Origin of the sequence: Streptomyces sp. F63, assembly GCF_018070345.1 — a bacterium.
Classification (GTDB): domain Bacteria; phylum Actinomycetota; class Actinomycetes; order Streptomycetales; family Streptomycetaceae; genus Streptomyces.
The window spans coordinates 1-57671 of record NZ_JAGPXX010000010.1 but is presented as its reverse complement, the minus strand read 5'-3'; the positions used below and the strand labels follow the sequence as shown (position 1 = coordinate 57671).

Genomic DNA, 57671 nt, shown 5'->3' with positions numbered 1-57671 from the left:
GGTGTTGGCGGGCAGCACCTCGGCGGCGAAGCGGCGGATGCCGCGCTCCCGGGCGACGGCGGCGATGTGTTCGAGGAGGGCGGAGGCGAGACCCCGGCCCTGGTGGGCGTCCTGGACGAGGAAGGCCACCTCGGCCTCGTCGGCCGGCGCCGAGGCGGGGCGTCCGGTGGCGTCGATGCGGTCGTACCGCACGGTGGCGATGAACTCCCCGCCCACGACGGCCGCCAGGCCGACCCGGTCGACGTAGTCGTGGTGGGTGAAGCGGTGGACGTCGCGGTCGGACAGCCGGGGGTACGGCGCGAAGAAGCGGTAGTACTTGGACTCGTCCGAGACCTGCTCGTAGAAGTCGACCAGGCGCTGTGCGTCGTCCTCGGTGATGGGGCGGATGTGGGCGGTGCCGCCGTCGCGCAGGACGACGTCGGCTTCCCAGTGGGCCGGATAGACGTGCTCCGACGGCGTTTCCATGGGGCCAAGCGTACGGGTGTGCGGCCCGGTGCGCGGGGTGCGCGCACCGGGTAGCGCCGGACCGGTCCGGCGCCGCCGGCGGTCGCGGAACGGGCCACGGCGCCCCGGTACGGTGACCGCAGGCCGGTCCGGGCCCTTGCGGCACCGTGCGAGAATGGTCTAGACAACTTATCCACGGATTACCCGTTCCTGCGACCGAAGGGCACCACCATGGCAGAGCGCCGCGTCACCGTCGGCTGGGCCGAAGGGCTGCACGCCCGTCCCGCCTCGATCTTCGTCCGCGCGGCGACCGCCTCCGGCGTTCCCGTGACGATCACCAAGGGCGACAGCTCCCCGGTCAACGCGGCCTCGATGCTCGCGGTGCTCAGCCTGGGCGCCCAGGGCGGCGAGGAGATCGTCCTCGCCTCGGAGGCCGACGGCGCGGAGTCCGCGCTCGACCGGCTGGCCAAGCTGGTCTCGGAAGGACTGGACGAGCTGCCCGAGACCGTCTGAGACCGGAGCCGTCCCGGCGGTCCGGACGGCCCCCTCCGGGGGGAAGCCGTTCCGAGCCGCCGGGCGCGGCGAACAGCGCACGCCGAAGCCGCGGTCGCCCTTCCGGGGCGGCCGCGGCTTCCCTGCGCGGCCCCATGCCCGCCCCGCGCGAGGGCGCGCCGGGAGAACAATCCGGCGCCCCGCGGCACGTGCTTCTTCTCGCCCACCCGATATCCGCGATCCCGCCCCGCATACGCACCCCGCCCGCGCCTTCGCCGCTTCTTCACCCCTTTTCCCACGGCCGCATTACCCCCGCATGGTTAATTCTGGACCCGTTCCGTGTTGACGGATTGTTTCGGATTCCTCACCGTGGCCGGGCGGCGCAGCCGGCTGCCCTCCGGTGGCGCGAGTTCGGTGTGCGCCGCCGTGAGGGACCGGGCACGCGCCGCGTCCCCCCGCGCCACGGCGTCCACGATGGCGCCCCGCTCCGCCCAGGTGCCGGCCGTGGGCGCCGGCCGCGGGGCCGCGTACATCCAGGCGATCTTGCGGCGGACCTGAGTGAGCAGGGCGATGAGACTGGGACTGCCCGAGGCCTGGGCCAGCGTCTCGTGGAACCAGGCGTCCAGCGAGCCCAGATCCGCCGCCTGCCCGTGGCGCGCCCGCTCCCGGCCGAGCCCCACCAGCCCCCGCAACACCTTGAGGTGGGCCTCCGTGCGGCGCTGCGCCGCCCGCCCCGCGGCCAGCGGCTCCAGCAGGGCGCGGATCTCCAGCAGGTCGGCCGCCTCGCGCTCCGTCGGCTCGGCCACGCAGGCGCCCGCATGCCGCCGGGTGGTGACGAACCCCTCGGACTCCAGGGCCCGCAGGGCCTCCCGGACCGGGATCCGCGAGACACCGTAGCGGCGGGCGAGCAGTTCCTCCGTGAGGCGGCTGCCGAAGGGATAGATCCCGGCGACGATGTCCTCGCGGATCGCATGGCGCACCGCGTGCGACGGAATACGGCGGCCGGCGGGCGGCGAATCACCGTTCATCTCCGACTCCGCATTTCCGGAACCTCCACTGGAATTCCCGTGGAACACAGGGCTCGACATTCTCGAACTGTATGGCAGGACGCGGAATATGGTGACGCGGATGCCCGTCGGCGTATGCGATCCGGCCAGGCAACCGGCCACGGCGGAAGGCGGCCGGAGAACCCGCACGGCCCGGGCCGTCCGGAGCCGGATACGCGGAAGACCCCGGCCGGGAGGGCCGGGGTCTCGCGTCGCGCCGGACGTCAGACCGAGACGCCGTGCGACCGCAGGTACGCGACCGGGTCGATGTCGGAGCCGTACTCGGCGGTGGTGCGGGCCTCGAAGTGGAGGTGCGCGCCGAAGGAGTTGCCGGTGTTGCCCGCGAGGCCGATCTGCAGCCCCGGGGTGACTGTCTGGCCCGCCGTGACGTTGAGGGCGGACAGGTGCCCGTACTGGGTGTAGGTGCCGTCGTTCATCTTGATGACGACGCTGTTGCCGTAGGCGCCGTCCCAGCCGGCCTCCACGACGGTGCCCGAGCCCACGGACTTGACCGGGGTCCCCTCGGCGGCCTTGAAGTCGACACCGGTGTGGCTGCCCGAGGACCAAGCGGCGCCGGAGGCGTGGTACTGGGTGGAGACGAAGCTGCCGTCGACCGGCAGCACAAAGGTGTTGAGGCGCTTGCGCTCGGCCTCGCGGGCGGCGCGCTCCTTCGCGGCGCGCTCCTCCTTGGCCCGGGCGTCGGCGATCCGCTTGGCCTCGGCGGCCTCGCGCCGGGCCGCGGCCTCGGCGCGCTCCATTGCGGCGGCCACGTCGGCCGCGGACTGCTGGGCCTCGGCCTGGTCGTCTATTCGCTCGCCGAGGGTGTCGTCGAGGACGACCGCCTGGCGGAGCCCGGTGTTCGCGGCTCCGAGAGTGCTGTCGTCGGCGGCGAACGCCGGGGAGGCGAGGGTGGCGGCCACGCCCCCGGTGGCGAGGCCGGCCACGCCCGCGACGCGCGCGGGACGGCTGCTGCGGCGGCTCGGACGGCGGTGCTTCCCGGTGGTACGGGTGGGCGGCATAGAGTGCGGCTGTCCTTTCCTTCCTTCTCGCCTACCGGGTTAGCTGACGGGTTCGGAGCAGGAAGGTCTCCTACGGGCCCCTCCGCGGGAAGGCGCCCGATTCACCCCAGGGACCGGGCCGTTCCCGTACCGCCTCCGCGGCGGCGTGGGCCGGCCCGTCCCGCACCGGTGAGGGTGCGGGAAGGAGGGTCCCCGGCTCCCCCCGGCTCGCGCCGTGGGGACTCGGCGATGACTGCCCGGTGCCGCGGTTTGCGGCGAAGTGCCCGGCCGAGCAGCCGGACCGACGCTAGGACGGACGGCTCCGCCGCGCCAAACGCATCCGGGTTTTTGTTGCGGAGACCACAGGAGAGAACGCCCACGCCCCGGCAAAACGGGCCAAACGCGGGTTCGGTCCGGGCGGACGGAACGGCGGAATCGGCGCATCCGCCCCGGCATGGCGGTGGCGGCGCGAGGCGATGTGACGGACCGCCGGTTCCGGCGGCCCGTCACATCCGGTGTGTCACACGGCGCGGCGCCGGCGCGCGGCAGCACCGGTCCCGGCCGCGCCGCCGCTCGCCGGGCGTCAGCCGCCGACGACCTTGACCTCCCCGATGCCGAGCGCCCGGACCGGCTCCTCGATCGCGGAGGCGTCCCCGACCAGCACCGTCACCAGGTTGTCCACCGGGAACGCGCTGACCGCGGCGGCCGTGGCCTCCACCGTGCCGGTCTCCGCGAGCCGGGCGTACAACTGCGCCTGGAAGTCGTCCGGAAGGTACTGCTCGACCTGGTCGGCCAGGGTCCCGGCAACGGCCGCGGCCGTCTCGTACTTGAGCGGTGCCACCCCGACCAGGTTCTGCACGGCCACATCGCGCTCCTCCTCCGTCAGCCCGCCGGCCGCGAGGGTGCGCAGCACCCGCCAGGTGTCCTCCAGGGCCGGACCCGTGACGTCGGTGGCCACCGAGCCGCTGATGGCCAGCAGCGAGGCACCCGTGCCCTCGGGGGTCGAGCGCAGCACCTGGCCGAAGGCGCGCACCCCGTAGGTGTAGCCCTTCTCCTCGCGCAGCACCCGGTCCAGACGGGAGGTGAGCGTGCCGCCGAGGCAGTAGACGCCGAGCACCTGGGCCGCCCAGACGTGGTCGTGCCGGTCGGGCCCCACCCGGCCGATGAGGACCTGGGTCTGCACGGCGCCGGGCCGGTCCACGATGACGACCCGGCCGGTGTCGTCCCCCGTGATGGCCGGTACGGGGCGGGCCTCGGCCGTGCCGCCGCTCCAGGTGCCCAGGGTGCCGGCGAGGACCTCCGCGAGCGGGATGCCGGTGAAGTCGCCCACGATCACGGCCGTCGCGGTGGCGGGGCGGACGTGCGCCTCGTAGAACGCGCGTACGCCGGCGGCGTCCACGCGCGCGACGGTCTCCTCGGTTCCCTGCCGGGGCCGGGACATCCGGGAGCCGGCCGGGAACAGCTCCTTGGAGAGCTCCACGGCGGCGCGGCGGGCGGGGTTGGCCAGCTCGTGCGGGATCTCGTCGAGGCGGTTGCGGACCAGCCGCTCCACCTCGCCGTCCGGGAAGGCCGGGGCCCGCAGGGCGTCCGCGAGCAGCTCCAGCGCCTTGGCCAGCCGGGAGGCCGGGACCTCCAGGGAGACCCGCACCCCGGGGTGGTCCGCGTGCGCGTCCAGGGTGGCGCCGCAGCGCTCCAGTTCGGCGGCGAACTCCTCGGCGGTGTGCCGGTCGGTGCCCTCCGAGAGGGCGCGCGCCATGATCGTGGCGACGCCGTCGGTGCCCTCCGGCTCGGCTTCCAGCGGTGCCTGCAGATTGATCTCGACGGCCACCACCTTCTGGCCGGGGCGGTGGCAGTGGAGCACCGTCAGGCCATTGGGCAGGGTGTCCCGCTCGGGCGTCGGGAAGGCCCAGGGCGTCGGCTCCCCGGCGCGCGGCATCGGGTGGAACGTCATGGTCGTGCCGGCGCCGCTCACTGGGCCGCCTCCTTCTGGTCGGTGCCGTCGGTGCCCTCGCCGGGCTCCTGCCCGGACCCGGTCGGTTCGTAGACGAGCGAGGCGCGGTTGTCGGGTCGCAGCCGCGCCGCCGCCACCTCGCGTACCTCGTCGGCGCCGACCTCCAGCAGCCGCTGCACCGCCGTCAGTGCGAGCTGCGGGTCGCCGAAGAGGACGGCGTAGCGGCACAGCTGGTCGGCGCGGCCGCCGACGGTGGCCAGCTGGTCCAGCCACTCGCGCTCCAGCTGCGCCTGGGCGCGCTCCAGTTCCTCCGGCGTCGGGCCCTCCTCGGCGAACCGGGCCAGCTCCTCGTCGACCGCCCGCTCGATGGCGGGGATTTCCACACCGGAGGACGCCTTGACGTCCAGCCAGCCCATCGAGGGGGCGCCCGCCAGCCGCAGCAGGCCGAAGCCCGCGCCGACGGCGAGGCGGTCCCGGCGGACCAGCCGGTTGTACAGCCGGGAGGACTCCCCGCCGCCGAGGACCGTCAGGGCGAGATCGGCGGCGTCGGCGGCGCGGGTGCCGTCCTCCGGAAGCCGGTAGGCGGACATCAGCGCGCGGGCCGGGACGTCCTCGCGCAGTTCCTCGCGCAGCTCCTCGCCGATGACGTCGGGGAGTGCGCCGTCGCGCGGCGGCTGCTTGCCGTCGTGGCCGGGGATGGAGCCGAAGTAACGCTCGATCCAGGCGAGGGTCCGCTCGGGGTCGATGTCGCCGACGACCGCGAGGACGGCGTTGTTCGGCGCGTAGTACGTCCGGAAGAAGTTCCGGGCGTCCTCCAGCGACGCGGCGTCCAGGTCGGCCATCGACCCGATCGGGGTGTGGTGGTAGGGGTGGCCCTGGGGGTAGGCCATGGCGGTCAGCTTCTCGAACGACGTGCCGTAGGGGACGTTGTCGTAGCGCTGGCGGCGCTCGTTCTTCACGACGTCCCGCTGGTTCTCCATGCTCTCCTCGTCGAGGGCGGCGAGGAGGCTGCCCATGCGGTCGGCCTCCAGCCAGAGCGCGAGTTCGAGCTGGTGGGCGGGCATGGTCTCGTAGTAGTTGGTCCGCTCGAAGCTCGTGGTGCCGTTGAGCGAGCCGCCCGCGCCCTGGATCAGCTCGAAGTGGCCGTTGCCCTTCACGTTCGCGGAGCCCTGGAACATCAGGTGCTCGAAGAGGTGTGCCAGGCCGGTGCGGCCCTGGACCTCGTGGCGGGAGCCGACGTCGTACCAGAGGCAGACCGCGGCGACCGGGGTCAGGTGGTCCTCGGAGAGGACCACGCGCAGACCGTTGGCCAGCCGGTGCTCCGTCGCTGTCAGGCCGCCGGACCCGGCCTTCTCGGTGGCCGTGTGACCCATGGGCATGTACGTCCCTTCGATCGCGGGTGAGGGGTGCGGAGATGATGAGTGCTGCCACTGTATGCAAGCGGCCGGAGACCTGGCGAAGTTCCCGTACCGTGCCGTTCGGACGGGTCGTGGGCCGCACTGTCCGCGGCGGGGTCCACAATGGTCCGCGTCACCACCCCGCCCAGCGAAGTTTCGAAGTCCTAAGGAGCAGCAGCCGCGATGGCCCGCCGCAGTACGAAGACCCCGCCTCCCGAGGAATTCGAGGAGCGCATCCTCGACATCGACGTCGTGGACGAGATGCAGGGCTCCTTCCTGGAGTACGCCTACTCGGTCATCTACTCGCGCGCCCTCCCCGACGCCCGCGACGGCCTCAAGCCGGTGCACCGGCGCATCGTCTACCAGATGAACGAAATGGGCCTGCGGCCGGACCGCTCGTACGTGAAGTGCGCACGCGTCGTGGGCGAGGTGATGGGCAAGCTCCACCCGCACGGCGACGCCTCGATCTACGACGCCCTGGTGCGCATGGCGCAGCCGTTCTCGATGCGGCTCCCGCTGGTGGACGGCCACGGCAACTTCGGCTCGCTGGGCAACGACGACCCGCCCGCCGCCATGCGGTACACCGAATGCCGGATGGCCGCCGCCACCTCCCTGATGACGGAGTCGATCGACGAGGACACCGTCGACTTCGCCCCCAACTACGACGGCCAGGAGCAGGAGCCGTCGGCCCTGCCGGCCGCGTATCCGAACCTGCTGGTGAACGGCGCCTCCGGCATCGCGGTGGGCATGGCGACCAACATGCCGCCGCACAACCTGGGCGAGGTGATCGCCGCCGCCCGGCACCTGATCAAGCACCCCGGCGCCGATCTGAGCACGCTGATGCGGTTCGTGCCCGGCCCGGACCTGCCGACCGGAGGCCGGATCGCGGGGCTGGCCGGCATCCGCGACGCCTACGAGACCGGCCGCGGCACCTTCAAGATCCGCGCCACGGTGACGGTGGAGAACGTCACCGCCCGCCGCAAGGGCCTCGTCGTCACCGAACTGCCGTTCACCGTCGGCCCCGAGAAGGTCATCGCGAAGATCAAGGACCTGGTGGGCGCCAAGAAGCTGCAGGGCATCGCCGACGTCAAGGACCTCACCGACCGCTCGCACGGGCTGCGGCTCGTCATCGAGATCAAGAACGGCTTCAACCCGGAGGCCGTGCTGGCGCAGCTCTACAAGCTGACGCCCATGGAGGAGTCCTTCGGCATCAACAACGTCGCGCTGGTGGACGGCCAGCCGCTGACGCTGGGGCTCAAGGAGCTGCTGGAGGTCTACCTGGACCACCGGTTCGAGGTGGTCCGGCGGCGCAGCGAGTTCCGGCGGGGCAAGCGCCGCGACCGGCTGCACCTCGTCGAGGGCCTGCTGACCGCCCTGATCGACATCGACGAGGTCATCCGCATCATCCGCTCCAGCGACAACTCGGCGGAGGCGAAGCAGTCCCTGATCGCCCGCTTCTCGCTGAGCGAGATCCAGACGCAGTACATCCTGGACACCCCGCTGCGCCGGCTGACCAGATTCGACCGGATCGAGCTGGAGTCGGAGCGAGACCGCCTCAACAGCGAGATCGCGGAGCTGACCCGCATCCTGGAGTCCGACGCGGAACTGCGGAAGCTCGTCTCCTCGGAACTCGCCGCGGTGGCCAAGAAGTTCGGCACCGACCGGCGCACGGTGCTGCTGGAGTCGGCCGACGCCCCGGTGCAGGCCGTGCCGCTGCAGGTCGCCGACGACCCGTGCCGGGTGCTGCTCTCCTCCACCGGCCTGCTGGCCCGTACCGCCAACGGCGAGCCGCTGGAGGGCGGCTCCACGAAGCGCGTCAAGCACGACGTGATCGTCTCCGCCGTCCCGGCCACGGCCCGCGGCCATGTCGGCGCGGTGACCTCCACCGGGCGGATGCTGCGCCTGTCCGTGATCGATTTGCCGCAGCTTCCCGACACGGCCTCCGCCCCGAATCTGTCGGGGGGCGCGCCGATCGCCGAGTTCCTCACCCTCGACGAGGGCGAGGAACTCATCTGCCTGACCACGCTCGACGAGAGCTCCCCCGGTCTGGCCATCGGCACCCGGCAGGGCGTGGTGAAACGCGTGGTGCCGGACTATCCGGCGAACAAGGACGAGTTGGAGGTCATCGGCCTCCGGGACGGCGACCGGGTGGTCGGCGCCGTCGAACTGCGCACGGGTGACGAGGACCTGGTCTTCGTCACCAGCGAGGCGCAGCTACTGCGCTACCCGGCCTCCCAGGTACGGCCGCAGGGCCGCGCGGCGGGCGGCATGGCCGGGGTGAAGCTGCCCGAGGGGGCTGAGGTGATCTTCTTCGGCGCGGTGGACCCGGCCGGTGACGCCGCGGTCTTCACCGTCGCCGGTGCCGCCCAGGGCACGCTCGACGCGTCGGCACAGCAGTCGGCGAAGCTGACCCCGTTCGACCAGTACCCGCGCAAGGGGCGGGCCACCGGCGGAGTGCGCTGCCAGCGTTTCCTCAAGGGCGAGGACCGGCTGGTCTTCGCCTGGGCCGGGGCCACGCCGCCCCGGGCCGCCGGCTCCTCGGGCGCCCCGGTGGAGCTGCCGGAGCCCGATCCGCGCCGGGACGGTTCCGGCGTCCCGCTGACGAAGCCGGTCTCGGTGGTCGCCGGGCCGGTGTGACGGACCGCGGGCGCCCGGCGCCCGGCGCCCGGCGCCCGTGGGCCCGGAGGGCGCGGGGCCGGGCGGCGCCGGGCGGCGCCGGGCCCGGCGGAGAGGGCCGCCGGTCCGTTCCCGCCGCGCACGGCCCGCCGTCCGTGCTGCGGGGGGAGGGGGCGGGGCACTCTGCGCGCACGGGCTCAGGACTCCGCGGCGTCCTCCGGCTCCGGCCCGTACGCCCCGGGCTCCCCGTACGCCCCGGGCGGCTCCTCCGGCTCCTCCGGCTCCTCCGGCCGGTCGCGCCAGGTGTACCGCAGGACGCCCCACATGCCCGTCTCGTCGGCGGCGGCCTCCCCCGGCGCCGTCTCACGGCAGGCCTCCAGTTCCTTGCGCACAGCCCCGGCGTCGATGCCGGTCCCGATCAGGACGAGCTGCGTGCCGGGCGTCTCGTCACGGGCCCAGGGCGAGGGGTAGAAGCGCAGGAAGTCGCCGACGGCGTGCAGGGTGAACTGCTCGCGGTGGCCGTCCGCGCCGAAGTGGACCCAGCCCTTGATCCGGTAGAGCCCGTCCGGCCGGCTGTCGAGGAAGGCCATCAGCCGGCGCGGGTCCAGCGGGGTGCCGGAGGTGAACTCCACGCTGTCGTAGGCGCTGTGGAAGTGGCCGCGGCCGGCACAGCCGTCGTGGCACCCGCCGTCGCGGCCGGTGTGCCCGCAGGTCTCCCGCTCCCGGTGCATCTCCCGGTACAGATCCTCGAACGACAGCTGCCGTACCGCCTCGGTCTCCTGCGCGCGCGGCCGTGCGTCGAAGAGCAGCCCGGCGTCGATCCGCCCGTGCGCGGCGGGGATCACGGGGGCGCGCGGGGCGAGGCGTTGCAGGGTGTCCAGGGTGTCCCGCAGTCCCGCCTCGTCCACCCGGTCCGCCTTGTTGAGCACCACGAGATCGGCGATGCCCACGTGCCGGTCGAGTTCGGGGTGGGCGGTACGGGTCCGGGTGAACTCGGCGGCGTCGACGACCTCGACCAGCCCGCCGTAGACGATGCGCTCGTTGTCGCTGGCCAGGATCATCCGGATGAGTTCCTGCGGCTCGGCCAGTCCGCTCGCCTCGATGACGATGACGTCGATGCCGGCCCCGGGGCGGGCGAGCCGCTCCAGGAAGCCGTCGAGTTCACTGGTGTCGACGGCGCAGCAGAGGCAGCCGTTGCCGAGCGAGACCATGGAATCGACCTGGCCGGCCAGGGCCATCGCGTCGATCTCGATCCGGCCGAAGTCATTGACGACCGCGCCGACGCGCGTACCGTCACTGCTGCTCAGCAGGTGGTTGAGCAGGGTGGTCTTGCCCGATCCCAGAAACCCCGCCAGCACGACGACCGGTATCTGTCTCCTGGCCACAGGGGCGCCTCCGTCATGGGTGTCCGTGGTGTGCCGCGGGAACGGCCGCGGACCAGGATAGAAGGCGGCAGCCCATCCACGATTTGAAGAATTCTTCAATTGGACACATCATGGAGTGAGTCTCCCGCCCGCTCCCCCGACGACAGGTGCTGATCTTGCAGGTCCCGCTCTACCAGGCCAAGGCGGAGTTCTTCCGCATGCTCGGACACCCCGTCCGCATCCGGGTGCTGGAACTCCTCCAGGACGGCCCGATGCCCGTACGGGACCTGCTCGCCGCCATCGGCACCGAGCCGTCCAGCCTCTCCCAGCAACTGGCCGTGCTCCGCCGGTCCGGGATCGTGACCTCGACGCGCGAGGGATCCACGGTCGTCTACGCCCTGGCCGGCGGCGATGTGGCGGACCTGATGAAGGCGGCCCGGCGGATCCTCACCGAGATGCTGGCCGGGCGCAACGAACTGCTGGCCGAACTGCGGGACTCCCAGGACATACGCCGGTGAACCCGCTCCTCGCCCGGGCCCTCTCCGGGCTGCTGTCCCTCCTGCCCACGCGCTCCGATCTCGCCGCGATGCGCGGGCGCCCGCGCCGCGACCTGCTCGCCGGTCTCACCGTGGCCGTCGTCGCCCTGCCCCTCGCCCTCGGCTTCGGCATCTCCTCCGGGCTGGGCGCCGAGGCCGGGCTGGCCACCGCCGTGGTCGCGGGCGCGCTCGCGGCCGTCTTCGGCGGCTCCAGCCTCCAGGTCTCCGGGCCGACGGGGGCCATGACCGTCGTCCTGGTGCCGATCGTCCACGCCCACGGCCCCTCCGGCGTGCTCATGGTGGGGCTGATGGCGGGCGTGCTGCTCCTGCTGCTGGCCGCGGCCCGGGCCGGGAAGTACATGGCCTTCGTGCCCGCGCCGGTGGTCGAGGGCTTCACCGTGGGCATCGCCTGTGTGATCGGGCTCCAACAGATCCCCGCGATCCTCGGCGTGCCGGTGCCGGACGAGGAGAAGGTCGCGCCGGCGGCCCTCGCGGCCGTACGGGACTACCTCGGCGCGCCGGACTGGCCCGCGGTCACCCTCGCGCTGGCGGTCGCCGGGCTGATGCTCGCCGGCGCGCGGTGGCGTCCGGCCGTGCCGTTCTCGCTGCTGGCCGTCGCGGCCGTGACGATCGCCGCCGAGACGACCGGGCTGGACGTGGACCGCATCGGGACACTGCCGGCCGGACTGCCCGCGCCCTCCCTCGGCTTCGTCGACCCCTCCGCCCTCTCCTCGCTGATCGCGCCCGCCGTGGCGGTGGCCGCGCTGGCCGCCCTGGAATCGCTGCTGTCCGCGGCGGTCGCCGACGGCATGACCGTGGGACAGAAGCACGACCCCGACCGTGAACTGTTCGGCCAGGGCCTCGCCAACCTCGCCTCCCCCCTCTTCGGCGGCGTGCCCGCGACCGGCGCGATCGCCCGGACCGCCGTCAACGTCCGCACCGGGGCGACCTCCCGCCTGGCGGCCCTGGCCCACGCGGTGGTCCTGGCCGTGATCGTCTTCACCGCCGCGCCCCTGGTCTCCCGCATCCCGCTCGCCGCCCTGGCGGGCGTCCTGCTCGCCACCGCCGTCCGCATGATCGAAGTCGGTTCGGTCCGCGCCATGGCCCGCGCCACCCGCTCCGACGCCGTGGTGCTGGTGCTCACCGCCTGCGCCACGCTGATCCTCGACCTGGTGCAGGCGGTCGTCATCGGCCTGATCGTCGCGGGCGCGCTGGCCCTGCGGGCGGTCGCCCGGAACGCCCGGGTGGACGAGGTGCCGCTGCACCACGACGACGGCGCCTCCGGCAGCCACGACGCCGAAGAACATGCGCTGCTGGCCGAACACATCGTGGCGTACCGCCTGGACGGACCGCTCTTCTTCGCCGCCGCCCACCGCTTCCTGCTGGAGCTCTCCGAGGTCGCCGACGTCTCCGTGGTGATCCTGCGGATGTCTCGGGTGACCACCATCGACGCCAGCGGCTCCCTCGTGCTGAAGGACGCCATCGAGAAGCTGGAGCGCCGCGGGATCACGGTGCTCGTCTCCGGCATCCGCGACGGCCACCACCGCCCGCTGGAGGCACTGGGCGTCATCGGACGGCTCGACGCCACCGGACGGGTATTCGCCACCACGCCCGAGGCCATCGCGGCCGCCCGGGAACTGCTCCACGGCACGGGAGTCCTGCCCGCGCCCGGGCCGGCCCGGGCGGAAGGCCCGCCGGAGCCCGCCGGAGAGGCAGCGCGGGAGTCCGCGGGCGGAGCCTCGCCGGAGGAGGCCCCGCCGACCGCTCTGCCGCTGTGAACCGGGCGCCCGGCGACCGGACCGGGGCCGGGCTCCGCCCGCTCACCGGTGGTCCGCGCCGGAGAGCGGCCGCAGCCCGGTCCCCGGCCGGGAGGACTGCTTCCGCATGACCGTATGTGATCGAACACATGCTTTCGGTCGACGGTGGCAAGCGCGGCCCGCCTTGCCGCGCCTCCCCCGCCTGCGCGACGAGCCCGCTCCCCCGGCGGCCTTCCGTCACCGCAGGTTAGGCTCGCCTGTGTGAGCACGTGCGCGACGGCATCCCGGGACCTGTCCGAACCTCTGGCCGGGACGGCCGCCACCGCCCGTACCTGGCTGCTGATCGAACAGCCGGGCCCGTGGGGCGCGAAAGCGCTCACATCCAGCCACCTCGATCCCGCTCTCGGCCGCGCCCTGGAAACCGCCACCGCCGGCACCGGGGTCCGCGTCGCCCTCATCCGCAGGCCCGGCCGGCACGCCGATCACCCCCCGGGCGGCGCGCGCCGGGTCCACATCGCCCACACCCTGCCCGGCCGCTCCTGGATCCGCACCGCGCTCCTCAGCGATCCGGCGGACCTTCCGGCCCTGGACTTCCCGTCCCTCGGCGCGGGCGACCACGGCGGCCTCGGGGACCCGTACGAGGGCGATCCGCTCGTCCTCGTCTGCACCAACGGCAAGCGCGACCGCTGCTGCGCCCTGCTCGGCCGCCCGCTGGCCGAGGAACTCGCGGCCACGGGCGAGGCCGTCTGGGAGGTCACGCACATCGGCGGCCACCGCTTCGCACCGACCCTGTTCGTCCTCCCGTACGGCTACGCCTACGGCCGCGTCACCGCCCGGTCCGTCAAGGAGATCCTGCACGCCGTCCGCGACGGCCAGGTGGTGACGGCGAACGCCCGCGGCCGCTCCTCCTGGGAGCGGCCCGGGCAGGCCGCCGACCTGGCGGTCCGGGAGCACACCGGGGAGAGCCGCGCCGACGCGCTGCGGGTCGCCCGCACCGAGCCCCGCCCGGCCGGCACCGCGGAGCCGGCCGGCTGGCGCGTGACCGTGGAGCACACCGACGGCCGAGCCTGGCGGGTGGAGGTCGGGCGGGGCGCGTCACTGCCACCCCGCCCCGAGAGCTGCGGCGCGGCGCCGGGCAGCCCGGCCAGGATGGACGTGACTGCTCTGCGGGAGATCACCGGCGGGGCGGCCTGAGCCGGGCGGGGCAGCCCGGCTCAGCACCCCGCGGCGCTCAGGCGTCGATCCGGGAGCGGTCCAGCGTGGCCGCGGAGCTGGTGATGAACTCCTTGCGCGGCGCGACCTCGTTGCCCATCAGCAGGTCGAAGATCCGCTCCGCCGCCTCCAGATCGCCGATGTTGATCCGGCGCAGCGTCCGGAACCGGGGGTCCATCGTCGTCTCCGACAGCTGGTCCGCGTCCATCTCGCCGAGACCCTTGTAGCGCTGGATCGAGTCCTTGTACTGGATCCCCTTGCGCTGGAACTCCAGCAGCGTGGTGCGCAGCTCGTTGTCGGAGTAGGTGTAGACGTAACGGTCCTGGCCCTTCTTGGGGTGGCTGAGCTCCACCCGGTGCAGCGGCGGTACCGCGGCGAACACCCGTCCGGCCTCCACCATCGGCCGCATGTAGCGCTGGAACAGCGTCAGCAGCAGGCAGCGGATGTGGGCGCCGTCCACATCGGCGTCCACCAGCAGCACGATCTTGCCGTAGCGCGCCTGGTCGATGTCGAAGGTCCGTCCGGACCCGGCTCCTATGACCTGGATGATCGCTCCGCACTCGGCGTTCTTGAGCATGTCCGAGATCGAGGACTTCTGGACGTTGAGGATCTTGCCGCGGATCGGCAGCAGCGCCTGGAACTCGGAGTCGCGGGCCAGCTTCGCGGTGCCCAGCGCCGAGTCGCCCTCGACGATGAACAGCTCGCTGCGGTCCACGTCGTCGCTGCGGCAGTCCGCCAGCTTCGCCGGCAGCGAGGAGGACTCCAGGGCCGTCTTCCGCCGCTGCGCCTCCTTGTGCTGCCGGGCCGCGATGCGCGTGCGGGCGGCCGCGACGACCTTGTCCAGCACCGCGCGCGCCTGCTGCTTGGTGTCGCGCTTGGCGGAGGTCAGGAAGGCCTTGAGCTCCTTGGCGACGACCGCGGCGACGACCCGCGAGGCCGCGGAGGTGCCCAGTACCTCCTTGGTCTGGCCCTCGAACTGGGGCTCGGCCAGCCGGACGGTGACGACCGCCGTGAGCCCCTCCATGGCGTCGTCCTTGTTGACGTCGTCCTCGGCGACCCGGAGCAGTTTGGCGGAGCGCAGCGCCTCGTTGACCGTACGGGTGAGTGAGCGCTCGAAACCGGACACGTGCGTGCCGCCCTTGGGCGTCGCGATGATGTTCACGAACGACCGGACGGTGGTGTCGTAGCCGGTGCCCCAGCGCAGCGCGATGTCGACGCCGAGTTCGCGGGTGACCTCGGTGGGGGTCATGTGGCCGCGGTCGTCGAGGACGGGCACGGTCTCCTTGAAGGATCCCTGGCCGGTCAGCCGCAGCACATCGCAGATGGCCCGGTCCTGGGCGAGGTACTCGCAGAACTCGCTGATCCCGCCGTCGTAGCGGAAGACCTCCTCGGAGGGCTGCTGTGCCTCGCCGTCGGGCCCGGCGGGCCGGCGCTCGTCCCGGACGACGAGGGTGAGGCCGGGCACGAGGAAGGCGGTCTGGCGCGCCCGTGCGTGCAGGTTCTCCAGGGAGAGCCGGGCGTCCTTGAGGAAGATCTGCCGGTCGGCCCAGAAGCGGACGCGGGTGCCGGTGCGGCTCTTGGGCACCCGCTTCTTCTTGATCAGCCCGCCGGCCGGGTCGAAGGGCGCGTCGGGGCCGGACTCGGTGAAGATGCCCGGCACACCGCGCCGGAAGCTGATGGCGTGGGTGTGCCCGTTCCGGTCGACCTCGACGTCGAGCCGGCTGGAGAGCGCGTTCACGACGGAGGCGCCGACGCCGTGCAGACCGCCGGAGGCCGCGTACGAGCCGCCGCCGAACTTGCCGCCGGCGTGCAGCTTGGTCATCACGACCTCGACGCCCGACAGCCCGGTCTTGGGCTCGACGTCGACCGGGATGCCGCGGCCGTTGTCCCGCACCTCCACGGAGCCGTCGTCGTGCAGCAGCACCTCGATGTGGTCGCAGTGCCCGCCCAGGGCCTCGTCGACCGAGTTGTCGATGATCTCCCAGAGGCAGTGCATCAGGCCGCGGCTGTCGGTGGAGCCGATGTACATGCCCGGCCGTTTGCGGACGGCTTCCAGCCCTTCGAGGACGAGCAGGTGCCGCGCGGTGTAGTTGGAACCGCCGTCCCGGTCTGCTCCGGTCAGCAGCGCTGTGGACGGTACGGACGTCTCGGCGGTCACGCGGTTCGCTCCTCGCTGAATTTCGTTGCTGGCCCAACTCCGGGCTCAGGGCGGCTTGGGTCACCGAGGAGAGGGTACCGAGGCCTGGTAGAGCCTTTGTGACGCCACCCGTCGGGAGGGACCATGCTAGTCGAGGATCGTTCACCTGTTCGATCCCTCGGGAGGGTGACATGGACATCACGTTCCCTTCCAGGCATGAACCATTTAGGCTCCGGGCACGTCCTCATGAACAACGGCAATCCCGCCGGAGGACGGACCCCCGACAAGCAGCGCGATGAATACGTAAGCCAACGCGATACGGCTCATTCGCCGCCACCCGGCAGCATCCGGCCGACTCGGAAGGAAGGTTTCGAGAAAAAGGCACGAGCGGGAACGTTTTCGGCCTGGTTGGATGTTGACCCTGGTACGACAGCTCGTCGAGCTAGAGAAGAGGCGACGTGACTACTGTTCTGACCCCCGCGAGCCCGCTGACGGCCGCCGACCGCTGCGACCGCTGCGGCGCCCAGGCATACCTGCGCGTCGTCCTGATGAGCGGCGGTGAACTGCTCTTCTGCGCCCACCACGGGCGCAAGTACGAGCCGGACCTCAAGAAGGTCGCCGCAGAGATACAGGACGAGACGGAGCGGCTGACCGCCTCTCCCTCATCGGCGTCCGACGACTGACGACGCCGGGCACCGCAGCGACGACGAGCGACAGCCGGCCCTGCGGCCGGACAGCGGGCGTGCGGCCCTGCACCACAGGACCGCACGCCCGCTCTCGTCGCGCGGTCACCCCTGCCGGGTGACCATCCCCTCCATCGCGGACATCCTGGTGTAGACGCCGGGGCTGTCCGCCGCGCCACAGCCGCTCCCCCAGGAGACCAGCCCCACCAGGCGGCCCCGGGCCACCAGCGGCCCGCCGCTGTCCCCCTGGCAGGCGTCCCCGCCACCGCCGGAATCCCCGGCACAGACCATGAACGCGGCCTCGTAGGTGCCGTCGGCACTGCCCGGATAGGCCCGCTCGCAGACCCCGTCCGCCAGGATCCGCACCCGGGCCGCGTGCAGCACCGAGGCGTACCCTCCCCGCCCCGTCGTGTCGCCCCAGCCGTAGACCTCGGCCGGCGTGCCCGGGCGGTACGCCTCGTCCCCGCTCTCCGCCAGCGGCAGCCCCTCCCCGGCCAGTCCGCGTTCCACGGTGAGCACGGCGAGATCCCCCGCGTTCGTGGCACTGTCGTAATCCGGGTTGACGCGGATCTCGCGCACCGGCAGCTCTTCGCCGCCGGAGGCTCGCAGATCGTCCCGCCCCGCGATGACCCTGAGATCGCCGACGGCCGAGACGTCCACGCCCAGCACCGAGCGGCTCACGCAGTGTGCCGCCGTCAGCACCGTCCGCGGTGCCACCACGACCCCGCCGCAGAACTGCCCGGACCGGGTGTCACCGAAGCGGTCCCGGCTCGCCAGGGCGACCGCCCAGGGCGTCTGCTCCGTACTGACCTGCCGCCCGCCCACCACCACGCTGTCCGCGGCCGCGGGCGGTGCCGTCACCAGGGACACCGCCGCGGCCGCCGGTATCAGCGCCAGTGCCCCGATCAGGGTGCGCGAGATGGGACGCATGCTGTCTCCTCACTCCGCGACGACACGTGCGGCCCCAGCGTCGGACAGCGCGGCGCCCCCCGCCACCCGGACAGCGGGCGCCCAAACGGCCGCCGGCCCGGAAACCCCAAGGGATTCCGGGCCGGGCCGGGTGATGACCCCGCTGGCTCCGCCTCGTCCGACCGAGTGATCAGTCGAGATAGTCGCGGAGCACCTGGGAGCGCGACGGGTGCCGCAGCTTGGACATCGTCTTCGACTCGATCTGCCGGATGCGCTCGCGCGTCACGCCGTAGACCTTGCCGATCTCGTCCAGGGTCTTGGGCTGGCCGTCGGTGAGCCCGAAGCGCATCGACACCACGCCCGCCTCACGCTCGCTGAGCGTGTCGAGCACCGAGTGCAACTGCTCCTGCAGCAGTGTGAAACTGACCGCGTCGGCCGGGACGACGGCCTCGGAGTCCTCGATGAGGTCGCCGAACTCGCTGTCGCCATCCTCGCCCAGCGGAGTGTGCAGGGAGATCGGCTCGCGGCCGTACTTCTGGACCTCGATGACCTTCTCCGGGGTCATGTCGAGCTCCTTGGCCAGCTCCTCCGGGGTGGGCTCACGGCCCAGGTCCTGGAGCATCTGGCGCTGCACCCGCGCGAGCTTGTTGATGACCTCGACCATGTGCACCGGGATGCGGATGGTGCGGGCCTGGTCGGCCATCGCGCGGGTGATCGCCTGCCGGATCCACCAGGTGGCATAGGTGGAGAACTTGTAGCCCTTGGTGTAGTCGAACTTCTCGACGGCACGGATCAGACCGAGGTTCCCTTCCTGGATCAGGTCCAGGAAGAGCATGCCGCGACCGGTGTAGCGCTTGGCCAGCGAGACCACCAGCCGGAGGTTGGCCTCCAGCAGGTGGTTCTTGGCCCGCCGGCCGTCCTCGGCGATGATCTCCAGCTCGCGCTTGAGCTTCGGGGCGAGCTTGTCCGAGTTCGCCAGCTTGTCCTCGGCGAACAATCCCGCCTCGATGCGCTTGGCGAGCTCGACCTCCTGCTCGGCGTTGAGCAGCGGCACCTTGCCGATCTGCTTGAGGTAGTCCTTCACCGGGTCGGCCGTGGCCCCGGCCGCCGCGACCTGCTGCGCGGGCGCGTCGTCCTCGTCGTCGTCGGAGAGGACGAAGCCCTGGTTCTCCGGCTGCTCGCCCTCGGGAGCCTCACCAGGTTTGCCGGACGCCGGACCGACCTCCTCCGCCACGCCGTCCGCGCTCTCGAGCAGCTCGTCGGCGTCCTTCTTCGCGGCGGTCTTCTTGGCCGCGGTCTTCTTCGCGGTGGTCTTCTTCGCGGTGGTCTTCTTGGCCGCAGTCTTCTTCGCGGCCGCCTTCTTGGCAGGCGCCGCCGCCGGGGTCTCGGCGGGCGTGCCGTCCACGGCCTCGTCGGCGCCCTGGACGGGCGCCGCGGGGGCGGCCGCGGCCTTCCCGGCCGTGGCGGTCTTGGCCGCGACGGTCTTGGTGGCAGTGCGCTTCGCCGGGCTCTTCGCTGCGACGCTCTTGCGGGTGCGCTTGGGCGCCTCTGCGGCACTGACCATCAGCGTCACACCCTCCTCGTCGAGGACCTGGTTGAGGCTGCGCAGAACGTTCTTCCACTGGGTTGGCGGAATCTGGTCAGCCTCGAAGGCCCGACGCACGTCATCGCCGGCGATCTGCCCATCAGCCTTTCCCCGCTCGATGAGCGCCATGACAGACTCGGATTCGGCGATCTCCGGCGGGAGCGTACGGGATGTGCTGGCCGACACGAACAACCTCTCGGAACGATGGGAACGGCTTCCGGCCCCGTCCTGCGACGGGAACCGACGACCACCGGCGGGGTGGACCGGCGGCGCGGGCGGACCGCGGAGCAATTCAGCATCGCGAACGACACCCGTATTCCTCCACCGGCCATCACCTCTTAGGTCATCGCGCACCCACAAAGAGCGTTACGCCCGATCCGCGTGGCCCGGGTCACACTCGACGGGAATTCCAAACCTCCGAATCCGGACACATCGCCGCAAAATTCGGAGCCCCGCCGCCGGGATCCGGCGGCGGGGCTCCGCGGCACCACCGCTCCGCCCGGTCAGTGCTCGCGCGGGGCGGGCACCACGTGCTCGACATCGGGGTGGATGGTGAGCAACTGGCGCATCGCGGCCTCCGCTCCGGCCGCGTCACCCGCGCCGACCGCCTCCACGATGCGGACGTGGTGGCCGACGGAACTCTCGGTCGGGCGGTCACAGCCGGTGGCGGGGCCACCGGAGACCTGGAGCGCGGAGGACACGATGCCCGCCAGGTGCTCCAGCATGCGGTTGCCTCCGAGCTGGAGGAGCAGGGAGTGGAACTCGGCGTCGGCCCGGCCGAAGGTGAGGGCGTCGCCCTGGGCCAGGGCGCGGCTCATGATGTCGGTCATGTCCGAGAGCCGCTGTTGCGCCTCCTCGCGGTCGTGCCCGGCCGCCAGCCGAGCAGCGAGGGGTTCGATGGTCCAGCGCAACTCGAACAGCTCCCGGCGCTGGTCGTCGCGCTGCGGCCCAAAGGCGCGCCACTCGATGATGTCCGGGTCCAGCAGGTTCCAGTCGCTGACCGGGCGGACGCGCGTGCCGACGTTCGGCCGGGCGCTCACGAGACCCTTGGCCTCAAGGACGCGCAGCGACTCCCGCACCACGGTGCGGGAGACCTCGAAGCGCTGCCCGATCTCCTCCGGGACGAGCGGGCGGTCCGCGCCGAGGTCGCCCGAGACGATCATCTGCCCGAGCTGCTGGACGAGCTGGCCGTGGAGTCCGCGGCCCCGGTTGCCGGCCGTGCGGCGCCCGACCCGGCCCGCCTCCGAGTCGCCTCCCTCCCAGGAGGGGCCGACGGCACGCTCCCCCACCGGGCCCTCCGCGTAGGGGTAACGGTCAAGCTCGCCCGGACCGGAGAGGCCGGAGTCGACGGGGCGAGCCGCGGTCATCGTGGTGTGCGCAAGGGTACTCACGCATCCTTTGTCGGCGCGTCCCAGGACACCCTTGAGGTCTTTGGTGAAAAGCACACGAAAGGGTGATCGCCCATTACCTCACAATTGACGCCTTTTCGGAAGCAGTCGGGGGGACGCGCCGCCCCTCGTCCGGTGTTCTCCGCCCGAACGGCCGGGAACGGTACGGACGCTTCTCCGGTCCCCGCCGCAACACACGCGGGAGCAGGAGCGGAAGCCGCGCGGGCAGGCACAACCGGCAGCACCCGCCGCCCGGTTGCGACCGGGCCGCGGCAGCGCTGCGCCGGCCCGGATCCGTCTCAGACCTCGGGGCGCAGCATCGGCGGATTGAGGAGCGTGGCACCGCCCGCGCGGAACAGCTGTGCGGGGCGCCCGCCCTGGCGTGTGGTCGTGCCCCCGGTGGGGACCAGGAAACCGGGAGTACCTGTGACCTTCCGGTGGAAGTTGCGGGGGTCCAGTGCCACGCCCCACACCGCCTCGTAGACCCGGCGCAGTTCCCCCACGGTGAACTCCGGCGGGCAGAAGGCGGTGGCCAGGGAGGAATATTCGATCTTGGAGCGGGCCCGTTCCACGCCGTCGGAGAGGATCCGGTCGTGGTCGAAGGCCAGTGGCGCGGGCTGCTCCTCCTCCCGGCCGAAACCACCCTTCCCCAGCAGCGAGTCCACCGGGGCCCAGCGCGCGCTGTGGGCGTCCCCTCCCGCACGCGGCGCGGGAAGATCGGGAGCCAGCACGAGGTGCGCGACGCTGACGACGCGCATCCGGGGATCACGGCGCGGGTCCCCGTAGGTCGCCAGCTGTTCGAGATGTGCTCCCCCGTCGACGGGACCGGGGCCGGTCGGATCGAGCGCCAACAGCCCCGTTTCCTCCGCGAGTTCCCTGGCGGCGGCAGCCGCCAGGTCCTCGTCCGCCCGCACAAAACCGCCGGGCAGGGCCCACCGGCCCTGAAAAGGAGGCTCACCGCGCCGGACCGCCAGGGCGCAGAGCGCATCGCGCTTGACGGTGAGCACGACCAGGTCCACGGTGACGGCGAAGGGCGGGAAAGCCGACGGGTCGTAGGGCGACATGCCGTGATCATAGGCGTCTCCCTGACGATAAACAGGAGTTCGCCCGCTCTCCGCCGCCGGTGGCCGGTCCGCACCACCGTCCGGAGCGCGGCCACCGGCCAGGGTCTCCCCCGCGGCGCGGGCCGGCCCCGGCACCATTCCGGACTCCGGGGAGAGGGGTACCCCGGAGGCGAACACCGGCCGCTTTCCGCCGTCGTCCCGCCCACCGGACACCGTTGCCGGGGCCGGGGCCGGGCTTCACCTCGCCTCCCGGGTATCACGCCTCCCCCGCCCCGCTCCGCCACCCCGCCCGCCGCCCCGGCGCCCGCCGGTGCCGGACGGCCGGGTGCCCGCGCGCGGGAGCCCCACGGGCCTGTCCCGCCGGCCGGGCCCGGTGCCGGGAGTCCCGGCCCGCCTCTCCCGGGCTGCGGCGGCGAGGCGGGCGGCGCGTTCCCGGCGCAGGCAGCCGCGCAGCACTTCCGGGTCGACGCCCTCGTTCGCTCCCTGGTGCAGCAGTCTGGCGAAGACGTACTCCGGATCGGCCCGCAGGGCGAGCCCCAACGCCGCGCGGGCCTCCGGTTCGTCACCGACGGACCAGGCGACCCAGCCCGCGAGGGTGAGCGGAGCCGCGGCGTGCTCCGCGTAGGCACCGACACAGCGGCGGGCCAGGGCCCGCCAGAGGCGCAGCGCGGGCCCGGCCTCGGGACCCTCCATCCATTCGGCGGCCCGGTCCCGGGTCGTCCGGTCCTGCAGGCCGAGGATCACAGCCGCCGCTTCGTCATGGGCCAGCAGCGCGTCGTCGCGGGCATCGGCCTCGCCACGGTCCGGAATCGGCGGGCCGTCGGCAAGTCGGCCGATGAGAAGGCCGGCGAGGGCGATCGTCTCCTCCCGGACCGTCTCCCGGCCGGGCTCGCCGAGAATGCGCGGTACCAACTCCGCCGCCGCCGAGTCGAGCGCGGCCTCCTGCTCCGCGGAGACCGGGCTCGCCAGCGGGGCGAATCCCGCCTCCAGCTCCCGCAGGGACCCGCGCGCCCGCATTCCCGCGTAGGCCGCGGCCGCGGCCATCACCGAGGTGCCCGGGAGGGCGAGCGGGGTGCCGTCCTCCGGGCAGCAGCGCGGGTCGGGGCAGCAATAGGACCAGAAACGGCCGCCGGAGACGCAGAGGGCCTCCAGCACCGGGACGTCGAGCGCGCCGCACGCCAGCCGCAGGGACTGGGAGAGCGGCCGCAGCCGTTCCACGACGCCCCGGGCGCTCTCGTCCCCGGCGGGGTCCTGGCAGAGGAACACGATGATGCCGTCGGGCCGGCCGCCCCGCTCCTCACTGCCGGAGACCAGGCACCCGGCCAACTGCTGGGACACGGCCGCCCATTCGGCCGGGTCATGGGGGATTCCGAGACGCAGGCGTCCGCCGAAACGGCCGCGTTCACCGTGTACGGCCACCATCACGACGCTGTCGTCCGGATGGAAGCCACCCATGAGATAGGGGAGGGCGTCCGCGAGCTCGGCGGGGCCGCGAAGGGTGACCTGGTCGTCCGCGGACGGCGGACGGGGTTCGCTGTGCTTCGTCATGCTGCGAGCCTGGCGCCTCCCGGTTCCGTTTCGCCAGCCCTGTGGATACATGGGGGATATCGTCCTACTTGTTCGCCGCCCTGTGGATGGCCGTACCGCGGTTGTCCACAGGACCGGCGGCCCCGTTCGCGCACTGTCCGTGGCATCGCCTTACATGGGGACATGAGCGACAAGAAGCTTCCCGCGGCGGCCGTTGCCGTCCTCGCCCGTCCCTTCCTTCCCGGGCGAGCCGCCGCCGCAGCGGGCCGCCCGCACGCCGTTGGCCCCGGAAAACGGAGAGGCTCAGCCCGCGGCGGCGAGGACCAGCGGAAGAACTCCGTCGCAGCCGGCGCGGCGGAGCAGACGGGCGACGATCGCGAGAGTCCACCCGGAGTCGGTGCGATCGTCCACCAGCAGGACGGGGCCGCGCGCACGCCCCAGGGCATCGGCCAGCTCCTCCGAGACGGTGAAGGCGCCCGACAGCGCCCTGACGCGCTGGGCGGAATTGCTGCGGCGCGCCGCCTGCGCCCCGGCCGGCCCGGTGTACGTCAGGGCGCCGAGAAAGGGGAGGCGGCCGATGTCCGCGATGCCCCGGGCGAGGGAGCCGACCAGCTGCGGCCGGGACAGGGACGGCACCGCGACGACCCCCACGGGCCTGGCCGAGGCGTCCGGAACACCCGACGCCCAACCGCCCGGAGAACGCGCCCAGTCGGCAAGGACCGCGACCGCCGCCCGCAGGACGTCCTCGGGCACCGGCCCGTCGGGCGCGTTCTCGGCCAGCAGCGGCCGCAGCCGGTTGCCCCAGCCGATGTCCGAGAGCCGCCCCAGGGCACGCCCGGTGGAGCACTGCTCGGGGACCGGGATGCGCCCCTTGAGGTCGACGCCCAGCGCGGGGAGTCCCGTCGGCCACATCCGGCGCGGCTCGATCTCCACCCCCGGGCGGTCGAGTTCCCTCGCGGCCCCCGTCAGCGTTTCCGCCGAAACGGAGGAATCGGCCCAGGGCCCGGCGCAGTTGTCGCACCGGCCGCACGGAGCCGCGTCCTCGTCGTCCAGTTGCCGGCGCAGGAACTCCATCCGGCACCCGGAGGTGCTCACGTAGTCCCGCATGGCCTGCTGCTCGGCCGCCCGCTGCCGGGCGACCCAGGCGTACCGCCCGGCGTCGTAGACCCACGGGCGGCCGGTGGAGATCCAGCCGCCCTTCACCCGCTTGACCGCCCCGTCCACGTCGAGCACCTTCAGCATGGTCTCCAGACGCGTGCGCCGCAGGTCGACCCGGGCCTCCAGGGCCGGCACGGAGAGCGGCCCTCCCTCCTCGGCGAGGGCCGAGAGCGTCTGGCGGACCTGCGCCTCGGGCGGGAAGGCCGTATCGGCGAAGTAGCGCCAGATGGCCTCGTCCTCCGCGCCCGGCAGCAACAGCACATCGGCGTGGTCCACACCGCGGCCCGCCCGCCCGACCTGCTGGTAGTAGGCGATCGGCGAGGACGGCGAACCGAGGTGGACCACGAAGCCCAGGTCGGGCTTGTCGAAGCCCATGCCCAGCGCCGAGGTCGCGACCAGCGCCTTGACCCGGTTCTCCTGCAGGTCCGTCTCGGCCTGCAACCGGTCGGCGTTCTCCGTCCGTCCCGTGTAGGAGGCCACCGGAAAGCCGCGCTGCCGCAGGAAGGCGGCGGCCTCCTCGGCCGCGGCGACGGTCAGGGCGTAGACGATCCCGGAGCCGCGCAGCTCGTCCAGATGCTCGGCGAGCCAGGCCAGGCGGTGCGCGGCGTCCGGCAGCCGGACCACCCCCAGCCGCAGACTCTCCCGCTCCAGCGGACCGCGCAGCACCAGGGCCTCGCCCGCGCCGGTTCCCAGTTGCTCGGCCACATCCGCGGTGACCCGCGCGTTGGCGGTCGCGGTCGTGGCCAGCACCGGCACGCCGGGGGCGAGTTCGGTGAGCATCGCCCGCAGCCGGCGGTAGTCGGGCCGGAAGTCGTGCCCCCAGTCGGAGATGCAGTGGGCCTCGTCGACCACCAGCAGACCGGTCGTGGCCGCGAGTTCGGGCAGAACCTGATCGCGGAAGTCCACCGAGTTGAGACGCTCGGGGCTGACGAGGAGAACGTCGGTCTCCCCACGCCCGACCTCCTTGTGGATGGCGTCCCACTCCTCGGGATTGGCCGAGTTGATGGTGCGCGCCCGGATACCGGCCCGCGCCGCCGACTCGACCTGGTTGCGCATCAGGGCCAGCAGCGGCGAGACGATCACCGTGGGGCCCGATCCCCGTCGGCGCAGCAGCGCGGTGGCGACGAAGTACACCGCCGATTTTCCCCAGCCGGTGCGCTGCACCACCAGAGCGCGCCGGCGCTCCCGCACCAGAGCGGCCACCGCCTGCCACTGGTCCTCCCTCAGCCGCGCCTTGCCCCCCGGGTCGCCGACGAGCTCGGCGAGGATGGCGTCGGCTTCCGTGCGGAGCTCCAGATCGTCCATGCCCCCATGCAACCACCTCGTGGACGACCGCACCGGCACCGGGCGGACCGCGGGAGGGGGCGGCCGCCGGGGCCCGGCTTCCGCGGACCCGTTCCCCGGCCGCTCATTGCCGCGGAGCCCTCCTGCCGGGGAGAATCGGAACACCACAGCTTCGTTGCTCACACGGGCCGGAGACCGGTCCGGTATGCCCCGGTACACCCCGCACCCGCCTCCGTCCTCCGGTGGCTGCCGCGCACCCCGAAGGGAGGACCGTGACCTCCGGTTCCATGACCTCTCCGGCGGCGGTCCCTCCCCCGGCCGCCGTCTCCGCCACCCGGCTCGGGCGGAGTCTGGAACCCACGGAGTGGGCGGCCGCGGGCATCCCGCTGCTGCGGGATCCGAGGGAGATCGTCACCGGGCTGCACACCCGCCACCGGCCCGCCACCGCGACCGTCGTCGCCGCCGTCCTCGATACGGAACAGCGGGTCGTCGCCAGCGCGTCGTTCGCGATCGGCGAGGCGGTGCCCGACGGCTGGGTGCTCCGCAACGCCCTGCTCGACCGGCTGCGCCGGATCGTCCCGCACGACCTGCGGCTCCGGAACCCCGTCCGCACGGGCGTACTCCTGCACTGCCGGGACGGGGACGCGGAGTGGACCCCCCTCGACGGAGCCTGGATGTGGGGACTGCGCGACGCCTGCACCCTGCACGGGCTGCGCTGCGGCGCGTTCATCGTGCTGACCCCCGGCGGCTGGCGCGTACTCGGCGAAGGCCGCGGCGGCCGCCATCCGCGCGCCGTGGCGGCAGCCGGCGCCTCCCGCGCCGCGGGGCGGACCCGCCCCGCGGTCACCCCCCGGCGGACGGCCGGCGGGGCGCCGGAGGCCCGGCGCCGTACGGCCGCCCGCTGACGGACGGAGCGGCGGCGCCGCGCGGCGGTCAGGCTCCGGTGCCGATGAGGGAGGTGATCCGCTCGGGGTCACCGCACACGATGAGCAGCGAACCCGCCTTCGCCATGGCGGCCGGCAGGGCCCGCACGGCGTCGTCGTCCGCACCGCCGTTGACGGCGACGACCACGACGGGGCGCCCTGTCGTGCGCCCGGCCGCCGAGGCGGCCGCGTAGAAGACGTCCTCGCGCGCGTCGTGCTGCGCCCAGTAGGCCTTCTCGCCGAAGGAGAGCTCGTGCACGGCCCACGGATGCTCCTCGCCCGTGGTGAGGACGAGGACGTCACCGGGCGCGCGACCGGAGTCCAGGAGCAGGTCGACAGCTTCCTCCGCGGCGTCCAGCGCGCCCTCCGCCGGGGCGGGGATCAGCTGGATCTGCGGGCCGGCCGCGGCGGGCGGCCCCGCGGGCGCGGCCTGGGCGCGGGGACCGCGCTGGGCCGGCACGGCCGTGCCGCGGGCGGTGCCGGGCCGGGAGGGGCGCGGCGGCGTGGGACGGGGACCGGGGACAGGACGGGGGGTCGGCGCGGTACGGCCTGCGGCCGGAGTTGCGCGGGGACCCGGGACACTCGCGTGAATCTGAGGCTCCTCGGGGAAGAGAGGCATGAGCTGATGTCTATCAAACACCGGTGCGATCCGCACCGGCGGGGCGGGGATGGAACGGGGACCGTTCAGAAATCGAAGCCGAGTTGCCCCCCGCACTCCGCGGTCTCCTCCGGCCCGTGGACCCGCACCTTCTTGAGATGCCTCCAGCGGGGCAGCCCGTCCATATAGGCCCAGGACACCCGGTGATGGGCGGTCGGACCCCGTTCGGCGAGCGCGGCCCGGTGCGCGGGCGAGGGGTAGCCGGCGTTGGTGGCGAAGGCGAACTCCTCGTACTCCCGCCCGAGTTCGGCCATCAACGCGTCCCGCCGCACCTTGGCGAGCACGGAGGCGGCCGCCACGGCCACACAGGACTGGTCTCCCTTGACGACCGTACGCACCCGCCACGGCGCTCCGAGGTAGTCGTGCTTGCCGTCGAGGATGACGGCGTCGGGGCGCACCGGGAGCGTCTCCAGGGCCCGTACCGCCGCGAGGCGCAGGGCCGCGGTCATGCCGAGCTCGTCGATCTCCTGCGGCGTGGCGTGCCCCAGGGCGTGCGCCGTGACCCACCCCTCCAGCCGCACGGCCAGTTCCGTACGGCGCTTGGGGGTGAGCAGCTTGGAGTCGGTCAGTCCCTCCGGCGGCCGGCGCAGCCCCGTGACGGCCGCGCACACCGTGACCGGGCCGGCCCAGGCACCGCGGCCGACCTCGTCGACGCCGGCGACGACGCGCGCGCCGGTGGTGGCGCGGATCGAGCGCTCGACGCTGTGGGTCGGTGGTTCGTAGGGCATGGCGCCAGACAGGTTACGCGGCCCGGTGGGAGGAGCGGCGGGCGGGCACCGCTCCCGCCTCGGCCCCGCCGGTCAGTCCGCGCAGACGGGCACCCACTCCGGCAGCGGCTCGGTGTGCTCCAGCCACGCCGCGGGCGGCGCCCCCTCCTCGCCGGCGGCGGTCACTCCGCCGACGATCGCGCAGGTGGTGTCCACATCGCCGCCGGCCTGCGCGGTGGTCCAGAAGGCCGACCGGAAGTCGCCCGAGTGGCGGGCCGCGGCCCAGAGCGCGAAGGGCACGGTGTCGTGCGCGCTGTTGCGGCGCCCGCAGCCGAGCACCGCGGCGACCGTGCCGGGGTCGGCGTAGTCGAGGAGGTCACGGGCGCGCCGCAGGCCGGCCCGGACGGCGCTGCGGGGCACGAGCTCGGTCACGGCGTCCAGAAGAGCCTCCGGACCGGCGCCACCCCGCGCGGCGACCAGAGCGGCCGCGGCCGCCACGGCCATGGTCCCGGCGACGGCCTCCCGGTGCTGGTGGGTGACGTAGGCGGAGAGCTCCGCCTCGCGCACCGCGCGCTCGGGTTCATCCGCGTACCAGGCACCCAGCGGCGCGATCCGCATCGCGGCGCCGTTGCCCCAGGAGCCCTGGCCGTTGAACAGGGCGGAGGCGAGTTCGCGCCAGTCGCCGCCCTCCCCCATCGCCCGCAGGATCCGGTTGACGGTGGAGCCGTAGGCACGGGCCGGGTCGTGGTGGAGCGCGAAGGAACGCGCCAGGGCGTCCTGGTCGAGGGACCCGTGAGCGGACAGCACGCCGACCACGGAGCAGGCCATCTCCGTGTCGTCGGTCCACCGCGCGACGCCCGCGGGCAGGTCGCGCCGCCGAAGGGCGGCGTGGTGCGCCGGGTCGGTGAAGCGGGCGCCGAGCGCGTCGCCCACGGCCAGACCGCGGAGGGAGGCGAGGGCACGGGCGCAGCGGCGCGTGAGGGCGGGATCGGCGGTCATCGTCCCGGCACTCTAACCGGTGGACCCGGGCACCTCGGCGGTACACCGGCGCCCGAAGGGCCGGTCGGGTGCGTACTTCCCGTCCCGGCCGGGCTCCGGCGTCCGGAACTCCGCGTCACCCGGGTTGGAGCAGCACCGGGGCCCGGCCACCGTCCAGGGGCACCAGCGCACGCAGGACAGCCGCATGGTCAGCCCGTGGATGGAGAACAGCACGTTGGGCGGGTGGCCCGGCGTCTCGAAGCCGCGGTGCGGGGGCTCTCCGGGAACGCGTCCACGCGGCCGTATCCGTCGGCGCGGACCCGCCCCGGTTTGCCCTCCGGCTCCCCGTGCCGGACGGAGACGACGCGGCGTGGCCGTGCCGTCCACGCCGAGCGGGCGGCCAGGGAGGCTCGCACCCCCGGCCATCCGGACGGTCAGACGGTCCAGGCCGGTTCGAGATCGACGACGTCACCGGTGATCGCCGCCACGTCCGCCTCCAGCTGGGCGCGCAGGGCGAGCCGCTCCACGCGCTCCTCCCGGTACTTGCCGTGCTCCGCCGCCGACGCCCACAGGGAGAGCACCAGGAACTCGTTCCCCGGCGCCTCGCCGAAGACGCCGCGCAGCATGCCCGGGGATCCGGCCATCGCCGGGTTCCAGACCTTCTCCTGCATCAGCGTGAAGTGCTCCACCCGCGGCTCGTGGATCCGGCAGTGCGCGACCCTGGCCACGTCCGCGTCGGCGAACGTCGGCTGGAAACCCACCTTGACATCGAAGCGGTACTCGAAGAGCCGGACCCGGGCGTCGGTGAAGGTGCCGGACTGCGCGGCGGCCAGCCGGTGGTGCGACCGCGCCATGAAGGAGTCGTAGAAGGCGCGGCTCTCCCAGAATCCGAAGAGATGGGCCACACCGGGGCGGATACGGCTCCAGCCGCCACCCTGCCCCCGGAAACCGGGCTCGCCGAGCAGCCCCGCCCACTTCCGCTGCCCGCGTTCGAAACCGCGGCGGTCCACCACCGTGCAGCGAATCCACTTGACCAGCACCGCGCCATCGTACGGCCCCGGGCGCCCGGCCGGCCCCAGGTGATCGCGGACTGCGCCCCGGGCGTCCCCGTGCGCCGCCCGCGCCCGGGACGCGGCGGAGGGGACCGGTCCGTGGCCGGTCCCCTCCGTCCGTTCGCCGCGGAAGCCCGTCAGCTCCCGCGGGCGTTCCGCTCCGCCGGCCGTCCGGCGGTACCCGTCAGCTGCAGCCGCTGGTCGAGCCGCAGCCCTCGCAGAGGTAGCAGCTGCCCGCGCGGCGCATCTTCGTGCCGCAGGAGAAGCAGAGGGGGGCGTCGGCGTTCAGGCCGAGCTGCATCTCCGCCAGTTCGGTGGAGCTGTGCGCCTCCCTGGGCGCCGGCGTCTCCGCCGCCTTCACCGGCTGGGCCGCCGGGGTCTGGGCGTTCTCCGTCCGCCGCGGGGCGGACTGGGCCAGGCTCTCGATGTCCATCTCCTCGTCGGACGGCTCGTACGAGCCGGTCTCGAGGTGACGCTGGCGCTCCTCGGCCGAGTGGATGCCGAGCGCCGAACGGGTCTCGAACGGCAGGAAGTCGAGCGCGAGCCTGCGGAAGATGTAGTCGACGATCGACTGCGCCATCCGCACGTCCGGGTCGTCCGTCATGCCCGCCGGCTCGAACCGCATGTTGGTGAACTTGGAGACGTAGGTCTCCAGGGGCACGCCGTACTGCAGGCCGACCGAGACGGCGATCGAGAAGGCGTCCATCATGCCCGCGAGGGTCGAGCCCTGCTTGGACATCTTGAGGAAGACCTCGCCGAGACCGTCGTCCGGGTAGGAGTTGGCCGTCATGTAGCCCTCGGCGCCGCCGACCGTGAAGGAGGTGGTGATGCCGGGGCGCCCCTTGGGCAGGCGCTTGCGGACCGGGCGGTACTCGACGACCTTCGCGGCCGCCGGCTCTTCCCCGTCCGCGCTCTCGGCCTTCTCCGCCCACTTCTTCGTGGAGAGCGGCTGGCCCACCTTGCAGTTGTCGCGGTAGATGGCGAGCGCCTTGAGGCCGAGCTTCCAGCCCTCGAAGTAGATCTCCTCGATCTCCCCGACCGAGGCCGACTCCGGCATGTTCACGGTCTTGGAGATGGCGCCGGAGAGGAACGGCTGGGCGGCCGCCATCATCCGGACGTGGCCCATCGGCGAGATGGAGCGCTCGCCCATGGCGCAGTCGAAGACCTCGTAGTGCTCGGGCCGCAGGCCGGGGGCGTCGATCACGTTGCCGTGCTCGGCGATGTGGGCGACGATCGCCTCGATCTGCTCCTGCTGATAACCGAGGCGCTTGAGCGCCTTGGGGACCGTGTTGTTCACGATCTGCATGGAGCCGCCGCCGACGAGCTTCTTGTACTTCACCAGGGCCAGGTCCGGCTCGACGCCGGTGGTGTCGCAGTCCATCATCAGGCCGATGGTGCCGGTCGGCGCGAGCACGGACGCCTGCGCGTTGCGGAAGCCGCTCTTGGCCCCGATGCGGACGACGTCCTGCCAGGCCTCGGTCGCCGCGGCCCAGACCGGGGTGTCCAGGTCGTCCACGCGCTGGGCGGCGGCGTTGGCGTCCGCGTGCTGCTTCATGACGCGGTTGTGGGCGTCGGCGTTGCGGGCGTAGCCCTCGTACGGGCCGACGACCGCGGCGAGTTCGGCCGAGCGCTTGTACGACGTACCGGTCATCAGGGAGGTGATGGCGCCGGCGAGGGCGCGGCCGCCGTCCGAGTCGTAGGCGTGGCCGGTGGCCATCAGCAGGGCGCCGAGGTTGGCGTAGCCGATGCCCAACTGGCGGAAGGCGCGGGTGGTCTCCCCGATCTTGTGGGTCGGGAAGTCCGCGAAGCAGATGGAGATGTCCATCGCGGTGATGACCAGCTCGACGACCTTGCCGAAACGCTCGGCGTCGAACGACTGGTTGCCCTGGTCGTCATCGCGCAGGAACTTCATCAGGTTGAGCGAGGCCAGGTTGCACGAGGAGTTGTCCAGGTGCATGTACTCGCTGCAGGGGTTGGAGGCGGTGATGCGGCCCGACTCCGGCGAGGTGTGCCAGTGGTTGATGGTGTCGTCGTACTGGATCCCCGGGTCGGCGCAGGCCCAGGCGGCCTCGGCCATCTTGCGGAACAGTCCCTTGGCGTCCACCTCTTCGATGACCTCGCCGGTCATCCGGGCGCGCAGGCCGAACTTCCCGCCCGACTCCACGGCCTTCATGAACTCGTCGTTCACCCGGACCGAGTTGTTGGCGTTCTGGTACTGGACGGAGGTGATGTCGTCGCCGCCCAGGTCCATGTCGAATCCGGCGTCGCGCAGCGCGCGGACCTTCTCCTCCTCCTTCACCTTGGTCTCGATGAAGGCCTCGACGTCCGGGTGGTCCACGTCGAGGACGACCATCTTGGCCGCGCGGCGGGTGGCGCCACCGGACTTGATGGTGCCGGCGGAGGCGTCGGCGCCGCGCATGAAGGAGACCGGGCCGGAGGCGTTGCCGCCGGAGGAGAGCAGTTCCTTGGAGGAGCGGATGCGGGAGAGGTTCAGGCCCGCGCCGGAACCGCCCTTGAAGATCATCCCCTCTTCCTTGTACCAGTCCAGGATCGACTCCATGGAGTCGTCGACGGAGAGGATGAAGCAGGCGGAGACCTGCTGGGGCTGCTTCGTCCCGACGTTGAACCACACCGGCGAGTTGAAGCTGAACACCTGGTGGAGCAGGGCGTGGGCCAGCTCGTGCTCGAAGATCTCGGCATCCGCCGGGGAGGCGAAGTAGCCGTGCTCCTCACCGGCCTTGCGGTACGTCCTGACCACGCGGTCGATGAGCTGCTTCAGGCTGTTCTCGCGGTCGGGGGCACCCACCGCGCCGCGGAAATACTTGCTGGTCACGATGTTGACCGCGTTCACCGACCAGAATTCGGGGAACTCGACGCCGCGCTGCTCGAAGTTGACCGAGCCGTCGCGCCAGTTGGTCATGACGACGTCACGGCGCTCCCAGACCACCTCGTCGTACGGATGCACACCGGGAGTGGTGTGGATCCGCTCGATCCGCAGGCCCTTGCTCGCCTTGCTTCCCCTGGCACGGGAACCTCGCGCGGGACCGCTCGCCGTCTCTGTCATGCCGCCTCCCTGTACGGGCTGAAACGCCCTGATGCGCCAGGATTCCTTCCCCGGCACGGTGTCTGTTCTGAATACCCGGGCGCGTCGCGCCGCGGGCGGTCCGGCCGCCGCTCAGCCGGCGTGGGAACCCCCACGCGCGGATCCGGTGGCGGCCGGCGCGGGAACCGCGGATCCGACCGGAGCCCCGGCCGGGGGCCCGTCCGCTTCCGCGGGGGGCCGCTCCTCGCGCAACTCGGCGATGGCGGCCTCGAAGTCCTCAAGAGAGTCGAACGCCCGGTAGACGGACGCGAAGCGCAGATAGGCGACGAGGTCCAGCTCCTTGAGCGGGCCCAGTATCGCCAGCCCGACGTCATGGGTGGAGAGTTCGGCGCTGCCGGTGGCCCGCACGGTCTCCTCCACCCGCTGGCCGAGCTTCGCCAGGGCGTCCTCGGTGACCGGCCGCCCCTGGCACGCCTTGCGCACCCCGGAGATGACCTTGTCGCGGCTGAAGGGCTCGGTGACCCCGCTCCGCTTGATCACCATGAGCGAGGCGGTCTCCACCGTGGTGAACCGGCGGGAGCAGTGCGGGCACTGGCGGCGCCTGCGGATGGACGTTCCGTCGTCCGTCGTCCGGCTGTCGACCACGCGGCTGTCGGGGTGCCTGCAGAAGGGGCAGTGCATCGTCTCTCGCCCTCCTCGGACCCTCGTATCGCGTCTGCGGCACAGCACGGCTGCGCCACCCCGCCACGGCCGCGTGAGCCGTTCGGAGCAGGCACCAGCATAGGTGATGACGGAGCCCTTGCCGTACCCGAAACCACAACTTCTGGTACCGCGCCGATTATGGGACCACTAGATCTGGTGGCTGACCGTCAGGCGCGGTGACCGGGTGTCGCGGCCCCGCCCGGCTCGTGAAGCCTACGGGAGCCGGACCGCGCCGGGCCTCCCGGGGCCGGGGATGCCACACTGGAGGGCGCCGCACGGGCGGACGGCGCACACCCGCGCCGGAGCACCGTGGCACGCGTACCCCGCACGCCGCTTTCCACTCGGCAGAACCGTCGGCATATACACCTGATCTCATGATCAAGCCGATTGAACCGCGAATTTTCACTCGAACGTGTGTTTGGCGCAACCTTTCGAAAGCAACTACCGTTGTCCAGCTAGAGGGAGACACTTGAGAGAGGGGCCGACGTGACCACCACCGCAGACAGCGCGACCATCACCGCCCAGGACCGGGTCCCGCACGGGCTGGAACAGACCCGCCCGGCCGACGGGACACCGGCGCTGAGCACCCCGGAGGACCAGAAGCCCACGCGCTCGCTGCCCGGACGGCCCCCGGGAATCCGCGCGGACAGCTCGGGACTCACGGACCGGCAGCGCAGGGTCATCGAGGTCATCCGGGACTCCGTCCAGCGGCGGGGATACCCACCGTCCATGCGGGAGATCGGACAGGCGGTGGGGCTGTCCAGCACCTCCTCGGTGGCACACCAGCTCATGGCTCTCGAACGGAAGGGCTTCCTCCGGCGCGACCCGCACCGTCCCCGCGCCTACGAGGTGCGCGGCTCGGACGCCCCCAGCCCCGTCCCCGCCGACACCACCGGCAAGCCCGCCGCCTCCTACGTCCCGCTCGTCGGCCGGATCGCGGCGGGCGGTCCGATCCTGGCCGAGGAGTCGGTCGAGGACGTCTTCCCGCTCCCCCGTCAACTGGTCGGTGACGGCGAGCTGTTCGTACTCAAGGTCGTCGGTGACTCGATGATCGAGGCCGCGATCTGCGACGGCGACTGGGTCACCGTACGCCGCCAGCCCGTCGCGGAGAACGGCGACATCGTGGCCGCCATGCTCGACGGCGAGGCCACGGTCAAGCGCTTCAAGCGGGAGGACGGCCATGTGTGGCTGCTGCCGCACAACGCCTCCTACCAGCCGATCCCGGGTGATGAGGCCACCATCCTGGGCAAGGTCGTCGCAGTGCTGCGCCGAGTCTGAGCCACGCCCCCCACGGCTGGGCCCCGGGACCACTGCGCCGGTTCCGGGGCTCGTCCTTGTGCCAGGGCCTCCCGGCTCCGGCCGGGGCAGCCCCCAGTGCGCGGAGGCCGGCCGCCGGTCAGCGCTCCTTCGCTGTGCGGGCCGCCCCGTCGATGGCCGCCAGGGAGCGGCGCACCTGGTTGCGGTCGGTGGTGTACCAGAAGTCCGGCATCGAGGCGCGGAGGAAGCTGCCGTACCGGGCCCGCGCCAGCCGCGGATCCAGGACCGCGACCACTCCGCGGTCGCCCGTGGCGCGGACCAGCCGGCCGGCGCCCTGGGCCATCAGCAGGGCCGCGTGGGTCGCGGCGACGGCCATGAAGCCATTGCCGCCGTTCTCCTCGACCGCCTTCTGCCGTGCGCTCATCAGCGGGTCGTCGGGCCGCGGGAAGGGGATGCGGTCCATCACCACCAACTGGCAGCTCGGGCCGGGGACATCGACGCCCTGCCAGAGCGAGAGGGTGCCGAAGAGGCAGGTGCGCTCGTCCTCCGCGAAGCCGTGGATGAGCTCGCCCAGCGTCTCCTCGCCCTGCAGCAGGATCGGCACGTCCAGCCGGTCCCGCAGGTCCTCGGCCGCCGCCCGCGCCCCGCGCATGGAGGAGAACAGGCCGAGGGTGCGCCCGCCGGCGGCTTCGACCAGCTCCGCGAGTTCGTCGAGCATGTCGCCGCGGCCGCCCTCCCGGCCGGGCTGCGACAGATGCTGGGCGACGTACAGGATGCCCTGCCGGGGGTAGTCGAAGGGGGAGCCGACGTCGACTCCCTTCCACTGCGGCACGGGTTCGGCGTCCTCCCCCGCGGCGGTCACCGTGCCCTCCGGAGGGAGGCCCAGTGAGGCGGCGACACCGTTGAAGTCACCGCCGAGCCGGAGGGTCGCGGAGGTGAGGATCACCGAGCGGTCGGTGAAGAGCTTCTCGCGCAGCAGTCCGGAGACCGAGAGCGGCGCCACCCGCAGGGAGGCCCCGAACCGGTCGTGCCGCTCGTACCAGACGACGTCGTACTCGGAGCCCTCCACGAGGCGCTCCGCCACCGCGTGGACGTTCTCGATCGAGGCCAGCGCCTGCTTGCGGACGGCGTCCTCGTCCTGCACGGACTTGTCGCGGGTGGCGCCGAGGGCCGTGATGACCGTACGCGAGGCATCACGCAGCGCCATCAGGGCGTAGCCCAGGTCCTCCGGGATCTTCTCCAGCCGGCCCGGAAGCGCCAGCTCCATCAGCCGTTCGAAGCCTTCGGCGGCTGTCTGCAGCGCATCGGCCGCCTTCTCGTTGACGAGTTTGGCCGCGCGGCGCACCGCGCGGTTGACCGATCCGGGGGTCAGCTCGCCGGTGGCGGCACCCGTGACGCGGGAGACCAGTTCATGGGCCTCGTCGACGATCAGCACCTCATGGCCCGGCAGCACGGGTGCGCCCTCCAGCGCGTCGATCGCCAGCAGGGCGTGGTTGGTGATGACGACATCCGCCAGTTTGGCGCGCTCACGGGCCGCCTCGGCGAAGCACTCGGCGCCGTAGGCACAGCGGGAGGCACCGAGGCACTCGCGGGAGGAGACGGAGACCTGGGCCCAGGCCCGGTCGGAGACGCCGGGTGAGAGGGCGTCGCGGTCGCCGGTCTCGGTCTCGTCGGCCCAGTCCCGCATCCGCAGGAGGTCCTTGCCGAGCTTGCTGCTGGGGGTGGCCGTTTCGAAGACGTCGAAGAGGCCGTCCTCCTCTTCCTGCGGCACCCCTTCGTGCAGCCGGTGCAGGCACAGGTAGTTGGACCGGCCCTTGAGCATGGCGAACTCGGGACGGCGCCGCAGCAGCGGATGCAGGGCCTCGACCGTGCGGGGCAGGTCGCGCCGCACCAGCTGGCGCTGGAGGGCGAGGGTCGCCGTCGCCACGACCACCCGCTCCCCATGAGCCAGGGCGGGCACCAGATAACCCAGGGACTTGCCGGTTCCGGTGCCGGCCTGCACCAGCAGGTGGGAGCCGTCGTCGATCGCTTCGGCGACCGATTCGGCCATGGTGACCTGGCCGGGACGCTCGGTGCCGCCGACGGCGGCGACGGCGGCGTGCAGCAGCTCGGAGAGGGAGGGCTTCGTCATAGCGTGACCACCCTACGGGGAGGGACTGACATCGCCCGCCTCACATCCGGGCCAGCGGATTGGCGACGGTGCCGTGGACCGCCGCGTGGGGCCGGTCGGCCCGGTCGCGGTAGCCGTCCAGATGGAGCCGGTTGCGGTTGAGGCAGAGCCGGTCGATGCGGGGACTGAGCAGATCGAAGGTCTCGAAACGCTCCTTGTCCTCCGGGAAGCGGGCGTGGTGCCGCAGGATCTCCTGGCGCACCAGGGACCAGAAGTCGTCCTCCGGCACCCCGAGCTGCTCCTCGCACAGCGGGGCCAGATAGCGGAAAACGCCGATGAACAGCCCGGAGTGGATGAACTGGGTGAGGAACGAGGGCTCTTCCGTGAGCAGGACGTTCCGCGCCGCCTGCGGCATGCCCTCGTGTTCGGGCAGTGGCTCGGCACTGATGTTCACGTCGTCGACGAAGTCCTTCACGGCCAGCCGCACCGGTACGTCGTCCTCGTCGAAGACCACGATGGCGTTCTCCCCGTGCGGTGAGAAGACGGTGCCGTAGCGGTACAAGAAGTGCAGCAGAGGCGGCAGCAGGGCGGCGAAGAGCCGGCGCAGCCAGGTTCCGGGGGTGAGGCCGGACCGGGACACGAGTTCGGCCGTGAAGGAGCGCCCCTGCGGATCGGTGTGGAGCAGGGCGGCCAGTGTACGGGCCCGTTCCCCCGGGTCGAGCCGTGCCGGGAGGGACTCGCGCCAGATGCAGCCCAGGAGTTCCCGGTACTGGTACGGCACGTCCGGCAGCCGGTCGTAGACCGGGTGCTCGACCGTGACGGAGGCGGTCTCGCCGAGCAGGACCACCCGGGTCTCGTCGCGCAGGAAGGGGTCGTTGTCGCGCAGGGAGTGCACCCAGGCGGTGACGGCGGGTGCGGCCAGGGTGCGCTCGGTCGGCAGCCCGCGCCAGACCAGGGTGTTCAGCACCGACAGCGGCAGTTTGACGGTCCGGGCCTCCGGGCGGCTGATGTTGAGGAAGGTGCGGATGGACTGCTGGGGCAGCCGGAGGTCGCCGTCCTCGGCCAGCGGGATGATCCGGGCGTCGGCGATGTACGGGGCGAACAGCGGTGCGATGCTCTCGTCCCACTGCCAGGGGTGGACGGGCAGCCAGAGGTAGTCCTCCGGGTCCCGGCCCTGACCGGCGACGGTGCGGGCGAAGTCCGCGCGGGTCCCGGGAGTGAGTTCCTCGGCGTAGAGACGGTCGGGGCGGTCGAGGCCGGACACGCCCCGGTAGGCGGCGAGTTCGCGGTGGACGGCTATCCAGGGCAGCCGCTGCGGCCGGCGGGCCTCGGGGGCCCAGCGCTCGGTGTCGCGGGCCGAGAAGCCGACCCGGCCCTTGTTGGCCACGAGCCAGGGGTGGCCGGTCTGGTGGCCTTCCAGTTCGGCGTAGCCGAGGTCGGCGAGTTCCGCCGCGCTGAGCGCTCCTTCGTCGAGGCGGGTGTCGGCGGCGAGCGTGGCGGTGAGTTCGCGGATGAGATGGCCGGTGGTGTCACCGGAGAGACCGAGGACGGTGCGGTGGGCCCGGGCCAGGAAGAGCAGCGGGTCGGCGCAGGGCGTGATCGACTCGGGGTCCACCCGCCAGTGCCCGTACGCGCCGCGGCGGGCCCGGAAGCGGTAGGTGAGGCCCGGAGCGACCGTGAGCCGGTGACCGAACGGGTCGCGGCCGTCGGGCTCGGGGACGAGGACTTCCTCGTAGGCGAGTTCACCGAGCATCTTGGCGAACATGCGGCGGGCGGCGCGCTGCCAGCCGGCCTGGCGCTGCTGGGGTGTGGAACGCAATCTTGCTCCTCGGACGGCGGAACGGGGACGGGCCGAGTGGTAGCGGGAGATGCGGCGGGGGGGTGAGGGCGGGGTGCCGGACGGGACGGACGGGCGGTGCGCGGACCGGGGCCGGGGCGGTCACAGGCGCGCGTCACCGGGGGCCGTGCGGGAAACGGTCGTGGATCAGCACGGCGGCGCGTCTGCCGGGGAGGTCCACCTCGGCCGAGAAACGGAAGTCCGCACGGAGAAAGGCTGCCACGGACGGTGTGTCGCACAGGTCGGGTTCGCCGACGACTCGGGTGCAGGATGGCCGATTGTCGAGGACGAGGCCGGAAACCGCGCGCAGCAGGGCGCTGCCCAGTCCCCGTCCGCGGTCGGCGGCGGCGCCGATGAGGAGCCGTACGCCGGTGTCGTGCGGGCGGGTCGGGTAGTGGCGGGCGAGCGGCGACAGGTCCGCGCGGTAGACCTCCCAGTAGCTGATCGGTACGCCGTCGAGGAGGCCCAGGCAGGGGACGCTGCGGCCGTCGCCGCCGTGCTGGGCCCGGAGACGGCGGGCGGCGGCCTCCATCGGATCCGGACGGGCCGCGGAATCCGCGGGCCCCGGGGGCTCCGGGGCCGGGAGGACGGCCGCGGGATCGCCGAGCCAGCGGGAGACGAGCGGCAGATCGGGGTCGGCGCGGACCGGGACCAGCCGGAAGGAGCCGGTCCGCACGGCCACCGGCCCCCAGGCCGCGATATCGCCGAGCAGCTCACGGCCGGGCGGCGGCCCCGCGGAACGCTCCGTACCCGGCGCCCCGCGGGCGTTCCCCGTGCGGAGGCCGTACGCGTCCGCCGCGCCGCCGACCGGAGCCGCCCGGAGCCACGGGCGTCCGGCCGTCCGCTCGCCGCCGCCCTCGCCGCCGCCCTCAGCGCCGCCGGAGACCCCGTCCGCGACCCCGGCCGGCAGGCGCAGGTCGACGGTGTCGGCGGTGCTGGAGACCGGCGGGTGCGCCGCCCCGGGCGCCCCGGAGGCGGTGCGGCCGTGTTGCCGCGTCATGCCCCGGACCCCGCCAGGGGGTTGGGCACGGTCACGTACACGGACTGGCCGTCGACGGGGCCTTCCAGTTCGTCCAGGCCGTGCAGCCGGGTGAGGAGGTTGGCCTTGCAGCGCAGGGTGCCGGACTCCAGCAGCAGACGGGGCAGCGGGGAGACCGCGTCGCCGGAGCCGGTGCCGTGGAGCGCCGCGTCGCCGAGGAAGCGGCGGAACGCCGCCAGCAGGACCCGCTCGTCGGCGAGCCGCTGGGAGCCGAACGCCCCGATGAGGCCGAATACGTTGTTGATGCCCAGGTAGTAGGCGAAGCGTTCGTCGGCGACGGCGTCGGGGACGAAGGTGTCGGTCGCGGCGCCGATGCCGGGGAGGCGGCGGTCGAGTTCGGCACGGCGCGACTCCCGGAAGTAGTACCCCTGGTTGTCGCGGTAGCGGCCGCCCGCGGGCCAGCCCTCCGCGTCCAGCAGGACGAGCGTGTTCTGCTGGTGGGCCTCCAGCGCGATCCCCGCCGTGCCGTCCAGCCACAGGACGGGGCGGACAACCGTCTCCAGATAGCGCAGGAACCACTCGGTGGCGACGGCCGCCGGCGGCCGGCCCGTGCGGGCGGCGAGGCGGTCGAGCACCCGGGCGAGGCGGGAGCGCACGGGCGGTACGCCGCGGCCGTCGCTGCCGGGCCAGGGGCGGGGTGAGACCAGCCCGGCGACGCACACGGCGTCGTCACCGGGGCGGAAGGGGTTGTGCCGGACCACCGTGTTGAGGCCGGGGACCGGTTCGCCGGCCGGGCCGTGCACGGCCAGCCAGGCGGGGTCGCGGACGAGGTCGAAGGACGGATGCGCGCTCTGCCACCGTGCGCCCAGTCCGGTGCGGAGCAGCCGGTGCACCTCGACGCCGCGCCGCAGCTCCTTGGGGAGGTTCTCGCGGCGGGAGTTGGTGATCCGCAGGCCGAGGGAGAGCTTGAGCATCGCGGGGGCGTCCGGCCGGTACACGGTCCGCAGGGACGACGTCGGATACCAGAGCGGGCCGTGCGCGCCGAGATCGTGCAGCAGGCCGCCGGCGAACAGCTCGGCGACGGCGGGGAGGTGCCGCAGGGTGTGTGCCTGCCAGGGGTGCAACGGCAGCGGAACGGTGCCGTCCGGAGCTCCGGCGCGGAGACCGGCGCCGGGACCGGCCAGGCGTTCGGTGAGCCGCTCGGCCGGAACGGTCCGGCCGCGTTCGGTCCAGGCCGAGTCGGCGGCCAGCACGGACGGGTCGGCGGCGAACCAGTGCAGGGGGAAGGCGCCCCGGAGTTCGGGCGCGTACGCCGCCGCCTCGGTGTCGGAGAGACCCTCGCGGCTCTTGGGGGCCGGATGGAGCGGGTGCCCGAACAGCAGGGACTGCTCGCCGTCGAGGAAGGGCGAGGTTCCGGCCGCAGCCCCCGGGGCGGTCCGCCGGGCGGTGAGGAACGCCGCGGTGCGGCGGACGGAGTCGGCGACGCGCCCCACGAGGTCGGCACCGTCGCTCCGGCCGGACCGCCCCCGTCCGCCGTACCGCGCCTCGCGGACGAGCAGCACGGCAAGTGTCACCGCGTCGACGGCCGGGGAGTCCTCCGGCGCGCCGACCAGGACGGGGGTGCCGAACCGGTGCCAGCCGCAGGCCGACCAGTGGTGGACCGGCACCCGGAGCGCGGTGCCGCAGGCCGCGAGCGGGATCCGGAGGGTGTCCCCGGCCGGGGCCGGGGTGTTGGTCTCCCGGACCCAGCAGCGCAGAAGGTTCTCGGCGGCGGCCGTGTCGGCGGCGATGCCGGCATCGGGACGGTCCAGCGGATCGTGGTGGTGGCGGCCGGGCCCGGGGCCGGCGGTGGCGGCGCCCTGGGCCGGGAGGAGGGCGGGCGGGACGGCAGGGGCCTGGGTCGTGCGGGTGGCGGACGCGGGCGTCACGGACGCGGAGGGGTGGGCGGTGGTGGCGGGCGCCTCGGGCCCGCTGGCGGTTGCGTTCATGTCCGGTCGGCGCGGCCGGCCCGGTCGGTCCGCGGGCGTGGCGCCTGTCTCCTTCGTGGCAGGGTCGCGAGGGCTGGCCGCCCCGGCCCGGCCGGACCCCGGGGCGGCGCGGGCCGCCCCGGGTCGGCGCGGGCCCACCGGGAAGGCTCCGGCCGGCGGGCGGGGGGAACGACGGCCGCGTCCACCGGTGGGGAACCGGCACCGGAGGGATGCGCCCCGCCGCACGGCGCGCCCCGCACCGCCCACGCGGGGTTCGTGCGGCAGCCGCGGTGATCGGTCTCCCGTGAACGCCGACCGGCGTTTCCCCGTATGTACAACGAGGGCGAAGGGTGGAGATCACGGCTGCCGCGGAGATCCTTGGCGGCCGCCGCGGGAACCGGAGCCCCGGCCGGGGGCGTCCTCAGCGGCACGGCATAGTGGGGGTCCGACAGCCTTGCCGGCGTCCACGACCTTTCCATCTTCCGGACTTCAACGGGGAGTTCCACCCATGGCATCGATACGCAGGCCGGCACTCGCCGCGGCCGCGCTCGCCGCAGTGCTGGCGGTCACCGCGACAGCGTGCGGCTCCACGGACGGCAACGGGGGCGACCCGACCGCCGCGACCGCCGGCCAGGGCGGCGGCGAGAACGACCTCGCCCTGCCCGACGACCTGAACTCCCGCCTCAAGGAGCTCGGTCTCGACCTCGACAAGTGGCGGAACGGCGACTGGAAGAACTGGCAGAAGGACGACTGGCTGCGGGAGGCCAACGAGTTCATCAACCCGGTCATCGACGACCTCTGGAAACCGGACCGGATGAAGGACGCCGACGTCCCGGAGAAGACCGTCCCCACCGACGTGGCGGAGGCGCAGGGCGTCACCGACCCGACGCCCGAGCCGGTGCCGGCCCAGCGGGTGGACACCCCGTACCACCGGAACGCGGCGCCGGTCGGCAAGGTGTTCTTCGACGGTCCCGAGGGGTCGATGGTCTGCTCGGGCACCGTGGTGAAGGACCCCGCGAACCCGGGCCGGTCGAACATGGTGTGGACGGCCGGGCACTGCGTGCACGCCGGGCAGCAGGGCGGCTGGTACCGCAACATCGTCTTCGTGCCCTCGTACAACGACAACGAGGTGCCGGCGGAGCAGATCGCCAACACTCCGCGCGAGCAGGTCGCCCCCTACGGCATCTGGTGGTCGGACTGGGCCTCGACCTCCCAGGAGTGGATCTCCCAGGGCGCGCAGGAGGGCGGCGCCGGGGCCCCGTACGACTACGCCGTGCTGCATGTGAAGCCGGAGGAGGGCAGCGGCAGGTCCCTGGAGGAGACCGTCGGCGCGGCGCTGCCGGTCGCTTTCGAGACCCCTTCGGTGGGGGACATCCGTTCCATGGGCGCCTGGGGCTACCCGGCCGCGCCTCCGTTCGACGGCGTACGGATGTTCTCCTGTGTGGACGCGCCCGGCCGGCTCTCGCTCTTCGAGGACCAGCCCACCATGTACCGGATCGGCTGCACCATGACCGGCGGCTCCTCCGGCGGCGGTTGGTTCGCCACGGTGAACAACGAGACGGCGCTGGTGTCGAACACGTCCATCGGCCCGGTGGCGGGCGGCTGGCTCGCCGGTCCGCAGCTCGGTACGGGAGCCAAGGCGGTCTTCGACTCGGTCAGCCGGAAGTTCGCCTCGTAGCGGGCGGGCGGCGGCAGACGGCGGAAGGCCGCCCCCCGGAAGAGGGGCGGCCTTCCGCCGTTCACTGGGCCGCGTACGGCTGTTTGTCCGCCGGAGCCTCCGGCTTCAGCGCCGACCGGCGAGGGCGTAGGGCGCCAGCTCGGCGGCCAGCTCCTCGTGGACCCGCGCCTTCAGCAGGGTGCCCTCCCCGGTGTGCTCCTCGGAGATCACCTCGCCGTCGGCGTGCGCCCGGGAGATCAGACCGCCCTGCGTGTACGGCACCAGGGCCTCGATGCCGACCCGCGGCCGCGGCAGTTTCTCGTCGAGCAGCGCGAGCAGCTCACCGATGCCCTGACCGGTACGGGCCGACACGGCGATCGCGCCCTTCTCGGCCCGCAGCAGCCGCTGGAGGACGAGGGGATCCGCCGCGTCCGCCTTGTTGACGACCACGATCTCGGGCACGTCCTGCGCGCCCACGTCGCGGATCACCTCGCGGACGGCGGCGAGCTGCTCCTCCGGGACCGGGTGCGCACCGTCCACCACGTGCAGGATGAGATCGGCGTCACCGACCTCCTCCATGGTGGAACGGAACGCCTCGACCAGGTGGTGCGGCAGATGCCGGACGAACCCGACGGTGTCCGCGAGGGTGTAGGCCCGCCCGCTGGGCGTCTCCGCCCGGCGCACCGTGGGGTCGAGGGTGGCGAACAGGGCGTTCTCCACCAGCACTCCCGCTCCGGTGAGGCGGTTGAGGAGCGAGGACTTGCCGGCGTTGGTGTAGCCGGCGATCGCGACCGAGGGCACCTTGTTGCGCTTGCGCTCCTGCCGCTTCACGTCACGGCCGGTCTTCATCTCCGCGATCTCCCGGCGCATCTTCGCCATCTTCTCGCGGATTCGCCGCCGGTCCGTCTCGATCTTGGTCTCACCGGGACCACGGGTGGCCATGCCGCCACCGGAGGAACCGGAGCCGCCACCGCCCATCTGGCGGGAGAGCGACTGGCCCCAGCCGCGCAGCCTGGGCAGCATGTACTGCATCTGTGCCAGGGACACCTGCGCCTTGCCCTCACGGGACTTGGCGTGCTGGGCGAAGATGTCGAGGATCAGCGCGGTCCGGTCGACCACCTTCACCTTGACGACGTCCTCCAGGTGGATGAGCTGGCCGGGGGTGAGCTCACCGTCGCAGACGACGGTGTCCGCCCCGGTCTCCAGCACGATGTCACGGAGCTCCACGGCCTTGCCGGAGCCGATGTACGTGGCCGGGTCCGGCTTGTCGCGGCGCTGGATCACACCGTCCAGCACCAGGGCGCCCGCGGTCTCGGCGAGGGCCGCCAGCTCGGCCAGGCTGTTCTCGGCGTCCTGCGCCGTACCGGACGTCCAGACGCCGACCAGCACGACGCGCTCCAGGCGCAGCTGCCGGTACTCGACCTCGGTGACGTCCTCCAGCTCGGTGGACAGACCGGCGATCCGGCGGAGGGCCGCGCGTTCGCTGCGGTCGTACTGCTCGCCGTCACGCTGCTCGTCGAACTCGTCACCCCAGGCGACGTCCTCTTCCATCAGGGCGTCGGCGCGGAGACTGGCCGAGGAGGTACGCGCGAAGCGCTCGGTGTCCTGGGAAGGAGAGGAAGAGGGGGTCATTTGATCCTTACGTCGATGGGGAGTTCCTGCCGGGAACAACGCCCGGGGCGCCCGGGGGATTCCCGGGCCCGCGGCCGTGCCGGTGCGACGATCGTCCCACGGGCCGGGCAGCCCGTCATCCCGGTTTACGGCCCCGTGCGGGCTTCCCCCCGGGCCCGGGCCACCCGGCGGGGCTCCGCGACGGTCGGGCCGTCGGGCCGTCGGCGGGGACGGGGTCCGCCCCGGGGCCGGCGGCGGGCGGCGCTCCGATCCGGCTGACGTCGTAGACCCCCGGTACCCTCCGCATCGCCCGCACCAGGGCCGGCAGTCCGGCCGGACCGGCGAGCCGCAGGGTGTAGGTGTGCCGGACCCGCTGCTCGTGCGGGGGGTCGACACGGGCCGAGACGACGGCGGCCCCCTGCTGGGCGATGGTCTCGGTGAGCTCGGCGAGGAGCCGGGGCCGGCCGAACGCCTCGGCGAGCAGGGTGACCCGGCAGCCGCCGCCCGGTCCCCCGCCCGCCGACCCGTGCTGTGGGCCGGCCGGCTCCGGGGCCGTGGGCCCGGCCGGGCGGCTCCGCGCCGTCTCCCGGGCGGCCGCCGGCGGGTGCGCCGCAAGCCAGCCGCTGATGGCGATGCGCGCGGCGGGGGTCCGGGCGCAGTCCAGCCACTCCGGGGAGGGGCCCGAGGCACCGTCCTGCGCCATGAGGAGCTGCAGGGTGTCGCCGTCGCGCAGTGCGCAGGCCAGCGATGCGAGCCGGCCGTTGACCCGGGCGCCGATGCAGGAGTGGGCACCGCCGCCGTGCAGTGCGTAGGCGGCGTCCACGCAGCTGGCGCCGGCGGGGAGGACCACCGTGGACCCGCCCGCCTCGCACACCGTGATCTCGCGGTCCTCGGCCAGCTCCTCACGGAGCGAGGCCCAGAAGGTGTCCGGGTCCGGAGTGTCCCGCTGCCAGTCGAGCAGCCGGGAGAGCCATCCCGGCCGGGTCGGGTCGGTGCGTTCGCCGTCCGGGGCCTCGGCGCCGTCCTGACCCCCGTCCGCGGTGTACGGATTGCCCAGCGCGACCACGCCCGCCTCGGCCACCCGGTGCATCCGGTGCGTGCGCACCAGGACCTCGGTGACCTCGCCGTCCTGCCGGGCGGCCACGGCGGTGTGCAGGGACTGGTAGAGGTTGAACTTGGGCGCCGCGATGAAGTCCTTGAACTGGGAGACCACCGGGGTGAAGCAGGTGTGCAGCTCACCGAGGACGGCGTAGCAGTCGGCGTCCTCGGCGACCAGGACCAGCAGCCGGCCGAAGTCGGCCCCCGTCAGCTCGCCGCGCCCCAGCCGCACCCGGTGCACCGAGACCAGGTGCCGCGGGCGGACGTGGACCTCGGCGGCGATGCCCGCCTCGCGCAGCACCGCGCGCACCCGCTCGGCGGTGGCCTCCAGCGGACCCGGGCGGGCGGTGCGCTCCCGGACGAGGCGGCGGGTGCGCTCGTACGCCTCGGGATGCAGGACCGCGAAGACCAGGTCCTCCAGCTCGGTCTTGAGGGCGTGCACCCCCAGGCGCTCGGCGAGCGGGATGAGGACGTCCCGGGTGACGCGGGCGATCCGGGCCTGCTTCTCGGGACGCATGACGCCGAGGGTGCGCATGTTGTGCAGCCGGTCGGCGAGCTTCACGGACATCACCCGGACGTCGTTGCCGGTGGCGACCAGCATCTTGCGGAAGGTCTCGGGCTCGGCGGCGGCCCCGTAGTCGACCTTCTCCAGCTTGGTGACGCCGTCGACGAGATAGCGGACCTCCTCGCCGAACTCCTCGCCGACCTGCTCCAGGGTGACCTCGGTGTCCTCGACGGTGTCGTGCAGCAGGGAGGCGGTCAGCGTCGTGGTCTCGGCGCCGAGTTCGGCGAGGATCAGGGTGACGGCGAGCGGGTGCGTGATGTACGGCTCGCCGCTCTTGCGGGTCTGCCCGCGGTGCGAGGACTCGGCCAGGAGATAGGCGCGGCGCAGCGGGTCGAGGTCGGCGCCCGGGTGGTGGGCGCGGTGCACCTTGGCCACATGTTCGATCGCGTCCGGCAGCGGATGGCGGGGGGCCGGGCCGCGCAGCGCCGCGTGGCCCAGCCTGCGCAGGTCAAGACGGGGGCGGCCGCGCCTGCGGACGGGAGGGACGGGGCTCGCGGCCTCTGCGCACATGGGCACCTCCGGCGACTCGGCCGGCCGGGACGGCGCCCGCGTGCCCCGGAGGCCGACGGGCGCCCGGACCGGCGCTTGATGCCACCGACCCCATCACGGAGTGCGGTCCAGTGGTCGCGCCCCGTGGCTCACACCACCCGATCGAGCGAAGATCAGGGGAGAACGGCTGCGAGCCAGCGGGCGTCGAGGGTGCCCTCGGCCACGATCTCGGCGGGTCCGGTCATCTCGACGGCGCCGCCGGGATGTTCGGTGATCATCAGCCGCCCGCCGGGCAGGTCCACGGTGTACGTCACGGGCCGTCCCGTGACCGCCGGATCGGCGCCGTCCCGGCGGGCCGCCGCGACCATCACGGCGCAGGCGCCGGTGCCGCAGGACCAGGTCTCGCCGGATCCGCGCTCGTGGACGCGCATCGCCACATGGCGGGGGCCGCGGTCGACGACGAACTCCACGTTGGTGCCGTCGGGGTAGGCGGCCGCCGGCGCCACCGGCGGCGGTTCGAGCAGCCGCCCGGCGTGCGCCAGGTCCTCGACGAACGCGACGGCGTGCGGATTGCCCATGTTGACATTGCGGGCCGGCCAGCGGCGTTCTCCCACCGTCACCGACACCTCGCCCGCGGGCAGCCGGGCACTGCCCATGCCGACGGTGATGTCGCCCGGGGTGCCGTCCTCCGCGGACTCGGCGATGTGCACCCGGCGCACGCCGGCGCGGGTGGCCAGCGCCAGATCGCCCTCGCCCGCGAGCCCGGCACGCTGCAGATAGCGGGCGAAGACCCGCACGCCGTTGCCGCACATCTCCGCGACACTGCCGTCGCTGTTGCGGTAGTCCATGAACCACTCGGCGGCACCGGCCATGCCGGCCGCCTCGGGATGGGCGGCGGAGCGCACGACGCGCAGCAGCCCGTCGCCGCCGATGCCGGCCCTGCGGTCGCAGAGCCGGGCGACGGCCGCCGGAGGCAGGTCGAGGCGGTTCTCCGGGTCGGGCAGGATCACGAAGTCGTTCTCGGTGCCGTGGCCCTTGAGGAAGACGAGAGGTGCGGTGCTCACCCGTCCGATCCTACGGCTCCGGCCGGGCCGCCCGCTCCGGCCGGGGCGCACCTCGCGGGACGGAAGGGGCGGGCGGGGTTCCCGTCAGCGGAGCCGGGCGACGCGCCACAGGCAGAGCAGGGCCACCGTGACGACGAACAGGGCGTAGAGGGCCGCGACCCGCCAGTCGGGCCGGCCGCCGGAGCCGGGCGCCGGCAGGCCGGGCCAGGTGAGCCCCGCCCGGCGGGCCGCCATCACACTCCATCCGGCGGCGCAGCAGCTGATGAGCAGACCCAGCATGGCGACGACCGCGCCGCCGTCGCCGAAGGCGAAGGCCAGCGGGAAGGCGAACATCAGTGAGCCGAGGGCTCCCAGCGCCACGATCGGCGCGAGCTGCCAGATGCGCAGCCGCCGCTGGGGGCGGATCTCGCGGAAGGACTCGCCGCCCTCCGGAGCGGTCCCGTCGTCCTCCGGCCCGTCGGGGGCCAGCGACGCCGGGCCTCCGTCGAACCCCGGGGGGCCCTCCACGGAGTGTGATCTGTCACGAGGGCCGGCCTCCATCGCCACGTGCCCTCCCAACTCGACGTCACCATGCGATCAGAGCTCGATGATGGCACGCCCGCCGGGCCGCTGAGGACGCGCGGAGCGTCCCGATGCCATCACGTGATCAGGCTGTGACCGCTCGTTCGACCAACGTCAACGCCTGCCCCAGGAGTTCCCCGCGGCGGTCGGCCGCACCGCTCAGCCAGTGCACTCGCGGGTCCCGGCGGAACCAGGAGTCCTGGCGGCGCGCGAAGCGCTTGGTGGCGCGTACCGTCTCGGTGCGCGCCTCCTCCTCGGTGCACTCCCCCGCGAGGTGGGCGAGCACCTGCTGGTAGCCGAGCGCCCGTGAGGCGGTGCGGCCCTCGCGCAGGCCGGCGGCCTCCAGCTCCCGTACCTCCGCGACGAGACCGTCCGCCCACATCCGGTCGACGCGGGCGGCGATCCGGGCGTCCAGCTCGGGCCGTCCGACGTCCACGCCGATCTGAACCGTGTCGTAGACCGGCTCGGGTCCCGGGAGGCTGGCCGTGAAGGGCCGGCCGGTGATCTCGATGACCTCCAGGGCGCGGACGATGCGCCGTCCGTTGCCCGGCAGGATCGCCCGGGCGGCCGCGGGATCGGCCGTGGCCAGCCGGGCGTGCAGGGCGCCGGGGCCCGACTCCGCCAACTCTCCCTCCAGGCGCGCCCGTACGGCGGGGTCGGTGTCCGGGAACTCCAGGGCGTCGAGCGCGCCGCGCACGTACAGGCCGGAACCGCCCACCAGCACGGGGGGACGGCCCTCGGCGAGGAGCCGGTCGATCTCCGCGCGGGCCAGCCGCTGGTACTCCGCGACACTGGCGGTTTCGGTCACGTCCCAGACGTCGAGGAGGTGGTGGGGCACACCGCGGCGCTCGGCGGGGGTCAGCTTGGCCGTGCCGATGTCCATCCCCCGGTACAGCTGCATCGAGTCGGCGTTCACGACCTCGCCGCCGAGCCGCAGGGCGAGACCGACGCCCAGATCGGATTTCCCGGCCGCGGTGGGGCCGACGACAGCGATCACTCGGGGCGCGCCTTCTGTGCTTTTCACCGCTCCAGTCTCGCAAACATCCGGGGCGCGCCCCCGGCTCCCGGCGGAGCGGACGGCAGCGCGGAGGACGCTAGGACCAGGTGGCGACGTGGTAGCCGACCCCGTAGGGGGCCTCGTCGTACAGCAGTTCCCCGTTGAGCTCCGCGCCCTCCGCCGCGCCCGCGAGCACCTGCCAGGGGGCCCGGCCCGCCGCTTTGAGTTCGTGGGCGAGTTCCTCGTCGAGGGCCATCAGCGCCGCCGTGTCCACCGCCGCGAGCGCGCGGGCCACTCCGGCGTCGAATCCGGTGGCGCGCTCGTCGAGATAGCCGGGGGCCCGTACGGAGCGGCAGGCACTGCCGTCGCCCATCACGAGCAGCGCGACACGCTCGGCGCCCGTGGCGATCTCCCGGCCGACCTCGGCACACCGGTCCGCGGACAGCGGTTCGCCGACCCCGAGCCCTTCCACCGGGGCCGCGGCCCAGCGGGTGCGTTCCAGGAGCCAGCCGGCGATCGCCAGGGAGAGCGGCAGGACACGCTCGGAGGCGGGCGGGCCGTCCGCCGGGCCGAGCCGCACCCCGAGGTCGACGCCGACCCCGCGGAAGGAGCCCGGGGCGCCCTGCGGGTGGGGGCCGCGGCCGGCCTGCTCGGCGGGGCCGATCACCACCAGGCGGTCCGGGCGGGCGGCGGCCGGCACGGCGACGGCGTCGTAGCAGGCGGCCCGCAGTCCGTCGAGTTCGGCGGCGGCCCCGGCCGCGACCTCCGGGACGAGCAGCGGCGGGCACGGGCACACGGCGGCGGCGACGAGCATGGCCGGAACCCTAGCAAGCGGACCGGTCCGGGCCCGGGGGCGGCGCGGGGCACCGGGTCCGGCGGGCGGCGGGCCGGAGCCCGGGCCGCCGCACCGGACGGCGGATGGCACCGCCCGCACCGTCACGCCGCGGTTTGGGACCGGTCACCGCGCCGGCCGTCAGTCGCGCGCGCAGCCCGCGGCCGGGGCCGGGTCGGGCGGCGGGGCGCCGACCGTGGGAAGGCCGAGCATCACCCCGGACGCGGCCGGCGGCGCGGCGTTCCGCCGCTCCCAGGCGTCGCCCGCGCGGGTGCGCCGGACCGCCTTCGGCGGACCCTCGGCGAGGAGGTGGTGGGGGGCCGCGTAGGTGACCTCGACGGTGACCATGTCACCGGGGCGGACCGGCTCCTCCGGGCGCGTGAAGTGCACCAGGCGGTTGTCCGGGGCGCGGCCGGAGAGCCGGCGGGTGGCACCGTCCTTGCGGCCCTCGCCCTCCGCGACCAGCACTTCCAGCACCCGGCCGGTCTGCTTCCCGTTCTCCTCCCAGCTGATCTCCTCCTGGAGGGCGACCAGCCGCTCGTAGCGTGCCTGGACGGTCTCCTTCGGGATCTGGTCCGGCATCGTGGCGGCCGGGGTGCCCGGGCGCTTGGAGTACTGGAAGGTGAACGCCTGGGCGAAGCGGGACTCGCGGACCACGTGCAGGGTCTGCTCGAAGTCCTCCTCCGTCTCCCCGGGGAAGCCGACGATGATGTCCGTGGAGATCGCGGCGTCGGGCATGGCGGCCCGGACCTTCTCGATGATGCCGAGGTAGCGCTCCTGGCGGTAGGAGCGGCGCATGGCCTTGAGCACCCGGTCGGAGCCGGACTGCAGCGGCATGTGGAGCTGCGGCATGACGTTGGGCGTCTCCGCCATGGCGGCGATGACGTCGTCCGTGAAGTCGCGGGGGTGCGGCGAGGTGAAGCGGACCCGTTCCAGGCCCTCGACGGCCCCGCAGGCGCGCAGCAGCTTGGAGAACGCCTCGCGGTCGCCGATGTCGGAGCCGTAGGCGTTGACGTTCTGGCCGAGCAGGGTGATCTCGGTGACGCCCTCGGCCACCAGCGCCTCCACCTCGGCGAGGATGTCGCCGGGCCGGCGGTCCTTCTCCTTGCCGCGCAGCGCGGGGACGATGCAGAAGGTGCAGGTGTTGTTGCAGCCGACGGAGATGGAGACCCAGGCCGCGTAGGCGGACTCGCGGCGGGTGGGCAGGGTCGAGGGGAACGCCTCCAGCGATTCGGCGATCTCGACCTGCGCCTCCTCCCGGACGCGGGCGCGCTCCAGCAGCACCGGCAGACTGCCGATGTTGTGGGTGCCGAAGACCACGTCGACCCAGGGGGCCTTCCTGACGATGGTGTCCCGGTCCTTCTGGGCCAGGCAGCCGCCGACGGCGATCTGCATGCCCGGCCGTTTCGCCTTCACCGGGGCGAGCCGGCCGAGGTTCCCGTAGAGCCGGTTGTCGGCGTTCTCCCGCACCGCGCAGGTGTTGAAGACGACGACGTCGGCCTCGCCCTCGGCACCGCCCTCGGGCGCGCGGACGTATCCGGCGTCCTCCAGAAGACCGGAGAGCCGCTCGGAGTCGTGGACATTCATCTGGCACCCGTAGGTGCGCACCTCGTAGGTCTTCGCGCTCATCTCGCCCACCAGGGTACGGGGTCGGGCTCCCGCTCCGCCCCGGGCTTCCGGGAGCCCGGGCAGCCCGGTCCGGGACGCCCCTGGTCCCGGCAGGGGCGGGCTGGCAGGATTGCCCGCATGGCTCCCGCACCGTCCCGTATCGGCAAGCGCCGCGCCGCCCTGATCGCGCTCGCCTGCAGCACGGGGCTGGCGCTGCTGGCGTGGTGGCTGCTGCCGGTGCGCGACGATCCGCCCGCGCGGGGCACGATGACGTTCAGCACGGGCGTCCCCACGGGCGTCTACTCGCTCTACGGGAAGCTGCTCAAGGAGCGGCTCGCGGAGGACCTTCCGGAGGTCGACGTCCGGCTGCGCGCCAGCGAGGGATCGGTGCAGAACCTCCAGCGGCTGGTCTCCGGCCGGGCCAACTTCACCATCGCCGCGGCCGACGCCGTGGCCGCGTACCAGGACGTGAACCCGGGGGACGCCGCGTCACTGCGGGCCTGCGCGCGGCTCTACGACGACTACATGCAGCTCGTGGTCCCCCGGGGCTCGGACATCGGCAGCGCGCGGGAACTGCGCGGCAGGCGAGTGGCCATCGGCCAGCCCGGCTCGGGTGTCAGCCTGATCACCCACCGGCTGCTGCGGGCGGCGGGGCTCGATCCCGACGCGGACATCACCGCGGTGCCGGTGGGGATCGACAAGATGCCCGGCATGCTGCGCGAGGGGAGGATCGACGCGTTCTTCTGGTCCGGAGGGCTGCCCACGACGGCCGTGGCGGACCTCGCGGACGGCTTCCCCATCCGGCTGGTGCAGCTCGGCGACCTGGTGGACGAACTGCACCGGCAGGGGCCGGACTCCTGGCAGTACCGGTCCGCGCTGATGCCCGCCGACGCCTACCCGGAGGTGCAGCGCGGACAGCCCGTGAAGACCGTCGCGGTGGCGAATCTCCTGGTCACCACCGAACGTACGGATCCGGGCCTCACCGAGGCCATCACGCGCACCGTGATCGACAGCCGGGACGAGATCGGGCGGGACGTCCACGCGGCGCAGCTGGTGGACCTCCGGACGGCGGTCTTCACGGACCCGCTGGAGCTCCACGAGGGCGCCGGCCGCTACTACCGCTCCGTGAAGTCCTGAGGGCGGCGGCGCGCACCCTCCGGGCGCGCCCGGGCAGCGCGCGTTCTACGTCCTGCGCTCCGCCCACTGCGGACGGTCCGGGGGTGCGGTCCGCGGCAGGGTGATCGTCACGCGCAGGCCCCGCGGCTCGTTGGGCGCGAAGCCGAGGGAGGCGCCTCCGGCGGCCAGCAGCGCGCGGGAGATCGACAGGCCCAGCCCCGATCCGGAGATGTTCTGGTGCCGGTTGCTGCGCCAGAAGCGGTCGCCGATGCGGTCCAGTTCCCCGGCGGTGAGACCGGGGCCGCCGTCGGCCACGGTGATGCGGACGGTGTCCCCGACGGCCTCCACGCCGACCGTGACGTCCCCGCCGCCGGGAGTGAACTTGAGGGCGTTGTCGACCACGGCGTCCAGGGCGCTGGAGAGCGTCACCGGGTCGGCCCAGCCGGTGGCTCCGGCGGGGCCCTCGTAGCGGAGGCCGACCTCCGCGCGGTCGGCCACCGGGCGCCAGGAGTCCACCCGCTCCACCACCAGGTCCGCGACGTCCGTGAGCCGCAGGTCCGGGTCGGCGTGCTCGGCGAGGGCGAGACCGAGCAGGTCGTCGAGGACCCGGGCGAGCCGCTTGCCCTCCGCTCGGACGGAGGCGATCTCCTCGTTGCCGTCCGGGAGTTCCAGGGCCAGCAGCTCGATGCGGAGGAGCAGCGCGGCGAGCGGGTTGCGCAGCTGGTGCGAGGCGTCGGCGACGAAGGCGCGCTGCTGTTCGAGCACGTCCTCCATGGTCTCGGCCATCTCGTTGAACGACCGTGCGAGCCGGCGCAGTTCGGGCGGTCCGCCGGAGACGGCGACCCGGGAGTGCATCCGGCCGGTGGCGATGTCGTGGGTGACGGCGTCGAGCACGCGTACGGGCCTCAGCACCCAGCCGGTGAGCCGGATGGCGGCGCCGATCGCGAGGAGCATCGCCGCCGACTCCCCCGCGGCGATGAGCAGCCAGCCGCGGAGGATGCGGGAGCGCATCTGCCCGGTCGGCGAATCGGTGACGACCACGGCGATCACGTCGCCCTCGTGGACCACCGGGGAGGCGATGGTGAGCCGGTCCCGCTGCCAGGGCCAGACCTGCGCCGGGTTGTGACTGCGGCGCCCCGCGAGCGCCTCCCGGAACGCCTGGCCGCCTTCTCCGCCGCCGGCGGCCTTCCAGCCGGCCGGGGCCACCGCCATGGCCTCGCGGTCGCGGTAGAAGACCCCGGCCCTGATCCCGTACAGCTCGTGGTAGCGCTGCAGCCGGGAGGCCAGCGCGGCGCGCCGGCCGCCCGCGTCCTCCGGCTCACCGGTCTCGCCCGTCTCCTCCGCTTCCGGCCGGGCCGCCACGAACTGGGCGAGAGCGGCGAAGCGGGCGGTGTCGTCGATCCGGTCCACGACCACCCGCTGCTGCTCGGCGGCGGCCTGGCTCGCCGCCAGCGGAAAGCCGAGTGCCAGCAGGACTCCCGCCATGAGGACGATGAGGAGTGGAAGGAGTCGTGTGCGCACCCGGGCCCGGTCCCGTGAGCCTCAGGCCGCCGGCTCGACGAGCCGGTAGCCGACGCCGCGCACCGTCTCGATCAGGGCGGGCATCGCCAGCTTGGAGCGGAGCGAGGCGATGTGCACCTCCAGCGTGCGGCCGGTGCCCTCCCAACTGGTGCGCCAGACCTCGCTGATGATCTGCTCCCGCCGGAAGACGACGCCGGGGCGCTGCGCGAGCAGGGCCAGCAGATCGAACTCCTTGCGGGTCAGGGAGACGGTCACGCCGTCCACCGCGACCCGCCGGGTCGGCAGTTCGATGAGTACCGGCCCGAGCCGCAGTGCGTCCGGCGCCGGTCCGGCGGCGGCGGCCGGCTCGGCCTTCTCGCCGGGGACCGTGCGCCGGAACACCGCGTGGATGCGGGCCAGCAGTTCGCCGGTGTCGTACGGCTTGACGACGTAGTCGTCGGCGCCGAGGTTCAGTCCGTGTATCCGGGAACGCACATCGGCGCGCGCCGTCACCATGATCACAGGGGTGGTGGTGAGCTTGCGGATCCTGCCGCAGACCTCGAAACCGTCCTGGTCGGGCAGCCCGAGGTCGAGCAGTACCACTCCGAAGGGGGCGCAGGCGCCGGGGAGCAGCGCCTGGAGCGCCTCCGCGCCGCTGCGGGCGTGCGTCACGGCGAATCCGTGCCGGGTCAGCACCGCGGACAGGGCGGCTGCGACGTGGTCGTCGTCCTCGACGAGGAGCAGTCTCAAGGGGCCCCCTTCCGGTTCGGGCGCTTCGGCGGTGTGGGCCGGCCCACGCGGACAGGACCCGGCATACAGACCGATTCGTACCCGATGAGCGGAGAGGACGGGCTCTCCGGCGGACATCGTTACGGACCCGGTAGCGGGCCGGAAGCATGATGCGGCGACTGTCGCCGGACCGCTACTCTCCGCTGTCATGCGTGGCCGTTTCGTTATCCTCAATTTCCGCTCAGATGTAATGACGCTGGTCGGCAGCGCTCACTAGGGTCCTCTGCAACCGAGGAGGATGGAGCAAGAAGCCGATGACCGAAGTACCGGTGACCAAGGACGCCGTGGCCACTACGGACAAACTGGTCGTGCTGGACAACGTCAACAAGCATTTCGGCGCCCTGCACGTGCTCCAGGACATCGACCTGACCATCGCGCGCGGCGAGGTGGTCGTCGTGATCGGGCCCTCCGGGTCCGGCAAGTCGACGCTGTGCCGCACGATCAACCGGCTGGAGACCATCGACTCCGGCTCCATCACGATCGACGGCAAGCCGCTGCCCGCCGAGGGCCGGGAACTGGCCCGGCTGCGGGCCGACGTCGGCATGGTGTTCCAGTCCTTCAACCTCTTCTCGCACAAGACGGTGCTGGAGAACGTCATGCTGGGCCAGCTCAAGGTCCGGAAGGCGGACAAGAGGGCCGCCCTGGACAAGGCCCGTGCGCTGCTCGACCGGGTGGGCGTGGCCAACCAGGCGGACAAGTACCCCGCCCAGCTGTCCGGAGGCCAGCAGCAGCGCGTGGCCATCGCGCGGGCCCTGGCGATGGACCCCAAGGTCATGCTCTTCGACGAGCCGACCTCCGCCCTCGACCCGGAAATGATCAACGAGGTGCTGGAGGTCATGCAGCAGCTCGCCCGGGACGGCATGACCATGGTCGTCGTCACCCACGAGATGGGCTTCGCCCGCTCCGCCGCCAACCGCGTCGTCTTCATGGCGGACGGCCGCATCGTCGAAGAGGCGGAGCCGGACCAGTTCTTCAGCAACCCGCGCAGCGACCGCGCCAAGGACTTCCTGTCGAAGATCCTCCACCACTGAGCCGGGCCCGACACCCCTGGGCCCGGCCCGGCAGAACATCCCGTTACCGATCACCGTGAGGAAGTTCGCTCATGAAACTCCGCAAGGCCGGCACCGCTGCCGCCGCCGCAGTCGTCCTCGCCCTCACCGCCACCGCCTGTGGCGGCGGCAGTGACAGCGGCGACGAAACGATCACCGTCGGTATCAAGTTCGACCAGCCGGGCCTCGGTCTGAAGACCCCGGACGGCGACTTCACCGGCTTCGACGTCGATGTCGCGAAGTACGTCGCCAAGGAGCTCGGCTACGACGAGAAGGACATCGAGTGGAAGGAAGCCCCCAGCGCCGAGCGGGAGAACCTGATCTCGCGCGGGGACGTCGACTTCATCGTCGCCAGCTACTCGATCACCGATGAGCGCAAGGAGAAGGTCAGCTTCGCCGGCCCCTACTTCCTCGCCCACCAGGACCTGCTGATCCGGACCGACGAGACGTCGATCAAGGAAGCCAAGGACCTCAACTCCAAGAAGCTCTGCTCGGTCGCCGGCTCGACCTCCGCGCAGAACGTCAAGAACGAGCTCGCGCCCAAGGCCGACCTCGATGAGCAGGGCGGCTACTCCCAGTGCCTGACCGGCCTGGAGAACAAGGTCGTCGACGCCCTGACCACGGACGACGCCATCCTCGCCGGCTACGCCGCGCAGGACGAGCACAAGGGCAAGTTCAAACTCGCCGGGCTCAGCCTCAGTGACGAGAACTACGGCATCGGCCTCAAGAAGGGCGACACCGAGCTCCAGAAGAAGATCAACGACGCGCTGAAGAAGATGGTCGAGGACGGCTCCTGGGAGCAGGCGGTCAAGGACAACTTCGGCCCGGCCGGCTACGAGCACGAGCCCGCGCCCGAGATCACCGAGACCAGCTGAGGACCCGCCGGCGGCGCAACAGGCTCTACACCGTCCTGTTCGTCGTCGTCCTGGGGCTGGTCGGCTGGTGGGTGCTGGACACCATGGCGGACAAGAACC

Annotated in this window: 44 protein-coding genes and 1 riboswitch (1 of these 45 running past the window's edge); of the genes, 12 read left to right on the top strand and 32 right to left on the bottom strand. The window is 73.1% G+C overall.

Going from position 1 to position 57671, the window contains the following annotated elements; genetic code table 11:
* Nucleotides 1-465, bottom strand: partial view of a bifunctional GNAT family N-acetyltransferase/acetate--CoA ligase family protein gene (locus KBZ10_RS13550; RefSeq protein WP_210987847.1) — the 5' portion only. Its footprint begins 2346 nt before the window's first position; the window shows 465 of its 2811 coding nt (coding positions 1-465); it begins with the start codon at nucleotides 463-465; its stop codon lies off the left edge, out of view.
* Between the two features lie 210 nt (nucleotides 466-675).
* Between KBZ10_RS13550 and KBZ10_RS13545 the strand changes: the two genes are divergently transcribed.
* Nucleotides 676-957 (top strand): HPr family phosphocarrier protein, encoded by a 282-nt coding sequence (locus tag KBZ10_RS13545; protein WP_210987846.1) that lies wholly within the window; start codon nucleotides 676-678, stop codon nucleotides 955-957.
* Nucleotides 958-1256: 299 nt separating this feature from the next.
* Here KBZ10_RS13545 and KBZ10_RS13540 read toward each other — a convergent pair whose 3' ends face one another.
* The 4 genes from KBZ10_RS13540 to KBZ10_RS13525 form a co-directional block, all read right to left on the bottom strand.
* Nucleotides 1257-1964, bottom strand: coding sequence for a GntR family transcriptional regulator (locus KBZ10_RS13540; protein WP_210987845.1), 708 nt, complete (start codon nucleotides 1962-1964; stop codon nucleotides 1257-1259).
* Between the two features lie 242 nt (nucleotides 1965-2206).
* Entirely contained in the window at nucleotides 2207-3001 is a 795-nt protein-coding gene (locus KBZ10_RS13535) for a M23 family metallopeptidase (RefSeq protein ID WP_210987844.1), read from the bottom strand.
* A 14-nt stretch (nucleotides 3002-3015) separates the two neighbouring features.
* A riboswitch (cyclic di-AMP (ydaO/yuaA leader) is annotated at nucleotides 3016-3157 on the bottom strand.
* 406 nt (nucleotides 3158-3563) lie between these two features.
* Complete coding sequence (locus KBZ10_RS13530; protein ID WP_210987931.1) at nucleotides 3564-4931, bottom strand: pitrilysin family protein; 1368 nt, start codon at nucleotides 4929-4931, stop codon at nucleotides 3564-3566.
* Between the two features lie 17 nt (nucleotides 4932-4948).
* Nucleotides 4949-6310 (bottom strand): pitrilysin family protein, encoded by a 1362-nt coding sequence (locus tag KBZ10_RS13525; protein ID WP_210987843.1) that lies wholly within the window; start codon nucleotides 6308-6310, stop codon nucleotides 4949-4951.
* Between the two features lie 201 nt (nucleotides 6311-6511).
* On the opposite strand from KBZ10_RS13525, the gene KBZ10_RS13520 reads away from it, so the two are divergent.
* Nucleotides 6512-8965 (top strand): DNA topoisomerase (ATP-hydrolyzing) subunit A, encoded by a 2454-nt coding sequence (locus tag KBZ10_RS13520; RefSeq protein WP_210987842.1) that lies wholly within the window; start codon nucleotides 6512-6514, stop codon nucleotides 8963-8965.
* Nucleotides 8966-9141: 176 nt separating this feature from the next.
* Here KBZ10_RS13520 and KBZ10_RS13515 read toward each other — a convergent pair whose 3' ends face one another.
* Entirely contained in the window at nucleotides 9142-10329 is a 1188-nt protein-coding gene (locus tag KBZ10_RS13515; RefSeq protein ID WP_210987841.1) for a GTP-binding protein, read from the bottom strand.
* Nucleotides 10330-10484: 155 nt separating this feature from the next.
* Here KBZ10_RS13515 and KBZ10_RS13510 point away from each other — a divergent pair, with 155 nt between their 5' ends.
* From KBZ10_RS13510 to KBZ10_RS13500, 3 genes are all read left to right on the top strand, one after another.
* Nucleotides 10485-10826, top strand: coding sequence for a helix-turn-helix transcriptional regulator (locus KBZ10_RS13510; RefSeq protein ID WP_210987929.1), 342 nt, complete (start codon nucleotides 10485-10487; stop codon nucleotides 10824-10826).
* Nucleotides 10823-12622, top strand: a complete 1800-nt coding sequence (locus tag KBZ10_RS13505) for a SulP family inorganic anion transporter (protein WP_374223347.1) — start codon at nucleotides 10823-10825, stop codon at nucleotides 12620-12622. Before KBZ10_RS13510 ends, KBZ10_RS13505 begins: the two co-directional genes overlap by 4 nt.
* A gap of 240 nt (nucleotides 12623-12862) precedes the next feature.
* On the top strand, nucleotides 12863-13795 hold the full coding sequence (locus KBZ10_RS13500; protein WP_210987840.1) for a sucrase ferredoxin: 933 nt from the start codon (nucleotides 12863-12865) through the stop codon (nucleotides 13793-13795).
* 37 nt (nucleotides 13796-13832) lie between these two features.
* Here the strand turns inward: KBZ10_RS13500 and KBZ10_RS13495 are convergent, their stop codons facing one another.
* The gene (locus KBZ10_RS13495) at nucleotides 13833-15971 is read right to left on the bottom strand and encodes a type IIA DNA topoisomerase subunit B (RefSeq protein ID WP_210987839.1); all 2139 of its coding nucleotides are present in this window, start codon (nucleotides 15969-15971) and stop codon (nucleotides 13833-13835) included.
* A 437-nt stretch (nucleotides 15972-16408) separates the two neighbouring features.
* On the opposite strand from KBZ10_RS13495, the gene KBZ10_RS13490 reads away from it, so the two are divergent.
* Complete coding sequence (locus KBZ10_RS13490; protein ID WP_210987838.1) at nucleotides 16409-16633, top strand: hypothetical protein; 225 nt, start codon at nucleotides 16409-16411, stop codon at nucleotides 16631-16633.
* Between the two features lie 105 nt (nucleotides 16634-16738).
* Here the strand turns inward: KBZ10_RS13490 and KBZ10_RS13485 are convergent, their stop codons facing one another.
* From KBZ10_RS13485 to KBZ10_RS13460, 6 genes are all read right to left on the bottom strand, one after another.
* Nucleotides 16739-17563 (bottom strand): trypsin-like serine protease, encoded by an 825-nt coding sequence (locus KBZ10_RS13485; RefSeq protein ID WP_210987837.1) that lies wholly within the window; start codon nucleotides 17561-17563, stop codon nucleotides 16739-16741.
* Between the two features lie 169 nt (nucleotides 17564-17732).
* Nucleotides 17733-19319: an RNA polymerase sigma factor gene (locus KBZ10_RS13480; protein ID WP_210987836.1), complete on the bottom strand. Its 1587-nt coding sequence runs from the start codon at nucleotides 19317-19319 to the stop codon at nucleotides 17733-17735.
* 311 nt (nucleotides 19320-19630) lie between these two features.
* Nucleotides 19631-20572: an FCD domain-containing protein gene (locus KBZ10_RS13475; RefSeq protein ID WP_307847392.1), complete on the bottom strand. Its 942-nt coding sequence runs from the start codon at nucleotides 20570-20572 to the stop codon at nucleotides 19631-19633.
* A 242-nt stretch (nucleotides 20573-20814) separates the two neighbouring features.
* Complete coding sequence (locus tag KBZ10_RS13470) at nucleotides 20815-21579, bottom strand: NUDIX domain-containing protein (RefSeq protein ID WP_210987834.1); 765 nt, start codon at nucleotides 21577-21579, stop codon at nucleotides 20815-20817.
* A 237-nt stretch (nucleotides 21580-21816) separates the two neighbouring features.
* Nucleotides 21817-23127 carry a DUF4192 domain-containing protein gene (locus KBZ10_RS13465; RefSeq protein WP_210987833.1) on the bottom strand — a complete coding sequence of 437 codons (1311 nt, stop codon included), beginning with the start codon at nucleotides 23125-23127 and terminating at the stop codon, nucleotides 21817-21819.
* 282 nt (nucleotides 23128-23409) lie between these two features.
* Nucleotides 23410-25569 carry a RecQ family ATP-dependent DNA helicase gene (locus KBZ10_RS13460; RefSeq protein WP_210987832.1) on the bottom strand — a complete coding sequence of 720 codons (2160 nt, stop codon included), beginning with the start codon at nucleotides 25567-25569 and terminating at the stop codon, nucleotides 23410-23412.
* 266 nt (nucleotides 25570-25835) lie between these two features.
* On the opposite strand from KBZ10_RS13460, the gene KBZ10_RS13455 reads away from it, so the two are divergent.
* A complete protein-coding gene (locus tag KBZ10_RS13455; RefSeq protein WP_210987831.1) occupies nucleotides 25836-26453 on the top strand; it encodes a hypothetical protein in 618 nt (205 codons plus the stop codon).
* Between the two features lie 28 nt (nucleotides 26454-26481).
* Here KBZ10_RS13455 and KBZ10_RS13450 read toward each other — a convergent pair whose 3' ends face one another.
* From KBZ10_RS13450 to nrdR, 6 genes are all read right to left on the bottom strand, one after another.
* Nucleotides 26482-27090 carry a hypothetical protein gene (locus KBZ10_RS13450; protein WP_210987830.1) on the bottom strand — a complete coding sequence of 203 codons (609 nt, stop codon included), beginning with the start codon at nucleotides 27088-27090 and terminating at the stop codon, nucleotides 26482-26484.
* Between the two features lie 65 nt (nucleotides 27091-27155).
* Nucleotides 27156-27857 carry a ribonuclease HII gene (locus KBZ10_RS13445; protein ID WP_210987829.1) on the bottom strand — a complete coding sequence of 234 codons (702 nt, stop codon included), beginning with the start codon at nucleotides 27855-27857 and terminating at the stop codon, nucleotides 27156-27158.
* A 72-nt stretch (nucleotides 27858-27929) separates the two neighbouring features.
* The gene (locus KBZ10_RS13440; protein ID WP_210987828.1) at nucleotides 27930-28835 is read right to left on the bottom strand and encodes an ADP-ribosylglycohydrolase family protein; all 906 of its coding nucleotides are present in this window, start codon (nucleotides 28833-28835) and stop codon (nucleotides 27930-27932) included.
* Between the two features lie 413 nt (nucleotides 28836-29248).
* Nucleotides 29249-29854 (bottom strand): YdbC family protein, encoded by a 606-nt coding sequence (locus tag KBZ10_RS13435; protein WP_210987827.1) that lies wholly within the window; start codon nucleotides 29852-29854, stop codon nucleotides 29249-29251.
* Nucleotides 29855-30050: 196 nt separating this feature from the next.
* A complete protein-coding gene (locus KBZ10_RS13430; protein ID WP_210987826.1) occupies nucleotides 30051-32930 on the bottom strand; it encodes a vitamin B12-dependent ribonucleotide reductase in 2880 nt (959 codons plus the stop codon).
* A gap of 111 nt (nucleotides 32931-33041) precedes the next feature.
* Nucleotides 33042-33590 carry a transcriptional regulator NrdR gene (gene nrdR, locus KBZ10_RS13425; protein ID WP_210987825.1) on the bottom strand — a complete coding sequence of 183 codons (549 nt, stop codon included), beginning with the start codon at nucleotides 33588-33590 and terminating at the stop codon, nucleotides 33042-33044.
* A gap of 564 nt (nucleotides 33591-34154) precedes the next feature.
* On the opposite strand from nrdR, the gene lexA reads away from it, so the two are divergent.
* Nucleotides 34155-34889 (top strand): transcriptional repressor LexA, encoded by a 735-nt coding sequence (lexA, locus tag KBZ10_RS13420; RefSeq protein WP_247702336.1) that lies wholly within the window; start codon nucleotides 34155-34157, stop codon nucleotides 34887-34889.
* A gap of 118 nt (nucleotides 34890-35007) precedes the next feature.
* Here lexA and KBZ10_RS13415 read toward each other — a convergent pair whose 3' ends face one another.
* The 4 genes from KBZ10_RS13415 to KBZ10_RS13400 form a co-directional block, all read right to left on the bottom strand.
* Nucleotides 35008-36999, bottom strand: a complete 1992-nt coding sequence (locus tag KBZ10_RS13415; protein WP_210987823.1) for an ATP-dependent DNA helicase — start codon at nucleotides 36997-36999, stop codon at nucleotides 35008-35010.
* Between the two features lie 40 nt (nucleotides 37000-37039).
* A complete protein-coding gene (locus KBZ10_RS13410) occupies nucleotides 37040-38743 on the bottom strand; it encodes an IucA/IucC family siderophore biosynthesis protein (RefSeq protein ID WP_210987928.1) in 1704 nt (567 codons plus the stop codon).
* A 187-nt stretch (nucleotides 38744-38930) separates the two neighbouring features.
* On the bottom strand, nucleotides 38931-39815 hold the full coding sequence (locus KBZ10_RS13405; RefSeq protein WP_210987822.1) for a GNAT family N-acetyltransferase: 885 nt from the start codon (nucleotides 39813-39815) through the stop codon (nucleotides 38931-38933).
* Nucleotides 39812-41782: an IucA/IucC family siderophore biosynthesis protein gene (locus KBZ10_RS13400; RefSeq protein WP_210987821.1), complete on the bottom strand. Its 1971-nt coding sequence runs from the start codon at nucleotides 41780-41782 to the stop codon at nucleotides 39812-39814. The genes KBZ10_RS13405 and KBZ10_RS13400 overlap by 4 nt, the downstream gene beginning before the upstream one ends.
* A gap of 487 nt (nucleotides 41783-42269) precedes the next feature.
* On the opposite strand from KBZ10_RS13400, the gene KBZ10_RS13395 reads away from it, so the two are divergent.
* Nucleotides 42270-43439 (top strand): serine protease, encoded by a 1170-nt coding sequence (locus KBZ10_RS13395; protein WP_210987820.1) that lies wholly within the window; start codon nucleotides 42270-42272, stop codon nucleotides 43437-43439.
* Nucleotides 43440-43544: 105 nt separating this feature from the next.
* Here the strand turns inward: KBZ10_RS13395 and hflX are convergent, their stop codons facing one another.
* The 7 genes from hflX to miaB form a co-directional block, all read right to left on the bottom strand.
* Nucleotides 43545-45050 carry a GTPase HflX gene (hflX, locus tag KBZ10_RS13390; protein ID WP_210987819.1) on the bottom strand — a complete coding sequence of 502 codons (1506 nt, stop codon included), beginning with the start codon at nucleotides 45048-45050 and terminating at the stop codon, nucleotides 43545-43547.
* A gap of 115 nt (nucleotides 45051-45165) precedes the next feature.
* Entirely contained in the window at nucleotides 45166-47202 is a 2037-nt protein-coding gene (locus tag KBZ10_RS13385) for a bifunctional (p)ppGpp synthetase/guanosine-3',5'-bis(diphosphate) 3'-pyrophosphohydrolase (RefSeq protein ID WP_210987818.1), read from the bottom strand.
* A 152-nt stretch (nucleotides 47203-47354) separates the two neighbouring features.
* Nucleotides 47355-48245 carry a diaminopimelate epimerase gene (gene dapF / locus KBZ10_RS13380; protein WP_210987817.1) on the bottom strand — a complete coding sequence of 297 codons (891 nt, stop codon included), beginning with the start codon at nucleotides 48243-48245 and terminating at the stop codon, nucleotides 47355-47357.
* Between the two features lie 84 nt (nucleotides 48246-48329).
* Nucleotides 48330-48791: a hypothetical protein gene (locus tag KBZ10_RS13375; RefSeq protein ID WP_374223346.1), complete on the bottom strand. Its 462-nt coding sequence runs from the start codon at nucleotides 48789-48791 to the stop codon at nucleotides 48330-48332.
* A gap of 100 nt (nucleotides 48792-48891) precedes the next feature.
* A complete protein-coding gene (gene miaA, locus KBZ10_RS13370) occupies nucleotides 48892-49830 on the bottom strand; it encodes a tRNA (adenosine(37)-N6)-dimethylallyltransferase MiaA (protein ID WP_210987816.1) in 939 nt (312 codons plus the stop codon).
* Nucleotides 49831-49900: 70 nt separating this feature from the next.
* Complete coding sequence (locus KBZ10_RS13365) at nucleotides 49901-50617, bottom strand: class III extradiol dioxygenase subunit B-like domain-containing protein (RefSeq protein WP_210987815.1); 717 nt, start codon at nucleotides 50615-50617, stop codon at nucleotides 49901-49903.
* Nucleotides 50618-50776: 159 nt separating this feature from the next.
* A complete protein-coding gene (gene miaB / locus KBZ10_RS13360; protein ID WP_210987814.1) occupies nucleotides 50777-52264 on the bottom strand; it encodes a tRNA (N6-isopentenyl adenosine(37)-C2)-methylthiotransferase MiaB in 1488 nt (495 codons plus the stop codon).
* 117 nt (nucleotides 52265-52381) lie between these two features.
* Between miaB and KBZ10_RS13355 the strand changes: the two genes are divergently transcribed.
* Nucleotides 52382-53380 carry a TAXI family TRAP transporter solute-binding subunit gene (locus KBZ10_RS13355; protein ID WP_210987813.1) on the top strand — a complete coding sequence of 333 codons (999 nt, stop codon included), beginning with the start codon at nucleotides 52382-52384 and terminating at the stop codon, nucleotides 53378-53380.
* Nucleotides 53381-53425: 45 nt separating this feature from the next.
* Here KBZ10_RS13355 and KBZ10_RS13350 read toward each other — a convergent pair whose 3' ends face one another.
* Nucleotides 53426-54880, bottom strand: a complete 1455-nt coding sequence (locus KBZ10_RS13350; RefSeq protein WP_210987812.1) for a HAMP domain-containing sensor histidine kinase — start codon at nucleotides 54878-54880, stop codon at nucleotides 53426-53428.
* 21 nt (nucleotides 54881-54901) lie between these two features.
* A complete protein-coding gene (locus KBZ10_RS13345) occupies nucleotides 54902-55609 on the bottom strand; it encodes a response regulator transcription factor (RefSeq protein WP_210987811.1) in 708 nt (235 codons plus the stop codon).
* A gap of 293 nt (nucleotides 55610-55902) precedes the next feature.
* Between KBZ10_RS13345 and KBZ10_RS13340 the strand changes: the two genes are divergently transcribed.
* The gene (locus tag KBZ10_RS13340; RefSeq protein ID WP_210987810.1) at nucleotides 55903-56679 is read left to right on the top strand and encodes an amino acid ABC transporter ATP-binding protein; all 777 of its coding nucleotides are present in this window, start codon (nucleotides 55903-55905) and stop codon (nucleotides 56677-56679) included.
* Nucleotides 56680-56750: 71 nt separating this feature from the next.
* Nucleotides 56751-57572, top strand: a complete 822-nt coding sequence (locus KBZ10_RS13335; protein ID WP_210987809.1) for a glutamate ABC transporter substrate-binding protein — start codon at nucleotides 56751-56753, stop codon at nucleotides 57570-57572.
* Nucleotides 57573-57671 lie beyond the last annotated feature (99 nt).

What these genes read in the sequence shown, in the direction of transcription:
- KBZ10_RS13440 (WP_210987828.1), bottom strand. Translation starts at nt 28,835, where the DNA reads ATGACCGCCGATCCCGCCCTCACGCGCCGCTGCGCCCGTGCCCTCGCC.
- KBZ10_RS13395 (WP_210987820.1), top strand. Translation starts at nt 42,270, where the DNA reads ATGGCATCGATACGCAGGCCGGCACTCGCCGCGGCCGCGCTCGCCGCA.
- KBZ10_RS13455 (WP_210987831.1), top strand. Translation starts at nt 25,836, where the DNA reads ATGACCTCTCCGGCGGCGGTCCCTCCCCCGGCCGCCGTCTCCGCCACC.
- KBZ10_RS13460 (WP_210987832.1), bottom strand. Translation starts at nt 25,569, where the DNA reads ATGGACGATCTGGAGCTCCGCACGGAAGCCGACGCCATCCTCGCCGAG.
- KBZ10_RS13535 (WP_210987844.1), bottom strand. Translation starts at nt 3,001, where the DNA reads ATGCCGCCCACCCGTACCACCGGGAAGCACCGCCGTCCGAGCCGCCGC.
- KBZ10_RS13410 (WP_210987928.1), bottom strand. Translation starts at nt 38,743, where the DNA reads ATGTTCGCCAAGATGCTCGGTGAACTCGCCTACGAGGAAGTCCTCGTC.
- KBZ10_RS13340 (WP_210987810.1), top strand. Translation starts at nt 55,903, where the DNA reads ATGACCGAAGTACCGGTGACCAAGGACGCCGTGGCCACTACGGACAAA.
- KBZ10_RS13365 (WP_210987815.1), bottom strand. Translation starts at nt 50,617, where the DNA reads ATGCTCGTCGCCGCCGCCGTGTGCCCGTGCCCGCCGCTGCTCGTCCCG.
- KBZ10_RS13545 (WP_210987846.1), top strand. Translation starts at nt 676, where the DNA reads ATGGCAGAGCGCCGCGTCACCGTCGGCTGGGCCGAAGGGCTGCACGCC.
- KBZ10_RS13335 (WP_210987809.1), top strand. Translation starts at nt 56,751, where the DNA reads ATGAAACTCCGCAAGGCCGGCACCGCTGCCGCCGCCGCAGTCGTCCTC.
- nrdR (WP_210987825.1), bottom strand. Translation starts at nt 33,590, where the DNA reads ATGCACTGCCCCTTCTGCAGGCACCCCGACAGCCGCGTGGTCGACAGC.
- KBZ10_RS13385 (WP_210987818.1), bottom strand. Translation starts at nt 47,202, where the DNA reads ATGTGCGCAGAGGCCGCGAGCCCCGTCCCTCCCGTCCGCAGGCGCGGC.
- KBZ10_RS13445 (WP_210987829.1), bottom strand. Translation starts at nt 27,857, where the DNA reads ATGCCCTACGAACCACCGACCCACAGCGTCGAGCGCTCGATCCGCGCC.
- miaB (WP_210987814.1), bottom strand. Translation starts at nt 52,264, where the DNA reads ATGAGCGCGAAGACCTACGAGGTGCGCACCTACGGGTGCCAGATGAAT.
- KBZ10_RS13530 (WP_210987931.1), bottom strand. Translation starts at nt 4,931, where the DNA reads ATGACGTTCCACCCGATGCCGCGCGCCGGGGAGCCGACGCCCTGGGCC.
- KBZ10_RS13540 (WP_210987845.1), bottom strand. Translation starts at nt 1,964, where the DNA reads ATGAACGGTGATTCGCCGCCCGCCGGCCGCCGTATTCCGTCGCACGCG.
- KBZ10_RS13415 (WP_210987823.1), bottom strand. Translation starts at nt 36,999, where the DNA reads ATGACGAAGCCCTCCCTCTCCGAGCTGCTGCACGCCGCCGTCGCCGCC.
- KBZ10_RS13400 (WP_210987821.1), bottom strand. Translation starts at nt 41,782, where the DNA reads ATGAACGCAACCGCCAGCGGGCCCGAGGCGCCCGCCACCACCGCCCAC.
- KBZ10_RS13525 (WP_210987843.1), bottom strand. Translation starts at nt 6,310, where the DNA reads ATGCCCATGGGTCACACGGCCACCGAGAAGGCCGGGTCCGGCGGCCTG.
- KBZ10_RS13355 (WP_210987813.1), top strand. Translation starts at nt 52,382, where the DNA reads ATGGCTCCCGCACCGTCCCGTATCGGCAAGCGCCGCGCCGCCCTGATC.
- KBZ10_RS13470 (WP_210987834.1), bottom strand. Translation starts at nt 21,579, where the DNA reads ATGTCGCCCTACGACCCGTCGGCTTTCCCGCCCTTCGCCGTCACCGTG.
- hflX (WP_210987819.1), bottom strand. Translation starts at nt 45,050, where the DNA reads ATGACCCCCTCTTCCTCTCCTTCCCAGGACACCGAGCGCTTCGCGCGT.
- KBZ10_RS13520 (WP_210987842.1), top strand. Translation starts at nt 6,512, where the DNA reads ATGGCCCGCCGCAGTACGAAGACCCCGCCTCCCGAGGAATTCGAGGAG.
- KBZ10_RS13405 (WP_210987822.1), bottom strand. Translation starts at nt 39,815, where the DNA reads ATGACGCGGCAACACGGCCGCACCGCCTCCGGGGCGCCCGGGGCGGCG.
- KBZ10_RS13450 (WP_210987830.1), bottom strand. Translation starts at nt 27,090, where the DNA reads ATGCCTCTCTTCCCCGAGGAGCCTCAGATTCACGCGAGTGTCCCGGGT.
- KBZ10_RS13430 (WP_210987826.1), bottom strand. Translation starts at nt 32,930, where the DNA reads ATGACAGAGACGGCGAGCGGTCCCGCGCGAGGTTCCCGTGCCAGGGGA.
- KBZ10_RS13485 (WP_210987837.1), bottom strand. Translation starts at nt 17,563, where the DNA reads ATGCGTCCCATCTCGCGCACCCTGATCGGGGCACTGGCGCTGATACCG.
- KBZ10_RS13465 (WP_210987833.1), bottom strand. Translation starts at nt 23,127, where the DNA reads ATGACGAAGCACAGCGAACCCCGTCCGCCGTCCGCGGACGACCAGGTC.